This window comes from Myxococcus dinghuensis (assembly GCF_024198235.1).
GTDB classification, from domain to species: domain Bacteria; phylum Myxococcota; class Myxococcia; order Myxococcales; family Myxococcaceae; genus Myxococcus; species Myxococcus dinghuensis.
In genome coordinates, this window is the sequence record NZ_JAKCFB010000016.1 from 1 (window position 1) to 57,671 (window position 57,671).

At 70.3% G+C, this 57,671-nt stretch carries 49 protein-coding genes and 1 rRNA gene (1 of these 50 running past the window's edge); 8 read left to right on the top strand and 42 right to left on the bottom strand.

Annotated features, from left to right (window positions below):
• From LZ198_RS21150 to LZ198_RS21160, 3 genes are all read right to left on the bottom strand, one after another.
• Positions 1–120: ribosomal RNA gene (locus LZ198_RS21150) — 16S ribosomal RNA — on the bottom strand; the annotation flags it as partial.
• Between the two features lie 837 nt (positions 121–957).
• The gene (gene gmk / locus LZ198_RS21155; protein WP_253973834.1) at positions 958–1,587 is read right to left on the bottom strand and encodes a guanylate kinase; all 630 of its coding nucleotides are present in this window, start codon (positions 1,585–1,587) and stop codon (positions 958–960) included.
• Positions 1,584–2,462 (bottom strand): YicC/YloC family endoribonuclease, encoded by an 879-nt coding sequence (locus LZ198_RS21160; protein WP_253973835.1) that lies wholly within the window; start codon positions 2,460–2,462, stop codon positions 1,584–1,586. The genes gmk and LZ198_RS21160 overlap by 4 nt, the downstream gene beginning before the upstream one ends.
• 83 nt (positions 2,463–2,545) lie before the next feature.
• On the opposite strand from LZ198_RS21160, the gene LZ198_RS21165 reads away from it, so the two are divergent.
• Positions 2,546–3,640, top strand: a complete 1,095-nt coding sequence (locus LZ198_RS21165) for a glycosyltransferase family 9 protein (protein WP_253973836.1) — start codon at positions 2,546–2,548, stop codon at positions 3,638–3,640.
• Between the two features lie 33 nt (positions 3,641–3,673).
• Here the strand turns inward: LZ198_RS21165 and LZ198_RS43455 are convergent, their stop codons facing one another.
• The 10 genes from LZ198_RS43455 to LZ198_RS21210 form a co-directional block, all read right to left on the bottom strand.
• Positions 3,674–3,868 carry a Trm112 family protein gene (locus LZ198_RS43455; RefSeq protein WP_323382846.1) on the bottom strand — a complete coding sequence of 65 codons (195 nt, stop codon included), beginning with the start codon at positions 3,866–3,868 and terminating at the stop codon, positions 3,674–3,676.
• 3 nt (positions 3,869–3,871) lie between these two features.
• Positions 3,872–4,360 (bottom strand): adenylyltransferase/cytidyltransferase family protein, encoded by a 489-nt coding sequence (locus LZ198_RS21170; RefSeq protein WP_253973837.1) that lies wholly within the window; start codon positions 4,358–4,360, stop codon positions 3,872–3,874.
• Positions 4,357–5,370: a bifunctional heptose 7-phosphate kinase/heptose 1-phosphate adenyltransferase gene (locus tag LZ198_RS21175; protein ID WP_253973838.1), complete on the bottom strand. Its 1,014-nt coding sequence runs from the start codon at positions 5,368–5,370 to the stop codon at positions 4,357–4,359. Before LZ198_RS21175 ends, LZ198_RS21170 begins: the two co-directional genes overlap by 4 nt.
• 31 nt (positions 5,371–5,401) lie before the next feature.
• Positions 5,402–6,520: a tetraacyldisaccharide 4'-kinase gene (gene lpxK / locus LZ198_RS21180; RefSeq protein ID WP_253973839.1), complete on the bottom strand. Its 1,119-nt coding sequence runs from the start codon at positions 6,518–6,520 to the stop codon at positions 5,402–5,404.
• Positions 6,521–6,605: 85 nt separating this feature from the next.
• Positions 6,606–7,640, bottom strand: coding sequence for a glycosyltransferase (locus tag LZ198_RS21185; RefSeq protein ID WP_253973840.1), 1,035 nt, complete (start codon positions 7,638–7,640; stop codon positions 6,606–6,608).
• A gap of 5 nt (positions 7,641–7,645) precedes the next feature.
• Positions 7,646–8,653 (bottom strand): glycosyltransferase family 4 protein, encoded by a 1,008-nt coding sequence (locus LZ198_RS21190; protein WP_253973841.1) that lies wholly within the window; start codon positions 8,651–8,653, stop codon positions 7,646–7,648.
• Positions 8,650–9,933 (bottom strand): 3-deoxy-D-manno-octulosonic acid transferase, encoded by a 1,284-nt coding sequence (locus LZ198_RS21195; RefSeq protein ID WP_253973842.1) that lies wholly within the window; start codon positions 9,931–9,933, stop codon positions 8,650–8,652. The genes LZ198_RS21190 and LZ198_RS21195 overlap by 4 nt, the downstream gene beginning before the upstream one ends.
• A gap of 22 nt (positions 9,934–9,955) precedes the next feature.
• Positions 9,956–11,128 (bottom strand): PHP domain-containing protein, encoded by a 1,173-nt coding sequence (locus tag LZ198_RS21200; protein WP_253973843.1) that lies wholly within the window; start codon positions 11,126–11,128, stop codon positions 9,956–9,958.
• A gap of 22 nt (positions 11,129–11,150) precedes the next feature.
• A complete protein-coding gene (locus LZ198_RS21205; RefSeq protein ID WP_253973844.1) occupies positions 11,151–12,935 on the bottom strand; it encodes an ABC transporter ATP-binding protein in 1,785 nt (594 codons plus the stop codon).
• 3 nt (positions 12,936–12,938) lie between these two features.
• Positions 12,939–14,822 carry a DUF4388 domain-containing protein gene (locus LZ198_RS21210; RefSeq protein ID WP_253973845.1) on the bottom strand — a complete coding sequence of 628 codons (1,884 nt, stop codon included), beginning with the start codon at positions 14,820–14,822 and terminating at the stop codon, positions 12,939–12,941.
• A gap of 60 nt (positions 14,823–14,882) precedes the next feature.
• On the opposite strand from LZ198_RS21210, the gene lpxB reads away from it, so the two are divergent.
• The 3 genes from lpxB to LZ198_RS21225 are packed head-to-tail and all read left to right on the top strand — an operon-like array spanning position 14,883 to position 17,402.
• Positions 14,883–16,034: a lipid-A-disaccharide synthase gene (gene lpxB / locus LZ198_RS21215; RefSeq protein ID WP_253973846.1), complete on the top strand. Its 1,152-nt coding sequence runs from the start codon at positions 14,883–14,885 to the stop codon at positions 16,032–16,034.
• Positions 16,035–16,051: 17 nt separating this feature from the next.
• Positions 16,052–16,756, top strand: a complete 705-nt coding sequence (locus tag LZ198_RS21220) for a polyprenol monophosphomannose synthase (protein ID WP_253973847.1) — start codon at positions 16,052–16,054, stop codon at positions 16,754–16,756.
• A gap of 19 nt (positions 16,757–16,775) precedes the next feature.
• Positions 16,776–17,402, top strand: a complete 627-nt coding sequence (locus LZ198_RS21225; protein ID WP_253973848.1) for a MarC family protein — start codon at positions 16,776–16,778, stop codon at positions 17,400–17,402.
• Between the two features lie 6 nt (positions 17,403–17,408).
• Here LZ198_RS21225 and LZ198_RS21230 read toward each other — a convergent pair whose 3' ends face one another.
• The 20 genes from LZ198_RS21230 to LZ198_RS21325 all read right to left on the bottom strand — a co-directional run bounded on the left by LZ198_RS21230 (position 17,409) and on the right by LZ198_RS21325 (position 42,039).
• Positions 17,409–17,867, bottom strand: coding sequence for a hypothetical protein (locus LZ198_RS21230; RefSeq protein WP_253973849.1), 459 nt, complete (start codon positions 17,865–17,867; stop codon positions 17,409–17,411).
• Between the two features lie 30 nt (positions 17,868–17,897).
• On the bottom strand, positions 17,898–18,920 hold the full coding sequence (locus LZ198_RS21235) for an OmpA family protein (RefSeq protein ID WP_253973850.1): 1,023 nt from the start codon (positions 18,918–18,920) through the stop codon (positions 17,898–17,900).
• A 220-nt stretch (positions 18,921–19,140) separates the two neighbouring features.
• Complete coding sequence (locus LZ198_RS21240) at positions 19,141–19,944, bottom strand: LpxI family protein (protein ID WP_253973994.1); 804 nt, start codon at positions 19,942–19,944, stop codon at positions 19,141–19,143.
• Between the two features lie 26 nt (positions 19,945–19,970).
• A complete protein-coding gene (gene lpxA, locus LZ198_RS21245) occupies positions 19,971–20,747 on the bottom strand; it encodes an acyl-ACP--UDP-N-acetylglucosamine O-acyltransferase (protein WP_253973851.1) in 777 nt (258 codons plus the stop codon).
• 35 nt (positions 20,748–20,782) lie between these two features.
• Complete coding sequence (gene fabZ / locus LZ198_RS21250) at positions 20,783–21,244, bottom strand: 3-hydroxyacyl-ACP dehydratase FabZ (protein WP_253973852.1); 462 nt, start codon at positions 21,242–21,244, stop codon at positions 20,783–20,785.
• Positions 21,244–22,308, bottom strand: a complete 1,065-nt coding sequence (lpxD, locus tag LZ198_RS21255; RefSeq protein WP_253973853.1) for a UDP-3-O-(3-hydroxymyristoyl)glucosamine N-acyltransferase — start codon at positions 22,306–22,308, stop codon at positions 21,244–21,246. The genes fabZ and lpxD overlap by 1 nt, the downstream gene beginning before the upstream one ends.
• Before the next feature lie 10 nt (positions 22,309–22,318).
• The gene (locus LZ198_RS21260; protein WP_253973854.1) at positions 22,319–22,870 is read right to left on the bottom strand and encodes an OmpH family outer membrane protein; all 552 of its coding nucleotides are present in this window, start codon (positions 22,868–22,870) and stop codon (positions 22,319–22,321) included.
• A gap of 103 nt (positions 22,871–22,973) precedes the next feature.
• Positions 22,974–25,358, bottom strand: a complete 2,385-nt coding sequence (gene bamA, locus LZ198_RS21265) for an outer membrane protein assembly factor BamA (RefSeq protein WP_253973855.1) — start codon at positions 25,356–25,358, stop codon at positions 22,974–22,976.
• Positions 25,359–25,500: 142 nt separating this feature from the next.
• Entirely contained in the window at positions 25,501–26,175 is a 675-nt protein-coding gene (locus LZ198_RS21270; RefSeq protein ID WP_253973856.1) for an ABC transporter ATP-binding protein, read from the bottom strand.
• Positions 26,176–26,177: 2 nt separating this feature from the next.
• The gene (locus LZ198_RS21275) at positions 26,178–28,565 is read right to left on the bottom strand and encodes an FtsX-like permease family protein (protein WP_253973857.1); all 2,388 of its coding nucleotides are present in this window, start codon (positions 28,563–28,565) and stop codon (positions 26,178–26,180) included.
• A 12-nt stretch (positions 28,566–28,577) separates the two neighbouring features.
• Complete coding sequence (gene lysS, locus LZ198_RS21280) at positions 28,578–30,131, bottom strand: lysine--tRNA ligase (protein WP_253973858.1); 1,554 nt, start codon at positions 30,129–30,131, stop codon at positions 28,578–28,580.
• A gap of 72 nt (positions 30,132–30,203) precedes the next feature.
• Positions 30,204–30,545, bottom strand: a complete 342-nt coding sequence (locus LZ198_RS21285; protein WP_253973859.1) for an anti-sigma factor family protein — start codon at positions 30,543–30,545, stop codon at positions 30,204–30,206.
• Between the two features lie 38 nt (positions 30,546–30,583).
• Positions 30,584–31,210 (bottom strand): RNA polymerase sigma factor, encoded by a 627-nt coding sequence (locus LZ198_RS21290; RefSeq protein WP_253973860.1) that lies wholly within the window; start codon positions 31,208–31,210, stop codon positions 30,584–30,586.
• A 204-nt stretch (positions 31,211–31,414) separates the two neighbouring features.
• A protein-coding gene (gene prfB, locus LZ198_RS21295) for a peptide chain release factor 2 (protein WP_253973861.1) occupies positions 31,415–32,537 on the bottom strand; the annotation gives its coding sequence in 2 pieces (ribosomal slippage) (positions 31,415–32,467 and positions 32,469–32,537; 1,122 coding nt in all).
• 72 nt (positions 32,538–32,609) lie between these two features.
• Positions 32,610–33,932, bottom strand: a complete 1,323-nt coding sequence (locus tag LZ198_RS21300) for an Lnb N-terminal periplasmic domain-containing protein (RefSeq protein ID WP_253973862.1) — start codon at positions 33,930–33,932, stop codon at positions 32,610–32,612.
• Positions 33,933–34,030: 98 nt separating this feature from the next.
• Entirely contained in the window at positions 34,031–34,888 is an 858-nt protein-coding gene (gene ybeY, locus LZ198_RS21305; protein WP_253973863.1) for an rRNA maturation RNase YbeY, read from the bottom strand.
• Positions 34,889–34,910: 22 nt separating this feature from the next.
• On the bottom strand, positions 34,911–37,406 hold the full coding sequence (locus tag LZ198_RS21310; RefSeq protein ID WP_253973864.1) for an HD family phosphohydrolase: 2,496 nt from the start codon (positions 37,404–37,406) through the stop codon (positions 34,911–34,913).
• 135 nt (positions 37,407–37,541) lie between these two features.
• Positions 37,542–38,636: a PhoH family protein gene (locus LZ198_RS21315; protein ID WP_253973865.1), complete on the bottom strand. Its 1,095-nt coding sequence runs from the start codon at positions 38,634–38,636 to the stop codon at positions 37,542–37,544.
• 81 nt (positions 38,637–38,717) lie between these two features.
• Entirely contained in the window at positions 38,718–39,839 is a 1,122-nt protein-coding gene (locus tag LZ198_RS21320; protein ID WP_253973866.1) for a DUF4388 domain-containing protein, read from the bottom strand.
• 4 nt (positions 39,840–39,843) lie between these two features.
• Complete coding sequence (locus LZ198_RS21325; protein WP_253973867.1) at positions 39,844–42,039, bottom strand: tetratricopeptide repeat protein; 2,196 nt, start codon at positions 42,037–42,039, stop codon at positions 39,844–39,846.
• Between the two features lie 156 nt (positions 42,040–42,195).
• Here LZ198_RS21325 and mazG point away from each other — a divergent pair, with 156 nt between their 5' ends.
• Positions 42,196–43,374: a nucleoside triphosphate pyrophosphohydrolase gene (mazG, locus tag LZ198_RS21330; protein ID WP_253973868.1), complete on the top strand. Its 1,179-nt coding sequence runs from the start codon at positions 42,196–42,198 to the stop codon at positions 43,372–43,374.
• Positions 43,375–43,513: 139 nt separating this feature from the next.
• Positions 43,514–43,783, top strand: a complete 270-nt coding sequence (gene rpsT / locus LZ198_RS21335) for a 30S ribosomal protein S20 (RefSeq protein ID WP_253973869.1) — start codon at positions 43,514–43,516, stop codon at positions 43,781–43,783.
• Between the two features lie 79 nt (positions 43,784–43,862).
• Here the strand turns inward: rpsT and LZ198_RS21340 are convergent, their stop codons facing one another.
• The 3 genes from LZ198_RS21340 to leuS all read right to left on the bottom strand — a co-directional run bounded on the left by LZ198_RS21340 (position 43,863) and on the right by leuS (position 47,546).
• Entirely contained in the window at positions 43,863–44,390 is a 528-nt protein-coding gene (locus LZ198_RS21340; protein WP_253973870.1) for an LptE family protein, read from the bottom strand.
• A gap of 31 nt (positions 44,391–44,421) precedes the next feature.
• Entirely contained in the window at positions 44,422–44,931 is a 510-nt protein-coding gene (locus LZ198_RS21345) for a hypothetical protein (protein WP_253973871.1), read from the bottom strand.
• Between the two features lie 116 nt (positions 44,932–45,047).
• Entirely contained in the window at positions 45,048–47,546 is a 2,499-nt protein-coding gene (gene leuS, locus LZ198_RS21350; protein WP_253973872.1) for a leucine--tRNA ligase, read from the bottom strand.
• Positions 47,547–48,316: 770 nt separating this feature from the next.
• Between leuS and LZ198_RS21355 the strand changes: the two genes are divergently transcribed.
• Complete coding sequence (locus tag LZ198_RS21355; protein WP_323382847.1) at positions 48,317–51,187, top strand: SusC/RagA family TonB-linked outer membrane protein; 2,871 nt, start codon at positions 48,317–48,319, stop codon at positions 51,185–51,187.
• A 3-nt stretch (positions 51,188–51,190) separates the two neighbouring features.
• On the top strand, positions 51,191–52,567 hold the full coding sequence (locus tag LZ198_RS21360) for a RagB/SusD family nutrient uptake outer membrane protein (protein WP_253973874.1): 1,377 nt from the start codon (positions 51,191–51,193) through the stop codon (positions 52,565–52,567).
• Between the two features lie 97 nt (positions 52,568–52,664).
• Here the strand turns inward: LZ198_RS21360 and LZ198_RS21365 are convergent, their stop codons facing one another.
• The 6 genes from LZ198_RS21365 to LZ198_RS21390 form a co-directional block, all read right to left on the bottom strand.
• Positions 52,665–53,555 (bottom strand): NAD(P)-dependent oxidoreductase, encoded by an 891-nt coding sequence (locus tag LZ198_RS21365; protein ID WP_253973875.1) that lies wholly within the window; start codon positions 53,553–53,555, stop codon positions 52,665–52,667.
• Positions 53,556–53,651: 96 nt separating this feature from the next.
• Positions 53,652–55,379, bottom strand: coding sequence for a putative ABC exporter domain-containing protein (locus LZ198_RS21370; RefSeq protein WP_253973876.1), 1,728 nt, complete (start codon positions 55,377–55,379; stop codon positions 53,652–53,654).
• Positions 55,376–56,134, bottom strand: coding sequence for an ABC transporter ATP-binding protein (locus LZ198_RS21375; RefSeq protein WP_253973877.1), 759 nt, complete (start codon positions 56,132–56,134; stop codon positions 55,376–55,378). The genes LZ198_RS21370 and LZ198_RS21375 overlap by 4 nt, the downstream gene beginning before the upstream one ends.
• Before the next feature lie 13 nt (positions 56,135–56,147).
• Entirely contained in the window at positions 56,148–56,531 is a 384-nt protein-coding gene (locus tag LZ198_RS21380) for a response regulator (RefSeq protein WP_253973878.1), read from the bottom strand.
• 55 nt (positions 56,532–56,586) lie between these two features.
• On the bottom strand, positions 56,587–57,624 hold the full coding sequence (gene cheB / locus LZ198_RS21385) for a chemotaxis-specific protein-glutamate methyltransferase CheB (RefSeq protein ID WP_253973879.1): 1,038 nt from the start codon (positions 57,622–57,624) through the stop codon (positions 56,587–56,589).
• Positions 57,621–57,671 carry the final stretch of a CheR family methyltransferase gene (locus LZ198_RS21390; protein ID WP_253973880.1) on the bottom strand. 831 nt of this gene lie beyond the right edge of the window, so the window shows 51 of its 882 coding nt (coding positions 832–882); its start codon lies off the right edge, out of view; it ends in the stop codon at positions 57,621–57,623. The genes cheB and LZ198_RS21390 overlap by 4 nt, the downstream gene beginning before the upstream one ends.

Here is a 57,671-nt window from a genome sequence, read left to right on the forward strand (position 1 = left end):
ATCCACGTGTTACGCACCCGTGCGCCGCTCTACTAAGGGTTGCCCCTATTCGCGCTCGACTTGCATGTGTTAGGCACGCCGCCAGCGTTCGTTCTGAGCCAGGATCAAACTCTCCAATTGTATTTTTTAGAGATTTGAACCGGCGTCAGTCTCAGGCCCGGCTAAGGAACCTGAAACTCGCTGATTCATACCGGAGCTGCGGTGTGCGCTTCTCAGCGCTCCCTGCTGGCTCCGTTTCAAAGAATTGACTGCGGTTTCCGCAATCCTGCTTCTTCTTGGGCTTGCTATTTGGTTTTCAAAGACCGAGTCGCTTGTTTCAACCGCGACCTTCTGCTACTCTCGCTCCGCTTTCAACTTCCTTCTCGCCGTCAGCGGGGCGCCTCTTCTATTTCATCTTCGCGTCCGCTGTCAACCACCCAGTTTTTCGCTTTCTGCTTTCCAGCTCCCCGTCACTCCAGCGCCGCCCAGTGGCTTCCGCTTTCGTTTCGGGAGGGCGCGGCTTCTATCTCTCCGCCGCCTGCCCTGTCAACTCCGCTGCTTCGTTGACCGCCCCGCCGTCTCCGCCCTTTCCTCCGGGCTTCTTCGTCGGGGGCGCGGCTTCTACCACCACCGCGTCTCCTGTCAACTCGCTTCGTTGACCGCTGTATTCCGTCGTGTTCCTGCGACATCCCACGAAGTGCTCCGGACCGATGTCCGGCTTCCTGGCGAGGGGGCGCGGCTTTTACCACCGCCGCTTCCCAAGTCAACCCCTTTGAGGGGAAATGGTGCGCCCGGGACAACCTGCTCGCCCCGGCGACCTGAACGACCATTTATGGAGCCTCGGGGCAGACGTCAACTTGTTGTCACGAGGTTCTTCGTCGGGCGCCCGTTTCCCTGACCGCCCACGGGCTATCCGGGAGTTGAAGCCCGGAGCGTGGGCAGAGAACCCGAGTTCCCCACCCATTCATTCCAGGAAGCTCAGCTCCCGACGCCGAGCTTCAACCGGGAGAGGTCCACCCTCCCCCGCCGGCACTGCTCCGCGGAGACCACGGAGCGCAGCTCGCCGAAGGCCCGCTCGAAGTCGTCGTTGACGACGATGTAGTCGTACGCGGCGATGCCCCGCTCGATCTCCGACCGGGCGGCCAGCATCCGGCGACGGATGGTCTCGTCCGAGTCCGTCTGCCGGTCGCGCAGGCGCCGCTCCAACTCCTCCATCGAGGGAGGCAGCACGAAGATGAGCACCGCGTCGGGGTGCTTGCGCTTGATGGCCTGGCCCCCCTGGACGTCGATGTCGAAGATGGCGACGCCCCGGCGAGCCCGGGCGACATCCACCGTCGACTGCGGGCTCCCATAGAAGTGGCCATAGACCTCGGCCCACTCGACGAACTCGCCGCGTTCGATCTTCTGCTGGAAGGTGGCCACGTCGACGAACTGGTAGTCCACGCCGTCGCGCTCCTGCCCCCGGGGCCGGCGCGTGGTGACGCTGATGGAGAAGTCCGCCTGGGGCGTCTCCTTGAGGAGGCGCCTCGCGAGAGAGGTCTTTCCCGCGCCCGACGGGGCGGAGAGGACGAGCAACAGGCCGGGCTGAAGGACGGTGGGTTCGCTCATTCGATGTTCTGCACCTGTTCGCGGATGCGCTCGACCTCGGCCTTCATCGAGACCACGCGCGCGGAGATCTCCGCGTGCTGGCTCTTGGAGCCGGTCGTGTTCACCTCGCGGTGCATCTCCTGCACGAGGAAATCCATGCGGCGGCCAGCGGGCTCGCTGCTCGCCATGAGGACGCGGAACTGCTCGAGGTGGCTCGCCAGACGCGTCACCTCCTCGGCGATGTCGGTGCGCTCGGCGAAGAGGGCCACTTCCTGGGCGAGCCGCTGCGGGTCCACCGCGACGCCGCGCGCCAGCTCCGCGACACGGTCGGTGAGGCGCTGCTGGTAGTCCTGCACGGCGCGCGGCGCCAACTGCGCCACCTCCCGGCTCCAGCCCTCGAGGAGCTTCATCCGGGCGTCGAGGTCCGCGTGGATGGCCTCGCCCTCGACGAGCCGCATCTTCTCCAGCGCGGAGAGCGCCTGGTCCAGCGCGGTCATCACCGCCGGCGTCGCGGACTCGAGGTCCACGCCCTTTTCTTCCAGGCGGACGACGCCCTGCTGATTGGCGACCTGGGCCCAGGTGACATCCCCGGAGAGGCCCAGTTCCTGGGCCAGCTCCCGGAAGGTGCGCAGGTACTCTCGCGCCAGGTTCAGGTCGACGGTGGGCACCGTTCCGGAAGCCGTGGCCGCCTGGCGCTTCACCAGCACCTCGACCGAGCCGCGGGCCAGCCGGTCCTTCACCTGCTTCGTCACCGCGGGCTCCAGTGACGCCAGCTCACGGGGCAGGCGCGCCTTCACCTCGCAGAACTTGTGGTTGAGAGAGCGCACCTCGACGGAGACTTCCTCGTCCCCCACGCGTGCGCGGCCCGCGCCAAACCCGGTCATGCTCTTCAACATTGGGCGGTTGCTAGGGGCTTTCCGCTCCCAGGTCAAGCCGCGTGCTTGCACGCCTTCCAGTTCTGTGTAGGGTCCGCGCCGCGATGTCCTGGCTCAAGCGGCTCGAATTGTGGGCGAAGCTTCTGCTGGCGCTCGTGGCGTCCGCCCTGTTCTGGCGCCCGGGTCGCCGGCTTCGTCCTGGTCGTCCCCTCCCCCGTCCCCGGAAGGTGCTGCTCGTGCGGCCCGACAACCGCGTGGGCGAGGCGCTCCTCACCACCCCCTTGCTGCGCACCCTCAAGGCGCACGTCCAGCCCGCGCCCAAGGTCCATGTCCTGGTCCACGCCAAGGTGGCCCGCGTGCTGTCCGGACATCCCGACGCGGACGAAGTCATCGCGTTCGACCGGCGCCGCCTGTGGATGGGCGTGCTCGCCCCTGGGGTCCGAGCACTGCGCAAGGAGGGCTACGACCTGGTGGTGGACTGCGCCAACTGGGAGGTCCCCTCGGTGACGAGCGCCATCATCTCCCGGCTCGTCGGCCCCCGGGCCATCGTCGTCGGCCCTCGGATCTGGCCTGTCGCCTACCTGCACTCCCTCTCGGTTCCCGCCCTCACGGAGACCCGCAGCGAAGCGCTCCAGCGCACCCACCTGCTCTCCCCGGTGACCGGAGGGTCCCTGGCGAAGGGGCTCTCCTTCCGAGAGCCCAACGTGCGCGACACCTTCCGCGCCCTCCTGGAGGATGCGGCCACGAGCCCCCACGCGGTCATCAACCCTGGTGGCCGGCTCGGCCCCAGGCGCATTCCGCCCGAGGCGTTCGCGGCCTCCGCGCGCGCCCTGCTCGAGCAGGGGAGGACTCCCATCGTGACGTGGGGCCCGGGAGAGGAGGAGCTCGCGCGCGCCGTGGTCGCGGGCGCCCCGGGCGCCATGCTCGCCCCACCCACGAACCTCGACGAGCTCGCCGCGCTCATGCGCGCCGCGGGCCTCACCGTGTGCAACAACACGGGGCCCATGCACCTGTCCGTGTCCGTGGGCGCTCCCACCCTCGCGTTCTTCCTGCGCATGGACATGCCCCGATGGGGACATGCCTACGCGCCACACCGGATGGTGGACCTCACGTCCATCGTCGATGGCGCGGCAGGCGTGGGACTGGAAGCCCGCGCCGCCGAGGAAGCCCGCTCCTTCGCCGCCGCACTCGTCCGGTAGCGCTCGGCCCCGAGGACACCTCGGGGCCTTGGCTCACCCGCGAGCGGGCCCTTCCGTCCGGCGCTTCGACTCCGGGAGAAGCTGTGGCACGCCGTCCTCCACCGGCCACGAAGCCTGGCAAGGACCACAGCGAAGCTCCGGACCGCGCGCGGACGCCCACTGCTCGAGGCGCCCCTTGCACTCGGGGCACCCCAAGACCTCCAGCAGCGTCGCGTCCAGCGAGGTCATCGCCTACTTCGTGCCCTCGCGACCGAGCTTGCGCGCCAGGTCCGTGGTGCTGTGGTCCTTCGGGTCGCCGGACACCGCCGTGCGCCCTCCGTAGGCCCGGACTTCATCCGCCTCGGGAATGGTGTCCGGGGTGTAGTCCGTGCCCTTCACGTGCACGTCCGGCTTGAGCGCCCGGATGATGCCCCTCACGTTGGGCTCGTCGAAGACGACGACGCGGTCCGTGCACGCAAGCGCGGCCACGAGCTCGGCACGCTCGACCTCCGGGATGTAGGGGCGCCCGGGCCCCTTGTAGGCCCGCGTCGAGGCATCCGAGTTCACCGCGACCACCAGGACATCCGCCAGGGCCCGCGCGCCCTCCAGGTAACGGACGTGCCCGACGTGCAGCAGGTCGAAGACTCCATTGGCCAGCGCGACGGTGCGGCCCTCCGCCCGCCAGCGCTCGCGCGCCTCGACGATGTTCCCGAGCGACTGAATCTTCTCCAGGGTGCTCATCGCGCGCTCCGCAGCTCCGACATCAGTTCGTCCCGGGACACCGTCGCGGTCCCCGGTTTCTGAACGACGAGGGCGCCCGCGACGTTCGCCAGGCGCGCCGCCTCACCGAATGAAGCCCCCGCGGCCAACGACAGCGCGAAGGTGGCAATCACCGTGTCCCCCGCGCCCGTGACGTCCACCGCCGCCTTGGCCCCGTGAACCGGGATGAGGTCCACGCCCCCCTCCGCGTCGAACAGCGCCATGCCGTGCCGCCCCCGCGTCACCAGCAGCGCGCGGCACCCCAGCCGCCGCACCGCCGCGTGGCCCGCCGAGAACAGGTCCGCCTCGGAGCGCACGGGATGTCCCGCGAGCGCCTCCAGCTCCGGCTCGTTGGGCTTGCATACCGTCAGCCCCGAGAAGGACGACAACGCGTAGCGGCTGTCGACGCAGACAGGCAGCCCGTCCGCGGCCAGCTTGCGCAGGACCTGGCGGACCTCGTCGCCGAGCACGCCCGCGCCGTAGTCGGACACCACCACCGCGTCCGCGTCCCGCGCCGCCTCCTCCACGTGCTTCGCCAGCGCCTTGCGGATGCGCGGCGCGAGGCCCGCTCGTTGTCCGCGGTCCAGACGTAGCATCTGCTGCCGCGTGGTGCTCACGCCGCCCGCGAGGATGCGCGTCTTCGTCTCCGTCTCGATGCCGCGCCCCGACACGCAGTGCAGCCGGACACCGGACTCCTCGAAGAGGTGCCGCAGCTCCCGGCCCATCTCGTCGGCGCCGAGCGCCCCCACCGCCGTCACCTGTCCGGACAAGGCGCGCACGTTCGCCGCCACGTTGGCCCCACCGCCCAGCTTCACCTCCGCGGACTCGTAGCGGACGATGAGCACCGGAGCCTCGCGGCTCACCCGGTCGGTCTGTCCGTAGATGTAGTGGTCGGCGACGAGGTCACCCACCAGGAGCACCCTGCGGCGCGCGAACGCGAGCGGCAGGCGAGAGGGCATCGGCAACGGGCGTACGGGCGAGACTGCGGCCATGGCGGCGGTTTGTCCCACAGCGCCTGCCGCCTCACAAGCCGTCAGGCATGCCCGCCAGCCCGAGCGCCCTGCGCAGGTGGGACTCGCCCTCCAGGACCTCCACCCCCAGCCGGACCACCCAGGCCTCGAACCCCGCCGGAAGACGCACCGCGTCCTTCTCCGTCGTCACGATTCGCAGCCCCCCCTGCCTGGCCCGAGACTCCACGTCCCGCAACTCCCCCGGAGTGAAGCGGTGGTGGTCCGCGAAGAGCGCCGACTCCTCCACTTCCACTCCGAGAGACCGCAGCGTCTTCAGGAAGCCCCCCGGCCTTGCGAGCCCGGCGAGCGCGAGCACCCGCTGCCCCCGCAGCGCCTCGGGTGGCAGCAATCCGCCCGAGGGATCCACCCACGCCGTGGGGCCGTAGCGCGTGAGGACGCGAGGGAGCCCGGCCCCTTCGTCCGGCAACCGGGAGGGCGTCGTCACGAGCGCGGAGGCTCCGCTCCCCACTGCCGCCGACGTCCGCACCCAGAGCAGCGTCGCCCGACGCAGCGACGACGGGGGCTCGCGCAGCGGTCCCCGGGGCAACATGTGGCCGTTGCCCAGCCCCACCGCCTCGTCGAGCACGATGAGGTCCTCGTCCCGAGCCAGGCGCCGGTGCTGGAAGCCATCGTCGAGCAGCACCGTGTCCAGGCCGAACTCGTCCCGCGCCCGATAGGCACTGGTCACCCGGTCCGCGCCGACGAAGAGTCGCACGGAGGGGCAACGTCTCGCGAGCAGCAAAGGCTCGTCACCCGCGTCCTCCACCGAGGGCAGGGGCCCCGCTCCCGTGAAGGTCACCGGCTCCTGCGACCGTCGCCCATAGCCTCGCGTGAGGATGCCCACCTTGCGCCCCTCGCGCACGAGCAGGTCCGCGAGGTGCAGGACCGCGGGCGTCTTGCCCGTCCCCCCCACGTTGAGGTTGCCCACGGAGACGACACGAAGCCCCTCGACGCGCTCCGCGCGAAGCACGCCCCAATCATAGAGCGCGCCGCGCAGCCCCACCGCCGACGCATAGGCCCACGACACCACCGTGAGCGGTGACAACAACGCGCGCAATCCCCAGCGCTGCGCCACGGGCGGATAGAAGACCCGCTCGATGGCGGTCGGTGACTCCGGCGCGGGCGCGGTCATGCGCGCAGCCTCGACCCCACCGCAGGCCATGCGACGTCGCGGGACCGGCTGGCCTCATCCACGCGGCCCCCCTGCTCGTGCAAGGTCATCGGCCGCCGCCCCCCCGCGCCCGCGCGTACAGCGCCAGGATGTCCTCCGCGATGCGCGCGTTCGTGGGATGCGCGATGGGCGACTGCTGTCCGGAGAGCGCCGCGCGAGCCACCGCTTCGGGCGAGGGCTCGGACACCTTCACATCCGCGAGGTCCGGCAGCGCCCCTTCCTCGACCGCCACCACACGGACACCACAGGCACGCGCCTGGGCCGCGGCCCGAGCGCTCCAGTCATTTCCCAAGCCGAGGAGCCAGACCTCGTCCAAGGCGCTCAACCAGCGCACGAACTCGTCGCCCTGGCGATAGCCCGCGAAGATGACCGACTCCGTCAGTCCCCTCGCGGCGACCTGACGCCGCGTCTGTTCCACGAGGCCCCCGTCCCCCACGAGGACGAGTCGAGCCTCCGGACGCCCCTCGCGGTAGAGGGCGAAGGCATCGACCCCCACGGTGTGGCGGCGCGACGGCTGGAACGTGGAGACCATCCCCACCAGCGGGCCCCCCGAGAGGCCCAGTTCGCGACGCAGCGCCGCCTTGTCCTTCGCGGGATGGAAGCGTGGGTCCACCAGTGCCGGAAGCACCTGCGCCAGCGCCCCCTTCTCCAGCAGGCGGGGCAGCAGCGCGTTCGCGGGCACCGTGTACGCGTCGGCCCTGGGCATGGAGGCACGCAACGAGCGCGGCGCATGGAGCGAGCGGACGAGCACCGCGCCAGCGGGCCGCCCCCACCTGGCCAGCAGGTGGTCGTGGCTGAAGTGCGAGTGCACCACGTCGACGCGCCGCCCCTTCAGCCGCCGCCAATCCCGCCACATCCGCCAGGGTGGAGACTTGACCGACAACTCCAGTCCCTCGTCGTCCAACAACCCCAGCTCACGGAAGCGCGGCACCGCGGGCTCCTCCGCGGGGAGGTCCCGACGACGCCGATCCACCGCCACCGTCACGTCATGCCCGGCCTCGCGCTGCGCCAGCGCGAGCAGCGCGATGTTCTCCGCGGGGCCGCTGAAGAACGGGCTCGCCAGCAGGTGCAGGATGCGCATGCCGCTCACCGTCCCGACAACTTGCGGTACAGGTCATCCAGGGCGTGCGCCTCGTGCTCCACACCACAGCGGCGCCGCGCCTCCTCGGCCGCGTTGCGCCCCACCTGCCTGGCGCGCTCCGGCTCCCGCATCAACATGTCCAGCAACTCGCGCAGCGCCTTCACGTCCCCCGGCTCGAAGAAGAACCCCGTGCGCCCATCCTCGATGAGCGTGTCCAGGTACGGCAGCTTCGACGCCACCACGCAACACCCCGAGGCCATCGCCTCCACATGCACCAGCGAATAGCCCTCTGAATACGACGGGTGCACGAGGACGGTGAGCCCCTGATACCAGGGCTCGATGACGGACTGCTCGCCCGCCATCGTCACGCGCTCCTCCAGGCCCGCGCGCAGACCGTTCATCCAGTCCAGGTCCGGCCCCTTCGCCAACCCCACCAGCACCGCCTGCCAGTCCGGATAGGACGACAGCAGGGGGCGCACCGCCTCGACGAAGTCGCCCTGGCCCTTCTCCTTGCGGATCCGGCCGATGACGCCCACCCCCAGGCGCCCGCCCTGCCCCAGTCGCTTCCAGGCCTCGTCCCGATCCGCTGGAGGGTGAAAGCGCGTCAGGTCGACGCCATGCGAGATGATGGTCGACGGCAGCGCGAACGCCTCGGCCACCTGCTTCGTCAACGACACCAGCGCGTCCGCGCTCCGGGCGAGCAGCCGCGTGAAGCCGGTCGGGACCATGGACGTGTGCCGCGTGAACACCAGCCGCACGTCGCGCCCGACCAGCTTCACCAACAACCCCGCGAGCAGTTCGTTGTTCCGATGCGCGTGCCACACCACCGGCTCACTGCGCGCGCGGCGCAACAACTCCGGCCAGGTGATACGCGGGAGGCCGTCGCTGAGCCCAGAGCCGATGACCCGGGTCTCCGAAGCGGAGGCCTTCACGAGCGCGGGCACCACCGACTCCACGTGGCGCGTCACCCCCGTGTATCGCTTGTGGAAATGCGGGTGGACGATGAGCGTCATCGCGGCTCGGCCCTCCCGTGGGGAAAGAGCGTCGTCATCGCGTCCGCGTTCCTCTCGCTCGCGCCGGAGATGCGGCGCACCGTCTCCCTCGCCTGTGCGCCCAGAGACTCGAGCCTCACCGGGTCCGACAGCAGCTCCTCCAGTCGCGTATGCAGCGCGTCCGCGTCCGCGACCTGCCACCCACCCTGCCCCGTCAACAACGCCACGCTGTCCCGGAAGTTGTCCATGTGCGGCCCGTACAGCACCGGCCGACCCTGTCCCGCCGGCTCCAGGATGTTCTGCCCACCGCGCTTCGTGAACGAGCCCCCCACGAACACCACCGTCCCCAGCCGGTATGCGCGAGACAGCTCACCGATGGTGTCCAGCACCACCACCTGCGTCCGCGCGCCGTTCCCCGTCGAGCGCAACCCCACCTCCAGCCCCACCTCCCGCGCCAACGCCGTGATGCGCGGCGCCCGGTCCACGTAGCGAGGCGCCACCACCAGGCGCAGGTCCGGCCAGCGGCTCAGCAGCCGCCGGTAGACGCCGAAGAGCACCTCCTCTTCACCCTCATGCGTGCTGCCGGCGATCCACACCCGCTCGCCCGCCGTCAGCCCGAGCGCTCCGCGCAGCACCTCGTCGTCGCTCGACGCGCCCGAGGCCAGGGCGTCGAACTTCGTGTTCCCCGTCACCTTCACCCAGTCCGCGTGCGCGCCCAGTTGGAGGGCCCGCTCGGCCTCTCCCTCCTCGCGCATCAACAACAGGTCGAAGTCCTTCAACGGGTTGCCGATGAGCCGGAACAGCCAGCGGTACCTGCCGACATTGGCCGGAGAGAAACGGCCATTGGTCATCACCACGCGCGCATGGCCCCGCTTCGCGGCGCGGATGAGGTTGGGCCACACCTCCGTGTACTCCAGCACCAGCAGGTCCGGACGCAGCGCCTTCACCGCCCTGCGCGTCGCGCCCCACAAGTCGTAGGGGACGTACACCACGCCGTCGATGTCCTTCGCCAACCGCCCCTTCGCCATCGCGTGACCGCTGTCCGTCATCGTCGAGACGATGAGCTGGCAGCCCGGGAATCGAGCCCGCAGCGGAGCGAACATGGGCGCCAGCGCGAGCAGATCTCCCGCGCTCGCCCCGTGCAGCCAGAGCACCGGGCCGTCCCCGCGCGGAGGGATGTCTCCCGGCGCGTAGAACCCCAGCCGCTGCTTCAACCCGTGCCGCGTCTTCCGGTGCAGACAGAGCACCGGCAGCAGCAGCGGGAAGAGCAGGTAGGTGGCGAGGATGTACAGGAGGCGCATAGGGGCGGCTCCCGGCCCTCTATCAGATGCCCGGGCCTCGGGGCAGCACACGCACGGGCCCGGGGACGATCCAGGGCCGCCACTCCGAGCCGAGGAAGCGCCCGGGCCCCTTCGCCCACACCTCCACTCGCGCCACGCCCTCCCCCGTCAACTCCACCGACAGCCCGTCCGGACGCAGGCGCCCCGCCCCCCAGACCTCCAGCCGCACCGTCTCCGGCTCCGGGCTGCCGGGCAGGCGCACCGACAGCACGTCCCCCACCCGCGCCTCACGAAGCCCCGGCCGCAATCCCTCGAGCGCGAAGCCCGCGGGTTCCCCCAGCGCCCGGAACCCACACAGCCCGTTGCCTCCGGCGAGCGCCTTCGTCACGAGGGCCGCCGCGGCCTTCGCGTCCTCCGGCAACGGGAAGGGGACCTCGTCCGGTGGGAGGTAGGTGGCCATCGACTGGAAGACGGACTCGTACGAGGGCACGCCATGGGCGTCGTGCGCGCAGAAGGGGACACGGAGGAACTGCTGGGACAGCCCCATGAAGTGGTCGCTCGGTCCGGGCTCGGGCGCGACCAGCAACATCACCCCATGCACCGGCTGGGAGAGGTACGCCCCCACCGCGGGCAGCAGCCGGCTCACCGGGCGACTCATCGCTTGTCGGAAGAAGGTGTCCGCCGAGTACAGCTCGAAGCCCAGCGCCTCCGACGCGCTCTGGGCGTCCGTCCACGGGTTGTGGCGTTGCACGGGATGCGCGAGCACGCTCATCCCTCCCGCGGCCTTCACCGCGCGGACCGCCTCCCCGGGCGGCATCCACTTCGAGACGTCCTGGAGTGGACGCTCCATCCCGAAGGCGACCAGGTGTCCCGCGGACGTCGACATCTCGACACCGGGGACCAGCAGCACCCCCTCGGCCCACGTCGGGGCCGGAGGCGTGAAGTCGTTGTGGTCCGTGAGCAGCACGAAGTCGAGGCCCGCCGCCTTCGCCGCCCGCGCCACCTCCAGTGGCGTCCCCCGCCCGTCCGAGCGCGTGGTGTGGACATGGAAGGCCCCCCGCACCCAACGCGGTGGAGCCCCCTCCGGCGGCGCGACCACGGGGTAGCTCACGAAGGAGGCCGGTAGCGCGAAGAAGCCCGCACACCCGAGCACCAACAGCACCAACCCCACCACGGCCCGCACGAGCTTGCCCGCGAAGACCCCGAGCCGGTTCACGCGACACCTCGCCCACGCGCGCTCACGCCACGCCCCGGTCGACAGTCCCCTCCGTCTGCATCCGCCAGAGCGCGGCGTAGCGCCCCCCGGCCTGGAGCAGCTCGGCGTGCGTGCCGTGCTCCACCGAGCGCCCCGCCTCCATCACGTGCAGCACGTCGGCGTTCGCCACGGTCGACAACCGATGCGCGATGACCAGCGCGGTGCGGCCCGGCAGCACGGCCGCCAGGGCCGCCTGCACCTCGCGCTCGCTCTCCGGGTCCAGGCTGCTCGTCGCCTCGTCCAACACCAGCACCCGCGCCCGCGCGAGCACCGCCCGGGCGATGCACAGGCGCTGACGCTGCCCACCGCTCAACGTCACGCCACGCTCGCCGATGCGCGTGTCGTAGCCCTGCGGCAACGCGCGAATGAAGCCGTCCGCGTTCGCCACCTTCGCCGCCGCCTCGACCTCCTCGCGCGTGGCGTCCGACCGCGCGTAGCGCAAGTTGTCCAGCACCGTGCCCTGGAACAACAGCGGCTCCTGGGTCACCAGCGCGAACTGCTCGCGCACGCTCGCCGCCGTGTACCGGTCCGCGTCCACGCCGTCCAACCGCAGCCGCCCTTGCTGGGGGCGGTCGAAGCGCAGCAGCAACGTCGTCACCGTGCTCTTGCCACCGCCACTGCCTCCCACGAGCGCCGTCACCTGCCCCGCCTTCAGCTCCAGCGACACCCCGTCCAGCGCCTTGCGGTCGCCATACGAGAAGCGCACGTCCTCCAGCAGGATGGACCGTTCGATCGGCGGCGCCACCACCGCGTCCGGCGCGTCCGCCACCGGGTGCGTCAGGTCCAGCAACGCGAAGAGCCGCTCCCCCGCCGCGCCCGCCTGGACCGCGAACTGCGTCACCCGGCCCAGGTCCTTCACCGGCTGGTACACCAGGATGACCGCCGTCAGCAGCGACAGCAGCGCCTCCGGCTCCATCAGCTTCGCGCCCGCCGCATAGGCCAGGGCGCCCGCGAGCGCCGCCGCCGCGAGCACCTCCATCAGCCCCGGCACCGCGCCCCGCGCCCACGCCGCACCCACCACCGCGTCCTCGTGCGCCTTCGCGTGCGACGCGAACCGCGCCAGTTCCGCCTCCTGCCCGTTGAAGGCCTGGATGGTCCGCAGTCCCCCGAGCCCCTCGTGGAGCTGCCCCGCCAACTGGCCCAGTTGCGCCTGCCCCTCGCGCGTGCCCTTCAACACCTTGCGCGTCAGCCGCGACGCCGGCAGCGCCGCCAGCGGAATCACCAGCAGCATCAACCCGCCCAGCAGCGGACTCATCGACAGCGCCACGCCCGCGAGGATGAGCACCTGGAGGCTGTCACGCAGGTAGGAGCCCACGGTGTACATCGCCGCCATCTCCACCGCCGTCACGTCCGCGGAGAAGCGGCTGAGCAGATCGCCCTGCCGCTCGCGCGCGAGCTGCGCGGGCGACAACGACGTGAGCCGCACGAACACGTCCCGACGCAGGTCCTTCACCACCCGCTGCGCGAACAGGCCCATGAAGTAGAACTGGCCCAGGTAGCCCACGCCCTTCACCAGGCCCACGACCACCATCACCAGCGGGAAGCCCCACAGCGCGGCGTCACGCGGCAGGTCCGCCAGCCAGGGGACCCGGTGCGCGCTGGCGAAGCCCTCGCCCCCGCCCGACAGGAGGAAACGCAGCGCGGGCCCCGTGAGGTACGCGTAGGCCCCCGTCGTCAGGCCCACCAGCGCCATGCACACGAAGGCCACGACGAGCACCGGCACATGCGGGCGCGCATAGCGCAACAGTCGCCACAGGATCTCGTGCATCCGCTACCGCCCCACCTTGCGCAGCGCCGCCTTCGCGAGCTGGGAGTACGGGTTGTACTCCAGTACCTTCAGCAGCTTCTTCCGCGCCAGCGGCGCGTCTCCCAGGTCCATGTCGATGATGGCCGCGATGATGTGCAGCCGCTCCACATACGGGCCCAGCGACAGCGCCTTCTTCAAGACCTTTTGCGCCTTCTGCGCTCGCTGCACGAGCGGCCCGGAGGCCGCCTGGTACGTCGCCCAGGCGAGGAACGAGTAGTACTCCGGCTCCCTCGGGTTGAGGTTCACCGCCTCCTCGAACGCCACCTGCGCGGACAGGAAGTCGCGGCGCTTGAGCGCGGCCTCGCCCCGGCGCAAGGCGATCTCCGCGTCCACCACCACCGCCGTGTTGCGCCCCACGTCCAGCTTGCTGAACAGGTACTGGAGATACGCCTTGCGCTTCTCCTCCACGCTCAGCACGCGGTACGAGGCGGACAGCTTCTCCTGCACCGACTCCAGCAGGTCCTTCAGGTCGAGGATGTCGAACTCCGCGTAGGTGTCCGGATGGAAGCGCATCGCCGTCTCGTGGTACGCGCGCTCCACCGCCTCCGCGTCCGCGGTGATGTCCAGCCCCAGGCTGCCGAAGTAGCTGCGGGTGATGATGCGCACCGCCTCCTCGCGCAGCGACGCCGCGGTCTCCACCGGCAGCGACTTGCGCTTGCGCGGGCCGATGCGGTCCGGCACCACCGCCGTGGCCAGCACGTCCGCCCCCGTCGCCACGGGGGTCGGAGAGAACGTCACCCCGCCCGTCAGCTTCAGGAACCACAGCAGCGAGTACGCCGCGCGCAGCTCCCCACGGCCGTGCGCCAGCAGCTCCTTCAGCACGATGCGGCCGTTGACCTGCATGGCGATCTTGATGTCGTCCGTGTCGAGCGCCATCGCCGACAGGTCGCGCCCGAACTCCGGCGAGCGGACCGGGTACTCGCCCAGGTTCGCGCGCAGCGCCGCCGCCATCACCTTCAGCGGGAAGCAGCGCCGCGCGCCCTCCAGCACCTGCGACAGCGGAGGCAGGTCGACGGAGGCGACCTCCTTCGTGAACTCGTCGCCCGAATAGAAGGCATACCGGCCCTCGCGCATGCCCAGCACGCGGCACAGCCGGTCATGCGTGTAGTCGCGCAACAACTGCGACAGCTCCTCGCCCGCGGCCTCCACGCCCGCGTCCGCCAGCGCGGCCCCGATGCGCAGCCCCGACGCCAGCGCCTCCACCACGCGCTCCGACTGCGCCGGCGTCAGCACCCGCCGGTCCACGAGGAAGCGCGTCAGCGAGTCGTCCTTGCTCGACGAGTCGAAGCTCACCGGCCCGCCGCGCAGGAAGTACACGCGCCGGCTCAGGTCGCGGTGCGCCGCCACCAGCACGCCATCGCGACGCAGCCGGTAGATGGAGTGCAGCAGGCCCGGCAGCGGGTAGCCCTTCAGCTCGCCGCTGTTCACCGCCGGACGCGACAGCGTGGCCGCAAGCCCGGTGAGCGGCACGGCCTGCGCCGCGCGCACCAGGGACTCCAGCTTGGGGACCAGCTCGCCCGGCTTGAGCGGGTCCGCCACGTAGGCGTTCACCTTCAGGTCCAGCACGGAGCCCACGCCGCGCGCGCGCCCCAGGTGCCCCTTGTCGATGGCGACGATGGGCACCCGCCCGCCCTGGCTGTGCCCTCGGATGAGGTGCACCACGTGCGCCCCTTCCACGCGCGGCAGGTCCACCGACAGCACCATCACATCCGGGTTGTCCGCCGCGAAGTGCTCGAGCACGGCGATGGGGTCATTCACCGCGCGCACGGAATACCCGGCCTGGGAGAGCAGGCCCGTCAGGTGCTCGAGCGTGGGGGGATGGCTCTCGGCGAGCAGAAGCGTCTTCAAGGGTGCCGCAGTCTACACCTTCATCCGGTCTCGCATCAGGGTACGATGCGCCCCCCTCACATGACGCCCCCACCCCGCATCCTCGTCGTGGCCGGAGAAGCCTCCGGCGACGCCCACGCCTCCGAGCTCGTCGCGGCCCTCCAGGCCCGGCGGCCGGACCTCACCTTCTTCGGCATGGGCGGCTCGCGCCTGGCGGCCCGGGGCGTCGAGCTGCTCTTCGACGCCCGCGAGGTGTCCGTCATGGGCATCACCGAGGTGCTCCCCCGCATTCCCAGGATCCTCCAGATCATGAAGGGCCTGGCCGAAGCCGCCGCCGAGCGCCGGCCGGACGTGGCCATCCTGGTCGACATCCCGGACTTCAACCTGCGGCTGGCCAAGAAGCTCAAGGCCCTGGGCATCCCCGTCGCCTACTACATCTCCCCGATGATCTGGGCGTGGCGCCGGGGACGGGTGCGCACCATCAAGCGGCTGGTGGACCGGATGCTCTGCATCCTCCCGTTCGAGGAGGACTTCTACCGCGAGGCGGGCGTCAGCGCCCGATACGTGGGCAGCCCCGTGGTGGAGCAGGTCCCCACTCCGGACACGACACGGGCCTTCCGCGAGCGGCTGGGGCTGGCCGAGGAGGCCCCCACGCTCGCCCTGCTGCCCGGCAGCCGGATGAGTGAGATCCGCCGCCTGCTGCCGGCGATGGTGGACGCGGCGAAGCAGCTCGCCGCCGAGCGTCCCGGCCTGCAGGTCGTGGTCCCCGTGGCGCCCACCATCCCCCGTCAGGAGGTGGTCTCCCGCTTCGAGGGCAGCGGGTTGACGCCCGTGCTGGTGGACGGGCACGCCCCGGAGGTCGTGGGCGCCAGCGACGCGGCGGTGGTGGCGTCGGGTACAGCCGTGCTGGAAGCCGGGCTGATGCAGCGCCCGCTGGTGGTCATCTACCGCGTGTCGCTCATCTCGTACTGGGTGGGACGGCTGATGCTCAAGGTGGCCTTCGTCTCCCTCATCAACCTCCTGGCGGGCCGGCGCGTGGTGCCGGAGCTGCTCCAGGGGGAGATGACCCCCGAGCGCATCGCCGACGAGGTCCGCCGGGTCTGGGTACCCGGCGCCCCCCGTGAGGAGATGATTCAGGGTCTCATGGAGGTCCGGGGGAGGCTGGGCGAGGCAGGGGCCGCCACCCGGGCCGCCGAGTCCGTCATGGAGCTGCTGCCCCCGCGCCCCGTTTAGGGTATGTCGGCCCCGCCATGAACCGTGCGCTGGTCTGTATCCCCACCTACAACGAGCGGGAAAACATCGAAGCCATCACCCTGGCGGTGCTCCAGGCCGATGCCCGCGTCGACATCCTCGTCGTGGACGACAACTCGCCCGACGGCACCGGGCAGATCGCCGACCAGCTCGCGCAGAAGGACCCGCGCGTGCGCGTGCTCCACCGCGAGAAGAAGGAGGGCCTGGGCCGCGCGTACCTGGCCGCCTTCCGCTGGGCGCTGGCCGAGGGCTACACGTACATCATCGAGATGGACGCGGACTTCAGTCACGATCCGCGCTACCTGCCCGGCCTGCTCGACGCGGCGGAGGCCGGCGCGGACCTGGTGCTCGGCTCGCGCTACGTCACCGGCGGCGGGACGGTGAACTGGGGTGTCGGCCGGCAGTTGATCAGCCGCGGCGGCAGCCTCTACGCGCGCACCATCCTGGGCGTGGGCATCCGGGACCTCACCGGTGGCTTCAAGTGCTTCCACCGCCGGGTGCTGGAGACCATCGACCTGGATTCGGTGCAGAGTTCCGGGTACTCGTTCCAGATCGAGCTCACCTACCGCACGCTCAAGCACGGCTTCACCGTGCGCGAGGTGCCCATCATCTTCGAGGACCGGCGCGTGGGGCACTCCAAGATGAGCAAGAAGATCTTCGCCGAAGCGCTCACCCTGGTGTGGAAGCTGCGGCTCACGGTGTAGTCGACGAAGGCGTGCGGTGATGAAGGCCTACCTGACCCAGTTCCTGGTCGCGCTGCCCGCGGTCTTCTTCGTGGTGGACCCCATTGGCGTGGTCCCCCTGTTCCTGGCGATGACGGCCGGGGACTCGCCGGAGAAGATCCGCCGCACGGCGATGCGCGCGTGCCTGGTCGCCTGCGGGCTGATGACCTTCTTCGCCCTGTTCGGCACCATCATCTTCAAGGTGTTCGGCGTGTCGCTGGGCGCCTTCCGGGTGGCCGGCGGAATCCTGCTGCTCATCACCGCGCTGGACATGCTCCGCGCGCGCCCGTCCGAGACGCGCACCACGCCCAACGAGGAGCAGGAGGGCGTGGTGAAGGAGGACGTGGCCATCGTCCCGCTGGCCATCCCCCTGCTGTCCGGCCCGGGCGCCATCGCCACCGCGATGGTGCTCATGGCCCGGGGCACGACGATGACGGCCACCCTGCCCGTGCTGGCCGCCATCCTGCTCACGTTCCTGTTGAGCTACTTCATCCTGCGCGCCTCCGGCCTCGTGCAGCGCGTGCTGCGCCAGTCCGGGGTGGCCATCGTCGAGCGAGTGATGGGCCTCATCCTCGCCGCCATCGCGGTGCAGTTCATCGCGGATGGCGCGAAGGAGCTCCTGCGGTAGGGCGGGTCAGTTGGTGGCGACCCACGCCGGGCCGGCGCGCTTGAGCCGCCCCTGGGGCTTGCTCTCCAGGGTGAGTTCGTCCGGCCCGGAGCGGTGCGCGTCGTACGCGTACCCCTCCCCCACCTCCTGGAGGTACACCACCACGGCGTCGAGGACGCTCTCCTGCACGACCTTGAACGTCGCGTCACCGCAGTGTGGCTCGTCCCCCTCGAAGAAGCGCTCCAGCATGGACTGCTCGGGCCTGCGCACGTACACGCGCACCGGCGTGGGCTCCTCGCGACCCTGCGCGGCGATCTCCCCCACCACCCTGGCTGGTGTCGGCTCCCGGAGGACCGACTGCACCAGCGCGCATTTCTGCGCCTCCATCTCCCGCCGCACCGCGAGCGGCGCCTTGTGGGCACAGCCCGCCCCGGCCAGGAGCGGCAGACTCAGCACGCCCCAGGCCAGCTGTTGGAATCGCTTCATCCCTTCGCCTCCTCGTGACTCGCTTCTTCGCTACAGCTTCCTCCACCGCGGAGCGAAGGGCGCCTGCTTCAAGACAGGGTCCTCCACCGCGATGATGTACTCGGCCCGGCGGTTGGCCGCTTCCGCCGTCTCGTCCGGCGTCGGCACCGCGGGTGACTCCTCTCCGAACCCCTCGTAGAAGATGGGGACCTTCAGCCCGCGCTGGCGGAACGCCGCGGCGATGCTGCGAGCGCGCTTCAGCGACAGCTCGCGGTTGTCCGCCGAGGCGCCCACCGTGTCCGTGTGTCCCAGCACGTAGAGGCGAACCGCCGCGAAGCGGCCGTATTTCGCCAGGGCCTCCGCGAGCTGCGCGTGGCTGCGGTCCAGCTTGCCGCGCTCGCTCGCGGGAATGTCCGCGCGTCCGGATGCGAACCCCACCTCCTCGTGCGGAATGTCCACGCGCCAGGGAAAGAGGTCCACGCCCGTGTAGAAGTCCGATGTGTCGAAGGCTCGCAGGGTGACTTTCATCACCCGGCCCTCGGCGGCAGGCCAGCTCACGGGGAGGGGCGTCCCCGCGGGCTCGCCCTTGAAGGCCACCTCGCCCTCGAAGGCCTTCTTGCCCGTGTCCATCAGCACCGTGAGCTCCACGCGCCCCGCGGGACGCGAGAGGAGGAAGCGGAGCTGGCGCTTCTCCACGTCCACGTCCTCCGGGCGGACCTCCAGCTTCAGCGGCCCGTTGAGCTCCGTGTCGAAGGACAGGGGCAGAGAGCCGGACTCCGCGTCGGCGAAGCGGACGACGAGCTCGCCTTCGTAGTGGAAGCGCCCCTCTGGCTGCTCCAGCTCGATGCGCCGGGTGATGCCTGGCTTGCCGCCGCCCTTCACGTCGACCACCTTGCCGTCCCCCCGCTTCAGCTTCACCTCGAAGCCGGCGATGGGTTCGTCGATGTGCACGAGCAATGCCGGGAGGTTCTCCCCCAGCGCGGCACGGCCCTCGAGGGAGACGCGGATGGCGTCCGCGAACGCGGGCAGCGGTGAGACGAGGGCGAGACTGAGCAGCAACAGTCGGGGGTCCATGGCGCGGCGTCGACCTCGGGCATCGCGGGCCGCGCGGCGACAGCGGCCCGTGTGGGGGTGGATTCCTCCGCGACAGGGTAGGACGGTGCTCCGGGCGTGGGAAATGGTTCCCCAGCGAGACGTCGCCCCGCCGGGGGCATTCAATCGCGGAGCACGCGCCGGGTCAGGCAGCCGGGGGGACGAGGCGTCCCCGCTCCGGCATCCCCACGCAGGCGCGGCGTCAGCGCACGCCGACGAGGGTGATGCCCGCGGCCTCGGCGCCCCGGAAGAGCGCGGGTGCGTCCAGCAGCACCGTCTTCCCCACTTCCAACGCCAGCACCTTCGCGTGGACCTCCCGCATCACCTCCAGCGTGCGGGGGCCCGCGGCGGGCAGGTCGAAGCGCAGGTCCTGCTGGGGCTTGCAGCGCTTCACCACCACCGCGCCCGCGCCGCCCAGCTTCCCGCCCCGGCGGATGGCCTCGTCGGTGCCCTCCACGGCCTCCAGGGCGAGCACGAGGCCCTTGTGCACCACCACCGTCTGCCCCACGTCCGCCTGGCCCAGGAGGACCGCCACCTCGCGGCCCACCGCGACGTCCTTCTCCTGCTCCGGCGTCAGCCGCGGGCCCGCGAGGTGTCCCTCGGGGCACAGGACCTCGCCCAGGAAGTCCGTGGGGGCGATGATGGTGATGCCCCGCTCCTCGAAGTCCGCGGCCACCGCGCGGAGCAGCGCGTCGTCGCGGAAGCTGCGCAGGCGGGAGATGACGCGCACGGTGCCCAGGTCCGGCCGGGCGTCCTTGATGGCCCGCACCCGGCCGATGCCGCCCGCCATGGCCGCCTGGCGCACGCCCGCGGCGCGGAAGGCCTTCTGGATGCTGTCCACCTGCCCCACGCGCACCCAGGTGAGGGAGGCGACCTCCGAGGCCAGCGCCGGGTCCGTCTCCCCCTTGTGGGCGACGGCCACCACCTCCAGCCCCCGGGCGCGCGCCGCGCGCGCGAAGAGGAAGGGGAGCTGGCCGTTGCCCGCGATGAGGCCGATGCGTTCCACCGCCGACGCGCCTTCCATGCGGGAGGTCACCGCGTCAGGCCGCGCTTGCTCTGCATGACGAAGTCGATGAGGTGGTCGACCTCCGGCTGTCCACCGAGCTCCGTGCGCAGGCGCGCCAGCGCCTCCTGCAGGCCCAGCTTCGAGCGGAACAGGATGCGGTGCGCCTCCTTGATGCGCTCGATCTGCTCCTTGGAGAAGCCGCTGCGCTCCAGGCCCACGGCGTTGAGCCCCACCAGCTCCGCGCGGTCGCCCTGCGCGGTGGCGTACGGCGGGATGTCCATGGTCACCATGGCGCCGCCGGCGATGAAGGCGTGCCGGCCCAGGCGGGTGAACTGGTGCACCGCCGCCAGGCCGCTGATGATGACGTGGTCCTCCAGCGTCACGTGGCCGGCCAGCGCCGAGCCGTTGCCGATGCGGCAGCCGTCCCCGACGACGCAGTCGTGCGCGACGTGGCAGGTGGCCATCAACAGGGTGCCGTTGCCCACGCGCGTGACACCACCACCGCCCGCCGTGCCGATATGCAGCGTCACGAACTCGCGGATCTGGTTGTCGTCGCCGATGACGAGCTGCGTGTCCTCGCCCTTGTACTTGAGGTCCTGCGGGTCGGCGCCCAGCGCGGCGAACTGGAAGATGCGGTTGCGGGCGCCAATCGTCGTGCGCCCCTCGATGACGACGTGCGGGCCCACGCGCGTGCCCTCACCAATCGTCACCTTCGGACCGATGACCGAATAGGGCCCCACTTCGACCGTCTCGTGCAGACGGGCATCGGGGTGGATTACCGCGGTGGGATGAACCTGAGCCATGTCGTCTCGTCTCCTCTTGCCTCGCGAGCCCGGCGTCAGGAGGCCGCGCCCTCTTCCGCGCCGGCGTCCTTGTCGACCACGGTCGCCAGGAACTCGCCCTCGGCGACCTTCGCGCCGTCCACCGTCGCCGTGCCCTTCGTCTTCCACACGGAGCCCTTGTGCCGGAGCACCTCGATGACCAGTTGGAGCCGGTCTCCCGGCACCACCGGCTTGCGGAAGCGCGCGCCGTCCACGCCCATCAGGTAGGTGACCTTCTGGGACGGGTCCATGTTCTCGCTCTTGTACGCGAGGATCGCCGACGCCTGGGCGAGCGCCTCGAGGATGAGCACCCCGGGCATCACCGGATGGCCGGGGAAGTGCCCGTTGAAGAACTCCTCGTTGATGGTGACGTTCTTGTAGGCGATGAGCTTCTGCCCGGGGATGATCTCCACCACCCGATCCACGAGGAGGAACGGATAGCGGTGAGGCAGCAGGTTCTGGATCTCTCCGATGTCCATCACTCCCCCATCTCCTTCTCGAGCGTCTCCACCCTGCGGCGGAGGGCCCGCATTTCCTTGAGCAGGTCGGCCAACTGCCCTTGTGCAGCGCTCGCGCGCAGCCATTCCTTGTGGGGGATGGCCGGCGTGCCGCTGTAGACCTCGCCGTCCGGCACGTCGTGCGCCACGCCGGACTGCGCGCCCACCTTGGCCATGTCACCCACGCGGATGTGGCCCACCACGCCCACCTGTCCGGCCAACACCACGCCGGCACCCACCTCCGACGAGCCGGACACGCCGGCCTGCGCGCAGATGAGCGTCAGCGGGCCCACGCGGACGTTGTGGGCGATCTGCACCAGGTTGTCGAGCTTGGTGCCCCGCCCCACGACCGTCTCGCCGAGCGTCGCCCGGTCGATGCAGGTACACGCGCCCAGTTCGACGTCGTCCTCGATGCGGACGATGCCCACCTGGGGAATCTTGAAGTGCTCCGGCCCATCCGCGCCCTCCGGATCGAAGGCGAAGCCGAAGCCGTCCGCGCCCACCACGCACGAGGCATGGAGGATGACGCGGGAGCCGACGATGCAGCGCTCGCGCACCGTGACGTTGGGGTACAGCACGCAGTCGTCGCCCACCTGGGCCTGCTCGCCCACGTACGCGCCCGGGTACAGCACGCTGCGCGCGCCCACGCGCGCGCCCGCCTCCATGGTGGCGCCGTGCATCACCGTGGCCTCCGGATGGACGGTGGCCTCCGGGTGGACCCAGGCGCCAGGCCTCACCCCCGGGGCGGGACGCGCCGCCGGGTGGAAGGCCTTCAGGAGCTTCGCGTAGGCCAGGTGCGGGTTGGGCACGCGCACCACGGCCAGGCCCTGACGCGCGGGGGCATCCCCGTTCACGAGCACGGCCGAGGCGCGGGTCGCCTCGTACTGACGGCGGTAACGCGTGTTTCCGTAGAAGGACACGTCCCCCGGGCCTGCTTCCTCGAGCCCGTTGAGTCCGTGGATGAGAGTCTCTGGGTCGCCGAGGAGCTCTCCACCCACCAGGGCGGCGAGCTCCCCGAGCCGGCGGGGCGCGGGGGAAGTCGTCACGGGATGCGGGTTACTTCTTCGGGGCGTCCTTCGCCGCCGTCGTCTTCAGGTTGTTGTAGGCGCGGATGACTTCGTTGGAGATGTCGAGCTGGGCCTTCGCGAAGACGATGCCCGAGTCACGCTTCTCCAGGACCAGGGCCAGGTCGTCGCGCTGGGCGATGCCCGCCACCACCTGGTCGATCTTGGAGATGATGGGCTCCATCTCCTGGCGCTCCTTGTTGGCGGCCTCGCCGCGGCTCTTCTCCCACTTCTGGGCGAGCGTCATCACCTTGCGCTGGAGCTCCGCCTCCTTCTGCGCGCGCGTGTCCGGGCTCATGGCGCTGGCCTGCTTGTCCAGCGTCTCCTTCTCCGCGCGCAGGGCGGTCTGCTCCTTGTCGATCTCCTTCTGCTTGTCGTCCAGCCACTTCTGGAGACGGGCCTTGGCGGCCTTGCCGTCATCGACCTCGAGAAGGACGCGCTGGAGGTCCACGTAGGCGACCTTCAGGTCGGCGGCCGAGGCGGCCACCGGCAGGGCAAGCGACAGGACGGCGGCCATGGCCGCGACAGTGGTGCGAAGCGACATGTTCTACAGCTCCTCAGGAAGGGTACAGCGTCCGACGTCAGACGCCCGGGCTTGTTCAACCCTTCCCGCCAGGGCGGGGCCGGGACGACGGGACGACGGCTTATCAGAAGAAGTTGCCGATAGTGAACTCGAACAGGATCCGGTCGTCCTCAGGCCGCCTGGTGAGCGGGATGCCCCACTCGAAGCGCAGGGGCCCGATGGGCGAGAACCAACGGAAACCGAAGCCCGCCGAGTGGAAGAGTCCCAGCGGCAGCTTGTCCTGTTTGTCCTGGAAGAAGTTCTCGTTGGAGGCGAAGGCGTTGCCGGCGTCGTAGAAGAGCACACCCCGGAGGCCGGCCTTCTCGAAGATGGGGAACTCCAGCTCGAAGTTGAAGACGAGCTGCTTGTTGCCGCCCACGAGGAAGTCGGTGACGGTGGCGTCCGGGTTGGACGAGCGGGGCACCTTCACGGACGGGCTGATGCTGCGCAGGTAGTAGCCGCGGACGCTGTTGATGCCACCCACGTAGTAGAGTTCGGAGATGGGCAGCGGCTTGTTGGAGTCGAGCTGCTGGATGTAGCCGATGGTGGCGTTCGTCTTGAAGACGAAGCCCAGGGGCAGCGGGAAGTACAGGCGCGAGTAGGCCGTGTACCGGTTGAAGAGGAACGAGCCGCCCAGGAAGTCCGGGGCGAACTCCACCGCGCCGTAGTGGATGAAGCCGCGCGAGGGGAACAGGCGGTTGTCGCGCCGGTCGAAGGAGAGCGACAGGCGGGCCGCGCTGGTGGTGCCGGACAGGAACTGGTTGGCCAGGAGCACCGCGCCCAGGTTGGAGCCGGCCTCCACGTTCACCCACTCACGCGTGTAGCCGATGGTGCCCAGCAGGTCGTCGATGAACTGGTAGCCGATGGAGACCGTGCCACCCGTGGAGTTGCGGATGAAGCCGTCGTAGTCCGCCTGGACGCGGAAGAACTCCGCGGACAGCAGGTAGTTCGTGTCCAGGAAGTACGGGTCGTAGAACGACAACTGCACCAGGGAGCGCAGGCCGGAGATCTGCGCGGACGCGGAGACGCTCTGGCCCCAGCCCAGGAAGTTGTTCTGGGAGATCTGCGCCGTGAAGATGAAGTTCTCCACGTTGGAGAAGCCGAGGCCGACCTGGAAGGTACCGGTCGCCTTCTCCTTCACCTCCACCTGGAGGACGATGGTGTCGTCCTTGCTGCCCGGGCGCTGGGTGATCTCCACCGTCTCGAAGAAGCCCAGCGCGGTGACGCGCTCCTTGCTGCGGCGCACGCCGGTGCCGTTGTAGAGCTCGCCTTCGTAGACGCGCAGCTCGCGGCGGATGACCTTGTCGCGCGTCTTGCTGTTGCCGGTGACCTCGATGCGCTCGATGGTGACCTGGGGGCCCTTCTGGACGTCGAAGGTCAGGTCGACGGTGCGGTTCTCCGCGTTGACGCTGGTGACCGGGTTGACGTTCGCGTAGGCGTAGCCGCGGTCGTAATAGACGTCCGAGATGCCCAGGATGTCCTGCGAGAGCTGCGAGCGGTTGAAGCGCTGGGTGGAGCGCGACTTCATCAGCGCCAGCATCTGCTCCTTGGACACGTCCGGCAGCAGGTCGCCCGCGAAGTCGATCTTCCCGATGTCGTAGGGCTCACCCTCCTCGATGCGCAGGGTGATGTAGATGTAGCGCTTGTCCGCGGAGAGCTGGACCGTGGGCTTGTCGATCTTGACGTTGATGAAACCGCGGTCGTAGTAGGCGATCTGGATGACGGCCAGGTCGCGCTGGAACGCCTCCTCGCGGTAGGTGCCCTCACCCGTGAAGAAGGAGAGGAAGCCACCCTCGCGGGTGATCATCGTCTCCTTGAGGACGCTGGCGGGGACCTTCTCCGCGCCGATGAGGGTGATCTGCTTCACCATCACCTTGGCGTGCTCGTTGATGACGAGGATGACGTCGACGCCGCCCTCCACCGGGCGGATCTCGTGGGAGACCTCCGCGAGGAAGTAGCCCTTCTCCACGTACTTCGCCTGGATCTTCTTCACGGTGCTGCGCACCGTCTCCAGGTCGAGGATGGTGTTGGGCTTGACGAGGAGCTCCTCCTTCAGGTCGTCCTGGCTCAGCTCCTCGTTGCCCCGGAGCGTCACCTGCCGGATGACGGGGCGCTCCTCGACGCGGACCACGTAGGCGACGCCGCGGGCCAGGTGCTGGACGAGCAGCTCGACGTTCTGGAAGTACCCCAGGGCCCACACCGCCCGCAGGTCCTCCGCCGACTTCGACGGGTCCAGGGGCTGGCCGACCTTGGTGCGCAGGGCGCGGCGGATGGCCTCCGCCTCGACGCGCTTGTTCCCCTCGACGCGGATCTCCGCGACCGTGTCGGACTCGACCTCGGGGACCTCTTCGACCGGGGCGTCCGAGGGCCGCGCGGAACCAGGAGCCGGGGTGGCGGGCGCGGGGGCAGCGGGGACGGGAGCCGGTGCGGGCGCACCCCCATCCACCTGTGCCAGGACGGAGCCAGGCACGAGCGACCACAGGGCGACCGCTAGCAGCGGGAGCAGTGACTTGCGAGACAGAACGAGGTGCCTCAAGGGGAGACCGGCCGGGGAAAGGCGGGGCAATGTACGGGAAGGGGTGCGAGCCCCTCAATCCAAAAACACGGAGCCATCAAGCCTCCGTCACCTGCCCGCCAGCCAGGCGAAGGCGGCGGGGCATGGAGCGGGCGAGCGTCTCGTTGTGGGTGACGACGACGGCGGTGATGCCCAGCTCACGGTTCACATCCCTCAGGAGCTGGTGGATGCCCTCGCCCGTGGCGGGGTCCAGGTTGCCGGTGGGCTCGTCGGCGAGCAGGATGGCGGGCTTGAGCACCAGGGCGCGGGCCAGGGCCACGCGCTGGGCCTCGCCACCGGACAGTTCCCCTGGCCTGTGGTCCACCCGCTGTCCCAGCCCCACCCGCTCCAGCAGCTCCCGGGCATAGGCGTAGGCGCCGGCGCGCTCCCGGCGCTGGATGAGCGCGGGCATGGCCACGTTCTCCAGGGCGGTGAACTCCGGCAGCAGGTAGTGGCTCTGGAACACGAAGCCGATGGTGCGGTTGCGGAACTCGGCGATCTCCGCGTCGTTCATGGAGAAAACCGAGCGGTCCTCGAAGAAGACCTCGCCGGCGGCGGGGGCGTCCAGGGTGCCCAGCACATGCAGGAAGGTGCTCTTGCCCGCGCCGGAGGCGCCCACCAGCGAGACGAGCTCTCCCTTCTCCAGGTCCAGCGACACGGCGCGCAGCACGTCGATGCGCTTCCCGTGGAGGAAGTAGCTCTTGAAGACGTTGCGGATGGACAACAGCGCCATGGCTACTCCGCCTTGAGACCTTCCACCGGCTCCACGCTGCTGGCCTTGAGGGCCGGGTAGATGGAGGCCAGGTAGGTGACGAGCACCGCGATGACGACGGCCAGCACGGTCTGCAACGGTTCGATGCGCACCGGGAGCGCGGGGATGTAATAGACCTCCGGGTCCAGCTTGATGCCGACCTTCTCGATGAAGACGCACCAGGCCAGGCCGGAGAAGAGGCCCAGGAGGCCTCCGGCGACGCCAATCTGGAGCCCTTCGGCGAGGAAGATCTTCACGATGCCCCCGTCGGATACACCCAGCGCCTTGAGTACGGAGATTTCTTTTCGTTTCTCCAGCACCAGCATGATGACGGTGGCGACGATGAGGCCGGCGGCCACGACGATGATGATGGAGAGGATGATGCCCATCACCAGCTTCTCCAGGCGCAGCGCGGAGAAGAGGTTCTTGTTCATCTCTCCCCAGTCGCGGGCCCGGTAGGGATAGCCGCCCAGCGCCTTCACCACCTGCCCGGCGATGCGGCGCGCGTCGTCGATGTCGAAGACCTTGAGCTCGATGCCGGTGGCGCCCTGGATGTTGAAGAAGTCCTGGGCCTCCTTGAGCAGGATGTAGACGAACTTGGAGTCGTACTCGTACATCCCCGAGTAGAAGACGGCCGCCACGCGGAAGGCGCGGCTCTTGGGGATGGGGCCGGTGGGGCCCAGCTCCGTGCCCAGCGGGGACACCACGTTCACCCGGTCCCCCACCACCACGCGCAGCGAGGCGGCCAGCTCCCGCCCGATGACGATGCCGGGCAGCACCGCGGGCTTCGTCGGCTTGCCGGCGCGGCGGATGATGTCGTCGCCCGAGTCCTCGGCCCCTCCCTTGGCGGGCGCGTCGTCCTCCTCCGGCATGGCGCGCGAGAGGATCTTCTCCGGCGTGTAGAGGATGTCGAGCGAGCCGCCGCCGAGGATGTTCTGCGGCAGGTCGGTCACCTCGCCCACCGTGGCCGGGTCGATGCCCTTGATGATGACGCCGTCGACGTTGCCCTCCGAGGCGATCATCACCTGGTTGATGATGAAGGGCGTCTGTCCGGCGATGCCCGGCACCTTCCGGATGGTCTCCATCACCTTGGCGTACTCGGGCAGGTCGCCCGCGTAGCGGGACACGACGGCGTGCGCGTTGGTCCCGAGGATCTTCTTCTGGAGGTCCGCCTCGAAGCCGCTCATCACCGACAGCACGATGATGAGCGCCATGACGCCCACGCCCACGCCGCCCACCGACAGCGCGGTCATCATCATGGTGGGCGACTGCTCGCGCAGCTTGAGCCGGTGCAGCGCCTCCGACGAGGCGAGCGGGTCGGACAGGCCGAGCGAGCGGATGCGGGTGCGCTCCACCGCCGCCTCGGCCGCGCGGATGATGAAGTACACGAGCAGCGGCGGGATGATGCCGAACATCAACACCGCGAGCGTGCCCAGCAGCAGCGAGGGCCGGAACACCGCCACGTGGCGGCGCGCGACGAACAGCTCGAAGCCCAGCTTCAGGTCCACCCGGCCGCTGCCCGCCGCGATGAAGCCCGTGTTGATGCCCAGCACCAGCGCCAGCACCAGGCCGGTGAAGGTCAGCCAGTACGCCAACTCCGGCCGGCCGAGCAGCCCGGCGACGTACGTCACCTCCCGCAGCCGGTAGCCCAGTTGGAGCTGGAGCGAGGGGATGCGCTCCATCAGCGTCAGGAGGATGGGCACCGGCAGGCCCAGGTAGAACACGCCGATGGTGGCCTCCGGCAGCGCCAGCCGCTGGGCGCGCGAGGCCCCGATGAAGCCGGAGACGAAGGCCACCATCGCCGCGGCGACCAGGGAGATGGCGAAGGCCCCGGTGGGCGGAAGCGTCAGCCCGCCCCCCGCGTCACGCGCCGCCCCCAGCTCCGTGGAGGGCACGCCCGACGACAGCACCGTCTGCAGGAGGACGAGGACCAGCTCCGCCAGGAGGATGCCGCCGCCGTAGGCGCCCAGCGTGCTCCAGTAGAAGTCCCGGTAGCGCGCCAGCCGCGGGTACAGCGTGGCCCCGGCCGCCGGGCTCGCCCCGACGGTGGACTCCGGCGCGCGCCGGATGCCGTGGGCGATCAGCGCCCAGCCCCCCAGCCAGACGAGCACGCCGGACAGGAGGAACCCCAGGTGCAGGACAGGGGGGGCCTCGCCGGCGGCGGCCTGCACGGGCAACAGCGTGGCGCCGTCGATGACCTGGAGCAGCCCGCCCCACCCGACCAGCGACAGGCCGAGCGCGGTGCTGACCTCCGCCCACGCGCCCGCCCCGGAGATGGCGACGCCGAGCAGGATGAAGCCCAGGAGCCCCACGAGGGCTCCGGTCCAGATGAAGCCCCAGTGATGGACGGTCTGCCGTTCGGCGGAGTTCACACGGCCTCGTGGCTACTTCGCCAGTGGCTTGAGGAGAGGGAACAGGATGACGTCACGGATGCTCTGTGAGTCCGTGAACAACATGGCGAGCCGATCAATCCCGATGCCTTCGCCAGCCGTCGGCGGCATGCCGTGCTCGAGGGCTCGGATGTAGTCCTCGTCGTAGTCCATCGTCTCCTGCTGGCCGCGCTGCTTCGCGTCGAGCTGGGCGAGGAAGCGACCCTTCTGGTCCAGGGGGTCGTTGAGCTCCGAGAACGCGTTCGCGATCTCCCGCCCCGCCACGTACAGCTCGAACCGGTCCGTGATTTCCGGGTTCTGGTCGTTCCGGCGTGCCAGCGGCGACACCGCGGTGGGGAAATGGGTGATGAAGGTGGGATGAATCAGGGTGTGCTCGACGTGGGCCTCGAAGAGGGCGCCCACCAGCTCACCGTGGTTCATGGTCTCGATGGCGCGGCGCTCGGACTCGGCGCGGGCCGTCTTGAGCAGCTCGTGGCGCAGGCGGTCCGGGTCGACCATGTCCTTGTCGGACAGCGCGCCGCCCACGGCCTCGCGGATGGCCTCCGTCATGGAGATGCGCTTCCAGCCCTTGCCGAAGTCGAGCACGTGCTCGCCGTACTTGACCTTGGAGTCGCCGGTGACGGCCTTGGCCGCCTCGGAGATCATCTCCTCGCTCAGGTCCATCAGGTCCTCGTACGTGGCGTACGCCTGATAGAACTCGAGCATCGTGAACTCGGGGTTGTGCCGGGTGCTGATGCCCTCGTTGCGGAAGTTCCGGTTGACCTCGTAGACGCGCTCCAGGCCACCGACGACCAGGCGCTTGAGGTACAGCTCCGGCGCGATGCGCATGTACAGGTCGATGTCGAGCGCGTTGTGGTGCGTGATGAACGGCCGCGCGGCCGCGCCCGACACGAGCGGGTGCATCATCGGCGTCTCGACCTCGACGAAGTCACGCCCGTCGAGGAAGTCGCGGATGAAGCGGATGAGCTTGTTGCGCCGGAGGAAGGTCTGCTTCACGTCCGGGTTGGACACGAGGTCCAGGTAGCGCTGGCGGTAGCGGAGCTCCACGTCCGTCAGGCCGTGCCACTTCTCCGGCAGGGGGCGCAGGGACTTGGTGAGCGGGGTGAACTTCGTGGCGGCCAGGGTGAGCTCGCCCGTCTTCGAGCGGAACACGGTGCCGGTGACGGCCAGGAAGTCGCCCAGGTCGCACAGCTTGAAGACCTCGTAGGCGTCCGCCAGGGCGTCCTTCTTCATGTGGACCTGGATCTCGCCCGAGCGGTCCCTGAGCTTGATGAAGGCCGCCTTGCCGAACGAGCGCATGGCGACCATGCGACCGGCGACGTCGTACGTGGCGGGGGACTGCTCCAGCTCCTCGGGGGACTGGTTCGCGTGCTTCGCGAGGATGTCCGCCGCCTGGTGCTCGGGCTTGTAGCCGTTGCCGTAGGGATTGAAGCCGGCCTCACGCCATTTCGCGGCCTTCTCCAGCCGCTGGTCGTAGATCTCCTGCTCCTTGGTTCCCAGGTCCGCTTCGCCCGCGGGCTTCTCGCTCTTGTTCTCGGTCTCGGCCATGACGCGCTTTCCCAAAGGCGCGGCACCGTAGCCAAGCCTCCCCCCGGACGCAACGCAACACATCGGGAAGGTTCAGGGAGCGGCCATCACCAGGAAGGCTGCCACGGCGGCGGCCAGGAGCAGCGGGATGAGGATTTCCACCGGGAAGCGCTGGTGCATGTGCGCCAGGTGGAGGCCCTTGAGCCCGAAGCGGCGCTGGCGGCGCACGCGGGTCATCACCAGGGAGGCCAGCGCGGCCGGGGCCTTCTCCCGCTCCACGGACTGCAGCCGCCGCACGGTGCGCGAATAGCCCTCCCACCCGTGGCGGCACTCGTCGCAGCCGTCCAGATGGGTACGGACCGCCTGCGCCTGGGGGGCGGGCAGCGCTTCGTCGGCGAGGGCGAGGAACGAGGCCTTCGCCTCGCGATGACTCATTCGCGGTTCCACGTCCCCCAGTCTGCGATGGATGCCGGTCATGGCTCAAGTCGCCCCAGGAGGTTGGCGAGCTTCTCCCGTGCGCGGTGGAGCCGGCTCTTCACGGTCCCCTCGAGCAGCTCGGTGATGTCGACGATCTCGTCGTAGGACAGGCCCTCGATGTCGCGCAGCGCCACGAGCAGTCGAGCGTCCGGCTCCAACTGGGAGATGGCCCACTGCACCCGCGCCCGCTCGCGCGCGGACTCCAGCGCGGCGTCCGGCGTGGGGGGCGCCCCCGGCCCGTCCACCCAGGCCATGCGGGCCTCGTCGTACTCCTCCGAGCGCCCCCGCCCCCGGCGCTTGAGGTACTTGAGCCGGTTGATGCAGTGGTTCTTCGCGATGCGGAACAGCCAGGTCGACAGCCGCGAGTCCTCGCGGAAGCGTCGCACGTTCTGGTGGACGCTGACGAAGATCTCCTGGACCAGGTCGTGCGCCTCCTCGCGGTCGCCGAGCATGCGCAGGCAGAAGTCGAAGAGGCGGTCCTGGTGCGTGCGCACCAGGAGCTCGAAGGCCTCCGGGTCGCCCTGACGCAGCCGGGCCAGGAGCAGCGCGTCCTGGCGACGCACCCGCGCCGCCTCGTCGGCCGCCCCGTCCTGTCCGATTTCGAGCACCCCGCCCGAAGACACCCGTGTCCTCCCGCGAGAGACTCCCGAACCCGAGAGTCACCATTTCCCAGCCTACCCTCCTCCCCTCCCCTGCGCCGCCCCTGGGACAACGTGGGCGGGAAAAGGTTCCAGGCGGGGCTGCGGGCCGGAGGACACCGGGAGACCCGGCGGGGCGGACGGGCGCGGCGAGCGCCCACCTCCCCTCGGGTCGTGCCGCGGCGCGGCTCAGTCCATCGCCGCGCTGCGGTTGGGGTTCTTGACCCCGAGCAGCTGCGCGGTGACGAACTCCTCGAGGTCGCCGTCCAGCACCGCGTCCACGTTGCCCGTCTCCACGCCGGTGCGCAGGTCCTTCACCATGCGGTAGGGCGCGAGCACGTAGGAGCGGATCTGCGAGCCGAAGGAGATGTCCTTCTTCGCGGCCTCGGCGGCGTCGCGCGCGGCCTCGCGCTTCTTCATCTCCAGTTCGTACAACCGGCCGCGGAGGATCTTGAAGGCCATGTCCTTGTTGGCCGACTGGGAGCGCTCCGTCTGGCAGGTGATGATGATGCCGGTGGGCAGGTGGCGCAGCTGGGCGGTGGACGACGTCTTGTTGACCTTCTGGCCGCCGGCGCCGCCGCCCCGGATGAACTTCAGGTCGATGTCCTTTTCCGGGATGTCGATCTGGATGGTGTCGTCGACTTCCGGATAGACGTCCACGGAGGCGAACGCCGTCTGGCGGCGCGCGTTGGCGTCGAACGGGGAGATGCGCACCAGGCGGTGCACGCCCACCTCCGCCTTGAGGTAGCCGTAGGCGAAGTCGCCCTCGATGCGCAGCGAGACGTTCTTGAAGCCCGCCTCCTCGCCCGGCACCTCGTCGTTGATCTCCACCTTCCAGCCCTTGGCCTCGCAGTAGCGCGAGTACATGCGCAGCAGCATGGCGGCCCAGTCCATGGAGTCGGTGCCGCCGGCGCCGGCGTTGATGTCCATGAAGCAGCTCGAGCGGTCCTGCTCACCGGAGAGCATGCGCGCAAGCTCCAGCTTGGCGACCTCCGCCTCCAGCGGCTCCAGCGAGGCCTCGGCCTCCGCCGTGGTGTCCGCGTCGTTGGCCTCCGCGGCCAGCTCCAGCAGGGTCTGCGCGTCGTCCAGCCCGCGCATCACCTTGTCGTACGCGCCCACGCTGGCCTCGAGCGTGGACTTCTCCTTCAGCATCGCCTGCGCCTTTGTGTTGTCATCCCAGAAGGTGGGCAGGGTGCTCTCACGTTCAATCAGCGCGATGCGGGACCGCTTGCGGTCCAGGTCAAAGATGCCCCCGGAGCGCCAACACGCGCTCCCTGAGGCCGTTGATCTTCTCCATCGAATCGTTCGCCATGGTCTGCTTCCTCGTCTGACGCGAGACGCCATGCAGGCGCCGCGCGCGAAAGGGGTTGAAGGGAGAGAAGGGTCAGGGCGCCTTGAGCGGAGTGACGGTGTCGCCCCGCCCCGCTGACGCCCCCGCCCGGCCGGACAGCCGCGCCAGCACGCGGTCCAGACCGAACGCGCCGGCCATGCCCAGGGAGATGGGCAGGATGAGCGCGATGAGCCGCCAGTTGTCCTGGTCGAAGGGCGGCAGGACCTTGAGCACCACGCCCAGCACGCCGGTGGCGGCGAGCACCGTCCACACCTTGAAGAGCCGCGCGCGCGCCTTCGCGCTGCCCCAGGTGAGCGCCACGCCGAAGGGCAGCGCGAGGAGCGTCAACGGGTTGGCGAGGAAGAGGTTCTCGTTGCGGTACGTCACCGTGTGGTCCGTCACCAGCCACATGATGAGCAGCGCCGTGCCGGGGATGCCCAGCACCAGGCCCACGAGCGCGTTCTCCACGCCGAGCAGCACCCGGGCGAGGCGACTGCCCCGCTTGCGCTCCCAGGTCGCCAGGCCCAGCGCGACGCCGCCCACCGCCACGCCCACCGCGAACACCCAGGGGCCCAGCGGAGGCGGCTCCGCGGGCGGGCGGGCCCGGTCCTGCGACACGTAGTAGTCCCAGCTCCGCGCCACCAGCGGATGCTTCTGGCCGTCCGCGCCCGTCACCTGGAGCGACGCGACCTGCGTCTCCAGTTCGTCGGGGAGGAAGGCCTCCTCCCACTTCGTGACGGGGTGGTCGATCTCGTCGTTCATCATGAAGTCGAGCAACACGCTCATCGGCGCGTTCACCGCCGTGTAGCGCCGCGTGTGCTCGCGCAGCGTCATGCGTCCCGGAGCCCGGTCCGCCTCGCGAAGCTGGCCCTGGGTGGCGACGTCGATCATGTCCCGCAGTCGCGTGACGCAGTTGTCGTTGTAGTGGTGATACAGATAGTCGCGATTCTCCGGCAGGACGTTGTCCGCCAGGGCCTTGGCCACATGGACCCGCTGCTCCGGCGTCAGGTCCAGCTCCAGGACGCGGACGTCGCGGTCCCACGAGCGGTAGGCCCGGTAGGTTCCGCTGACGCTCGCGTCCGCGACGTAGAACTCCAGCCGCCCCATCGCGAAGCGGCTCAACATGCCGATGTCGGAGGCGTTGAACATCCCGTAGTTGTAGAGCCGCGCCTGCTGGAGCCTGCGGTCCTCCACGACGAGCGAGCCGTGGCCCCACCACTCCGGGATGCTGTCACCCGGGCTGAACGTCACCAGCGAGATGACCAGGTCCTCGCCCTGGCTCTCCCCCGTGCCCCAGGGCGCACGCGCCGCGCGCGCGGGGGTCCCGAGGAGCAGCAGTGCGAGCAGGCAGGCGGCGATGAGCGACAAGCGGGGCATGGCTTTGTCCAACACGCGAAAGGCGGCCTACCTATCATGCGCGCCGCCCGACTCAACCAGGAGCATGCCGGATTGTCCGGCTCAGAGACGGGGAAGCGTCACATCAGGCTGCGCGCCCGGCGCGCCTTCGCGTCCACCTGGAGCGAATCCGCCACCATCCCGCGCTCGCCCAGGAGCGACTCTTCCAGGGCGGCCATGCGCTTGGCGTCGCGCGGACGCTCGTGGTCGTGGCCGAGCAGGTGGAGGATGCCGTGCGCCAGGTAGCGGGCCAGCTCCGCCTCCAGCGTGCGCTCGTACTCGCGGGCCTGCCGCTTCGCGGTGTCGAGCGAGATGACCACGTCCCCCAGGGGACGGGGGCCCGGCGTGCCCTTGGGCAGCTCCCCCGCGGGGAAGCTCAGCACGTCCGTCGCCTTGTCCTTGTCCCGCCAGGTCCGGTTGAGGCGGCGGATGGCGCGATCATCCACCAGGGACAGGGACAGCTCGCAGTCCGTGAGCGACAGGCGCTTGAGGTAGTCCTTCGCCCACGCCGTCAGGAGGCGGCCGTACTCCTTGCCCTGTCCGTGGGCCATCTGCAGCGTCACCACGTTCTCCGCCTCACGGCGGGCGGGGGCCTCCATGTGGGCCCGCTCCGGACGGAAGGCCGGCGCGCAGATGGACCAGTAGTCGCACGCGCCCTTGCCGTCGTTGCGGTACACCACGCGCTTGCCGCGCGGCACGAGCCCCACCTCGCCCGGCCCGATGCGCTCGCGCCGTCCCTCCACCACGAGCGTCAGCTCGCCGGTGAGGACGAGGACCATCTCGTCGAACTCCGGGCGCTGGGCCGGCTCCGACCAGCCCGGCGGCGCCAGCATCCGCGCCACGGAGGCGGAGTCCGTCCCCGTGGTGGCCGCGCCCACGAACTCCTCGATGCGCTTGCCGTCATCCCTCGGGATGAGCTTTCCCTTGCGAAGTCTCACGCCGTCGCTCCCCGCGTGGCGCTCAAGACGCCCCCGCCGAACGGGCCTTGTCCTTGGCCTCCACCGCCTTGCCTCCCGCCACCACCAGCGGCGGCATCTTGCCACCGCCCACCGCGCCCGCCGGATAGACGGGACGCGTGTGGTAGATGCCCTCGAGCGTGTGCAGGAACGACTGGGCGATGAGGTTGAGGTCCTTCAGCGTCAGGTCGCACTCGTCCAACTGCCCTTCCGAGAAGATGAGGTTGATGATCTTCTGCACCTGCGCCTGGAGCTTGCTCGTCGTCGGCTCCGACATGGAGCGCGTCGAGGCCTCCACGGCGTCGGCGATCATCACCAGGGCCGCCTCGCGGAACTGCGGCTTGGGGCCCGGGTAGCGGTAGATGCTCTCGTCGATGGGGGGCGCGCCTTCCTTGCCCTCCTGCTCCTTCAGGGCCTTGTGGTAGAAGTAGCCCACCGTGCGCGTGCCGTGGTGCTGCGGAATCGCGTCCGCCACCAGCTTGGGCAACCGGTACTGGCGGGCCATCTCCAGGCCCTCCGTCACGTGGCGCTTGATGATGACCGCGCTCATCGCGGGCGCCAGCGCGTCGTGCCGGTTCTCTCCCTTCTGGTTCTCCCCGAAGTAGAGCGGGTTCCGGCCCTTTCCGATGTCGTGGTAGTACGCGCACGAGCGGGCGAGCAGCGGGTTCGCGCCGATGGTCTCCGCCGCGTTCTCCACCAGCGTCCCGATGATGATGGAGTGGTGGTACGTGCCAGGCGCCTGGACGATGAGTTCCTTGAGCGCCGGGTGGTTGAGGTTGGCCAGCTCCAACAGCTTGATGTCGGACGCGTAGCCGAACGTCGTCTCGATGAGCGGCGTGAGCGCCATCACCATGACCGGCACCGCCAGGGACGAGCCCAGGAACGCGCTCAGCGCGGTGATGAGCGTGTCACCCGACAGGCCCTTGCCCTCGACCAGGAACAGGAAGAGCACCGCCACCGTGTTGGCCGCCCCCGTCACGAGCCCCGCGCGGAAGATGCCCACGCGGTCCTTCGCCTTGACGATGCGGTCGGCCGCCACCAGCGAGCCCACCAGCGTGTAGATGCCGAACGCCAGCGAGTTGCCCAGCATGACGCCCGCCAGCGCCGCGAAGACGACCGCGAAGAAGAGCGCCAGCTCCTGCGTGAGGATGAAGCGGACCAGCATGGCGCCGGCCGCCACCGGGAACACGTAGTACAGCGCCTCGATGGGCAGCGCCGTGTACCGGTCCTGCACCGCGTCCGCGATGGAGACCCACAGTTGCAGCAGCGCCAGCGTCCCCACCAGCAGCACGCCCAGGAGCACCCCGTCCTTGCGGGTGGGGCGGAAGCGCCGGAAGGCCGAGACACAGAAGAAGTACGAGGACACGACCAGCAGGGCCACGAGCCCCGTGCCGCCCACCTGGAGCTGCACCATGTCGAGCTGATCCGTCTCCGCCCGCATGCCACGCAGCACCACCAGGTGCCCCTCGTTGACCAGCTCCCCGTCGCCGATGACGCGCTGGCCCTTCTTGATGGAGATGACCGCGTCCTTCACCGCCTGCGCGGCCTGGTGCCGGCGCGCGTCCGTCTCCGCGATGTTGATGGTGAGGTTGGGCCGCACCAGCCGCTTGGCCAGCCGCAGCACCGCGCGGCGCTGCACGCCCGGCGCGTCCGGCATCACGTTGCCAGGGACGGAGGCGAAGCGGTCCAGCTCCTGGTGCGCCTCGCGGATGTCCACCACCTTGGGCGAGCCGTTGGGGAGCGTCTCCTCCCCCTTGTTCACCACGTCCCGGACGGTGAGCCCCTGGGGCGCCTCGCGCGCCAGCTCCTCCCGCGAGCCCGCCACGTGCACCGGGCCCGTCTCCGAGCGGTAGGCCCGCTCCAGCAACACCAGCGTCGCGGACTCGACCTCCTCCGAGAAGCCCTTGGCGTAGAGCGCCTGGAAATCCTCCGCCTCCAGCCCGGCGTCACGCTGGCCGAACAGCAGCTCCTGCAGCTCCGCCTGCATCGCGTCCCGCGCCCGGCGCTCGCGCTCCAACTGCTCCGCGGTGGGCGCCGGATGGCGGCGGGACTTGCGGGGGGCGTCCTCCGAATCCGGGTCGCCCTGGGATTCCGACAGCTCCTCGAGCCGCTGCCGCATGGCCGCGAACGCCCCGCGCACCACGGTGCGCAGATGTCCCACCACCGCGGGATTGAGGTCATACACCGGGCGGACGGCGGCCCGTGCGTCCTGGCGCCGCTGCGTCGTCATCGCCTGGTGGACGACTTCGTAGTCCCGCGCCGCCTTGAAGCCCGCCGGGGAGCTGGCCCGGAACGGCTTGCCCAGGTTCTCCTCGGTGAGGGCGGGGATCTGCTGACTGTAGAGCCCGGGGGAGATGACGAAGCCCGCCCCGACGGACACCGCCAGCAGCAGGAACACCTGGACCGCGCGCCGGCCCCAGACGCCATCGCCCAACCCGAGGCGTGCCGCGAGCGCGTCCAGGGGGCTCGGCGGGGGGGAATGGGGTTCCGGTTCGGCCATGGAGTTCCTCACCCTAAATAGGGGTCGCGTCTCCATCAAGGCCGCAGCGCCCAGGAATATTCGGGGCGCGGATGTACGAATGCCCGCCCGCAAGGGTACGTGCGGGTGGGCATACGTAGGTCTTGCTTCGTCGACTCAACCGACGGCGGCCTCGGGAGGCACCGGCGTCAGGGGAGACTCCGAGGTGGCTGGCGCCGCCTGGGGGGCCTGGGCGGCCTCGCGCGCGGCCTGCGCCTCGCGCGCGGCCACCTCCGCCCGGTCGTAGGCGCGGATGACCTCCTGGACCAGCGGGTGGCGGACGACGTCCATGTCGGAGAACTCCGCGAAGTGGATGCCGTCGATGTTCTTGAGCACCGCGCGGGCGTGGTTCAGGCCGGACATCTTCCCGGTGGGGAGGTCCACCTGCGTCACGTCGCCGGTGATGACGGCCTTGCTGTTGTAGCCCAGGCGCGTCAGGAACATCTTCATCTGCTCCACGGTGGTGTTCTGCGCCTCGTCGAGGATGACGAAGGCGTCGTTGAGCGTGCGGCCGCGCATGAAGGCCAGCGGGGCCACCTCCACCACGCCCTGCTCCACCAGGTGCGCGGCGCGCTCGGCCGCCATCATGTCGTGGAGGGCGTCATAGAGCGGGCGCAGGTAGGGGTTCACCTTCTCCTGGAGGTCACCCGGCAGGAAGCCGAGCTTCTCCCCCGCCTCCACCGCCGGCCGGGCCAGGATGATGCGCTTCACCTTGCGCTCCTGGAGGAAGGCGACGGCCATGGCCATGGCCAGGTACGTCTTGCCCGTTCCCGCGGGGCCGATGCCGAAGACGATGTCGTGGGCGCGGATGGCGTCCACGTAACGCTTCTGCGCGATGCTCTTGGGGGCGATCTGCCGGTTGCCGGAGCTCTTGAGCACCGGGCCGAGCATGACCTCCTGGAGGGACTCCGCGCCCCGCCCCAGGACCTTGATGCCCTGCTCCACGTCCTCGCGATACACGGGCCGACCCGCGCGGATCATCTGCTCCAGGTTCTCCAGGAGCCGCACGGCGAAGGCCACCGCGTCGGAGGGGCCGGACAGGTGGAACTCCGTGCCTCGCTGTCCCACCCGGACACCGAGCCGTCGCTCCATGAGCTTGAGGTTTTCGTTCTGGTTGCCGCACAGCGCCAGGGCGGTCTCGTTGTCACGGACATCCACCTTGGCGGAGGCGGAAACGACTGCGGGCGCTTCCAACGTGGCGGGATTTCGCAATGCGTGTCGTTCCTCGGTCGGTACCGCTGTCCTCAAAGTAACGCCGCCCCCCGGACTCCGCGAGACGACTTTCCCTCGACGCTAGCGCAAGGGAGGCAGGAGGACGAACTGCCGAGCGGCCACCCGCCGGTAGTAGTACTCCTCCCGCCACGGGTATCTGAGTTCCTCCGGCCCCAACAATCCAGCTTGCACCAGGGCATCCAACCGCTCCGGGAGCTCGCCGCGTTCCAGCCGGAACACTTCCAGCGCCGATTCGATGCGGACGCGTTGGGCATCGGAAACATGACGTTGCACCGCGGCGTCCGCGAAGCCGGTCGACGCCCGGGTGCGCTCCGGGTCTGCGAGCGCCACGTGCGACACCACCACGGCCAGTGCCGCCAGCACGCCCATGGTGGCCACCACGCGGCCCACCGCGCCCAGCACCTTGGAGACGAGCCGCTCCTCTCCGGGTGCAGGCGCGCGGGTCCCCTCCGGATGGACGACGCGGACGAACTCGCCGCGCACCAGGTTGTGCAGGGCCTTGCAGGTCTCGAACTCGCCCAGGCAGCAGACGTCCACGAGCTTGCGCAGATCCCTCCCCTGGGCAATCTCCTCGTAGACGCGCCGCTCGGTCGACGCGATGACGCCCAGCTCGCCTCCCTCCTCGCCCTCGCGGGGAGGTGGCAGCGCCTTGACGCGCTCGAAGGAGAGGTCGTCGCGGTGGATGGATTTGCGGATGACCGGCCACTCGTCGACCATCCGGAAGCCCTCCATGAGCACCGTCTCCGCGCGCAGCGGACGGATGGCCTCCGCGTCCGGCTCCACGGGCTCCTGGATGAATTCGTAGCTGCCGGTCTTCCACGTGAAGAGCCGGTAGAGCGTCTCCGTGGCCTGCAACTGCATCATCGACTGGAAGCGCTCGGCGGTGAGCGCATGGCTGGAGACGAGCACGTCCCCCAGCCGCTTCAACGTGCGCCGCTGCGTCTCCAGCGCGGCGTCGAGCTGCGTCTCGGTGATGAGCTCGGCGCGCACGAGCATGGCGCCGATGAGGTCCTTGCGCTTGCGGGTGATGCTCTCGACCTTGATGATGTGGCCGTCCCGGAAGCCGATGCGGACCTCCTGGTCCTTGTTGTCGAGCTGGAGCGTGCCGGTCTTCTGCTGCTGACCGATGAGCTGCAGGATGTCGCCGATGCCGAAGTCCTTGAGGGTTCCCTTCAGGGCCATGGCGTCACTCCCCCCGCCGCAGCCGACGCAGGCCGCTGATGGACGACAGGTGGATGATCACCAGCAACAGCACCGCTGGCACCAGCTTGAGGTACATGGGCGCTTCACCGTAGGGCACGCGCATCAGGCCGTGATGCAGCAGGGACGCCGCGAGCGCGAAGAAGAAGAAGAACGCGTAGAGCACGCCGCGCACGGTGCCGCCGGCGACCACGTGCCCCGCGCCGGACAGCAGGACCCCCGCGGCATACGTCACCCGCCCCACCCACGCCTGGTGACGCCCGACCTGGTCCGCCTTGCGCTGGCGCAGCTTCTGCGGCACGAGCCCGCGACGCGAGAACACGTTCACGCACTGCCCGCACTGCTTGCTGCCCTCGGCGAGCTCCGGATCACACCGCACGCACACCGGACGGCCGCAGCGCTCGCAGCACTGCGCCGCCTTGAGCCGCTGCGCCAGCGTGCCCCACAGCACCAGCACCACCGCGACGACCGCGGCCAGCCCCCAGGACACCGGTCCGGGCGACACTCCCGGCAGGAGCCACCGGGTCAGCTCGCCCTCCACCCGCGCGCCGTCCTCCGCCCCATCCGCCAGCCCCATCCACTCCGAGGCGGACAAGGGGGGTGAGAGCATCAACTGGTTCAACAGGAGCCGCTCGTCCGGTGGCGGCTCCCGGCGCAACAGCTCGCCATCCAGCGCCTGCGCGGCGGCCGTGGCGGTGGCCGCCCGATCCAACTCCGCGCCCACCTGCGCGTCCGGGAGCGTCTTCGCCCGGCGCCGGTAGATCATCGAGAGGTTGTAGTGCGGCGCCGCCAGGGTCGGCTCCGCGTTCGACGCCTGCACGTACAACTGCGCGGCGCCTTCGTCGTCGCCCAGCCCCACCAGCGCGTTGCCGAAGCGGGTCAACAAGCGCGCGTCCCGGCTGCGCAGCGCGGAGGCCGCCTTGAAGTGCCCCCGGGCCTCCTCCAACAGGCCTCGCCGCGTCTCGTACTGCCCCAGCGCCGTCAGTTCGAAGAAGGTGGCCTTGCCCGCCGACTGGCGCGCCTGCACCCGCGCCGCCGCGGCCTCCGCCGCCAGCCCCCCGCGCTCCAGCAGCGAGACGTCCTCCGCCGGAGTGCCGGCGAACGCGGTCACCCGGGCGAGCTGCCCCGCCGCCAGCGGCGCCAACCCCAGGCCCGCCACCAGGACCGCCGCGACGATGCGCTCCGCGCGCGTCAGGTAGGGCACCACCACGCCCAGGAGCAGGAGCAGCAACGGAAGCAGCCCGACGCCGAGCGTGAGGGGCAGGCCGAGCAGGAGGAGGCCCAGGAGGGCGGACTGCCACCGCGCCACGGAGCGCGGGAGCAGGTGGTGGAAGTCGTGGAGCGCGTAGCGCACCCGCCGCACGAACAAGAGCGCCACCAACACGCCGGTCGTCCCGGCCCAGGCCACCAGCAGCAGCGCGCCCAGGTCCACCAACGCGGGCCCCCGGTAGCGTGGGTCCGTGGCCATGGACACGAGGGCCACGCGCAGCGCGCCCAGGTAGCGACCCACATCCACCGGGTCATCGGCGGCATACGTCTCCGCCATCATGAAGTGCGCCATGGGCAGCCGCGGCGACAGCCGCACCGCCAGTTCGCCCAATCGCAGCGCGCCCGGCATGTCCCCCGCCCTGCGGCGTACGAGCGACTCGCGCAGGAAGCCCACGCTGATGGGCTCCAGGTCGGCCGCCTGCAGCTCCGTCTTGAGGACCCCCAGCGCGTTCTGCGCCTGGTCCGCGGTGGCCTGGTCGTTGGTCGCCCGGGCCTGCCGCCAGCGGTCCCACACCGCGAGGATCTCCGCGTCCGTCACCCGGGGCGCCAGCACCGGGGCCAGCGTGGGGCGCGCGACGGGCGGGGGTACGGGCCCCTCCGGGACCTGCGGGGCGGCGCTCGAGGGCACGCCCGGAGCGCCCTGGACCGGCACGGGCTCCGCGGGGGCCTTCCCGCGAGCCCCCCTGGCCCCCTTCCGGGGCGCCTCGTCCTCGTCGTCCTCGGGCTGGGCCCCCTCCGGCTCCTCCTCCGGAGCCTCGGCGGTGTCCACGGCTTCATCCTGGAGGTCGGGTTCGACGGGGCCAGGATCCACTTCCTGGAGTCGGGTCGGCGCCTCGAGCTGGGCGGAAGCCAACGCGGGGGTCAGGAGCAGCAGGCCCCAGAGGACCAAGGCGGAGAGGGGGGGACGGATCATCCAGGACCCGGATGATAGGCGACCCGGGCCGGAGCACGGAAGCGAACGCCACCACCCCCACCCTCCGGACCGCCTTTCGGGGGATGCGGCGTGCAGGTCACGTGTTAGACGACGCGCGTCGCGGGCCTGGTGGCCCGTGCGGGTGGAGGACATGTCATGGGGAGCCCCGGGGCGGAGCTGGAACGGCTGGTGGAGATCATGCGGAGGCTGCGCGCCGACGGCGGCTGTCCGTGGGATCGGGAGCAGGACCTGCGCTCGCTGCGCCCCTACCTGGTCGAGGAGGCCTTCGAGGTCCTCGACGAGATGGACCGGGTGGGCCAGGGCGGCCCGTGGCAGCCGCTGTGCGAGGAGCTGGGGGACCTGCTGTTCCAGATCGTCTTCCACGCGCAGCTCGCGTCGGAGCTGGGCGAGTTCTCCATGGCCGACGTCAGCAAGGCCATCAGCGACAAGATCGTGAGCCGCCACCCCCACGTCTTCGGCGAGAAGCGGGTGGACGGCGCCGAGCAGGTGCTGGCCAACTGGGCGAAACTCAAGGCCGAGGAGAAGAAGCGCAAGACGGGCAGCGAGGGCTCCGTCCTCGACGGGGTCCCCACCGCCGCCCCCGCCCTGCTGCGCGCCGAGCGACTGACGGAGAAGGCCAGCCGCATCGGCTTCGACTGGCCGGACCTCGCGGGCGTGCGTGGCAAGCTGGACGAGGAGCTGCGGGAGCTGGACGAGGCCATCGCCTCCGGGGAGCGGGACGCCATCGAACACGAGCTGGGTGACGTCCTGTTCTCGCTCGCCAACCTCGCGCGCTTCATCAAGGCCCCGGCCGAGGACGCCCTGCGCATGGCCATCCGCCGCTTCACCACCCGCTTCCAGCACATCGAGGGCGCCCTGCGCGCCGAGGGTGTCCCCTTCGGAGAGGCCACCTTGGAGCACATGGAGCGACACTGGCAGGCCGCCAAGGCGCAGGAGAAGGCGCTCCCCCCGCCCGTCGCCCTGCCCCGGGCCCCCGTGTCCACGCTGCGCCTGCGGGTGCCGGACCTGGCCGCCCAGCGCGCCTTCTGGGACGCCCTGGCGCCCGTCCTCGGGTGGACCCGCCCCCGGGAGGCTCCGGAGCGAGCCACCTACGAGAGCGGCTCCCTGCGCCTCGTCTTCGAGCAGGGGGCGGCGACGCCGGGCTCCGGCGCCACGACGCTGATCCTGGAAGCCCCCTCGACCCGGGCCGTGGAGAAGCTCGCGGCGTGGCTGGAGACCCACCAACCGGGGGCGCTCGGCGAGCACCGGCCCGGAGCGCTGAACTTCCGGGACCCCGCCGGCCTGGGGTGGGAATACGCCACCCCGACCGGGTGATTTTCCCCGGGTTCGTCGGCTGATCCGCGTCTGGACCCCGGAAAACCCGGGCAGATACACACGCCCGCCTTGACGCCTGCGAGGCGTCGCAGTAAGGACGGCCCCCTCTTTTTAGCCTGCCTTTCGCTGGAGATTTCTCTTGGCCAACACCAAGTCCGCAGAGAAGCGTCACCGTCAGTCCCAGAAGCGCCGCGCCCGCAACGTCACCGTCCGTGGCGAGGTGAAGGATGCGGTCAAGTCCGCGCGCGAGGCCATTGCCTCCAAGGACGCCACCAAGAAGACGGACGCCCTCAAGTCGGCCTCCAAGGCGCTGAGCAAGGCCGCCTCCAAGGGCGTGCTGCACAAGCGCACCGCTTCCCGCCGCATCTCCCGTCTGGCCAAGGCCGCCGCCAAGAGCGCGCAGGCCTAGTCCCGCTGGGGGCCCTCCGGGTCCCCATTCCCACGATTCTTCGGAAGCAGGCTCCCCGGGAGGAGGCCCCACGGCCTCCTCACCAGGTGCTGGCAAGCCTGTCGAAGCCGTCGCGCATGAGCACCTCCGCGAGGCGGTCCAGCGCGGCCTGGCGGTTGGACTCCGACTCCAGGATGTCACCGCTCCCGGGCAGATAGTCCTCCGTCCCGGAGACGACCGTCTCCTGGGGCTGCTGGCCTTCCCGGACCAGCCGCAACCTCACCGTGGCGTAGACGCGGAAGAAGCGCCCGACGATGGTCGGCGAGCTCCACACGGCCACCACCGTCCCCTCCACGCGCGCTTCACACGGGACGTCCCCGCCCCCCAGGCGGCCGACGCGAGTCAGCTCCTGGCGCAGGTAGCGCGTGAAGAGCGTCTCCAGCGCGGGCTCCGCCGTGTCGTTGGCGAAGATGGGCGCGCAGACGGCGTTCACGCCTTCCGGGAGCCCCGTCCCGCGCGGCGCCAGCTTGTATCCGCACCCCGAGGCCACGAGCGCGCAGCCTCCCCACCCCGCGAGCAGCACGGCCGAACGGAGACGCCGTGACACGGGCCCGAAGCGAAGCGACATGGCCGGCACCCTACCCGGCCGGGTCGCTCCGTCAAGCGCGAGGGCCGTCGTTCGCGTCGGGCCGCGGAGGCTCGGGCTCGGCGGACGTCAGCACCGCGCCGGCCGCGTCGCGCACCACCACGCCCCGCGCACGCACCGCCGCCACCAGCGTGCGCCAGACCGTCAGCAGCGCCTCGTCGCGCTCCGAGCCACGCCGCGCCAGCCCGAGCGACCAGCGCAGGAGCGACCCCGCGGACAGCTCCAGCATCAGGGTGTGCACCCGACACGTCGCCGCGAGCAGCACGCCCAGCACCGCCATTCCGAACGAGAGGAACCGGAGCGCCGGCGCCTGGGCCAGGACCCCCAGCGGGACGAAGGCCAGGAGCAGCAGCGCCTCGCGGAAGGCCCGCGACTCCAGTGAGAGCTCGCGCAGCCGCCCCAACTCGACCACCTGTGGGGGCGCCGAGGGAGAGAGCCGGTAGGAGAGCCGACCGCCCTCACCCACCAGGGAGCGCCCTCCCCCCAGCTCCGCGGAGAGGAAGGGCCCTTCCGCCGGAGGCACGGGCGCGTCCGGCAGGGGCGCCCCACATGCGATGCACCGCGCGCCGCCAGCCGGCTGGGGCCGACCGCACGCGGGACACATGACGAGGACCTCTGCCGGCACGCGGGCGCCTCCGCTCAGCCGACGACGAAGTTCACCAGCCGCTTCGGCACGAAGACGAACTTGCGCACCGTCTTGCCGGTGATGGCCGACTTCACGCGTTCGTCCGCCTCCGCCGCGGCCCGGACATCCGCCTCGGCCGCGTCCGCCGCCACCTGGATCTCCGCGCGCAGCTTGCCGTTCACCTGCACCGCGTAGGGGATGACGTCGTCCACCACCAGCGCCGGGTCGAACGCCGGCCACGACTGCGCCGCGACGGGCTCCCTGGCGCCGTAGGCCTCCGCGATCTCATCCGCGACGTGCGGCGCGAACGGCGTCAGCACCACCGAGAGCACGCGCACGGCCTCGGCCATGGCGGCCTTCTCCGCCGCCGTCTCCGGCGTGCCCACCGCGTACAGGGCGTTGACGAACTCCATGATGCCCGCGATGGCGGTGTTGAAGGACAGCCGCTCGATGGCCTCCGTCACGCGCTTGAGCGCCTTGTGCGCCGCGCGGCGCGTCTCCAGCGCCTTGCCCTCGTAGCTCCCGTCGTGCGTCGCGCCCGCCACCGCCTGGTGCGTGACGGCCAGCGTCCAGACCCGCTTGAGGAAGCGGAACACGCCCTCCACCTGGTCCTTGGACCAGTCGAAGTCACGCTCCGGAGGCCCAGCGAACATCACGTAGGTCCGCGCCGTATCCGCGCCGTAGGTCTCCGTGATGGAGGCCGGCGCCACCACGTTGCCCCAGCGCTTGGACATCTTCCGGCCATCGGGACCGTTGACGATGCCCTGGGTGATGAGGCGGGTGACGGGCTCGTCCACCGGGCTCAACCCCAACAGCTTCATCACCCGCGTCCAGAACCGGAAGTAGAGCAGGTGCATCACCGCGTGCTCCGGCCCGCCCACGTAGACGTCCACGGGGAGGAAGCGCTGGGCCTCCTTCGGGTCGAACGGCGCGGCGTCGTAGTGCGGCGACAGGTAGCGCGCGAAGTACCAGCAGGAGTCGACGAAGGTGTCCATCGTCTCCGCCTCGCGGCGCGCGGGCCCGCCGCACTTGGGGCAGGTCGTGTTCACCCACGAGGGCACCTTGGCCAACGGCGGCTCGCCCTTGCCCGTGAGCACCTCCTGCACGTCGATCTCCGGCAGCTTCACCGGCAACTGCTCCACCGGCACGGGGATGCCGTGGCGCTCCGGGTCGCACTTCTCGCAGTAGACGATGGGGATGGGCGTGCCCCAGTAGCGCTGGCGGCTGAAGCCCCAGTCCTTCTGGCGATACGTCACCGTCGCGCGGCCCCGGCCGTCCTGCTCCAGCTTCGCGGCCATCGCCTTGCGGGCGGACTCGGACGATTGTCCCGTGTACTCACCGGAGTCCACCAGCACGCCGTACTCCGTGAAGGCCGCCTCCAACGCGTCACCCGCGGGGAGCGTGTCCCCGGAGGCCGGCTGGATGACCACCTTCACCGGCAAGGCATACTTGCGGGCGAAGGCGAAGTCGCGCTCGTCGTGCGCCGGGACGCTCATCACCGCGCCCGTGCCGTAGTCGCTCACGACGAAGTTGGCGATCCAGATGGGCACCGGCTGGCCGGTGAACGGGTTGATGGCGTGGGCGCCCGTGAAGACACCCTCCTTCTCCGCCTCCTCGCCCAGGCGATCCGTCTTGGACTGCGCCGCCATCTTCTTCGCGAACGCGTCCACGTCCGCGCGACGCTCGGGCGTCGTGACCTGGTTGACGAGCTTGTGGTCCGGGGCCAGCACCACGTAGGTGCAGCCGTAGATGGTGTCGATGCGCGTGGTGAAGACGCGGAGGGAGGCGTCGTGGCCCTGGACGCGGAACTCCGCCTCCGCGCCGTCCGAGCGGCCAATCCAGTTGCGCTGGGCCGCGGTGATGCGGTCCGGCCACTCCTTCAACGTGTCGAGCGCGTCCAACAGGTCCTGCGAGTACTTCGTGATGCGGAACGCCCACTCGGGCATCTCCTTGTCCACCACGGGCGAGTCACAGCGCTCGCACTTGCCGTCCTTCACCTGCTCGTTGGCGATGACGGTGTGGCAGCCGGTACACCAGTTCACCTTGCTGAAGCGGCGATAGACGAGCCCGCGCTCCAACATCTTGATGAAGAACCACTGGTTCCAGCGGTAGTACTCCGGCTGGCTGGTGTTGACCTCGCGCTCCCAGTCGTAGCTGTAGCCGAGACTCTTCATCTCCTTCTTGAAGGAGGCGATGTTCTCCGCGGTGCGCACCGCCGGGTGAACGCCGTCCTTGATGGCCGCGTTCTCCGCCGGCAGACCGAAGGCGTCCCAGCCCATGGGGTGCAGCACGTCGAAGCCGCGCATCAGGAAGTAGCGCGCGTACACATCCCCGATGAGGTAGTTGCGCACGTGCCCCATGTGCATCTTCCCGCTGGGGTACGGCAGCATCTCCAGGATGTACTTCTTCGGTGCGCCCGGGCGCTTGCCTGCCCGGAAGATGCCGGCCTCGTCCCAACGGGCCTGCCACTTACCTTCGATCGACTGCGGCTCGTAACGCTCGTTCATCGCCATATCCGCTGCGTCTCTTATGGGAGGGCCGGCCCCGGGGGCAACAAGTCTCGCCCGGGGCCCGGACCCGCCATCCATTGGCGGCGTCCCTCGGCCCTTCTCCCAGGCGGACGGGGCCGGAAATCTCCGGCTGACCCAGGAGAACCCGCGTCGGGCACGCGCCCATCCCCGCCCCCGGAACCTGAACGAGGGCCCGGGGGCTCCCACCGGGGGAGGACCTCGGGACAGGCCAGCTCTCGCCATCCCCCGCGCACGGCGTCACGCCATGTCGCGCGACGTCGATGCGACGTGAAGCGCCGCGTCCACGGAGCCGACCTACGGGCTCCCTCTTACGAGGAAGGCACGCGCGACACCCCAGACGTCGCGACCTGTCGCGGGCTCCCTCCCGAGGAGATGGGGGCTCACCCGCCATTCGGGGAAAAGCTCACTCGATACGGTTTCGGAATATTGCCGCTCGGATGGATTTCGCCAAGTTTCTCGAAAATCAAGCAATCCCATTGACTTGGTTGAGTTCACCCAGTGACGATTCGCGGCCACGGCACCTGCAGGGGGGGCCGTTCCCACCGTTGCGAGGAAAGATCCGAATGACGCTTAGACGAGCGTTGATTCCGGGGTGCGTGATCGCACTCTTCTCGTTGGAAACCATGGCCCAGGAAGCGACCCCGCCAGCTCCCGAGCCACAGGCTCCGGCTGCGCAGGCGCCCGCGACTCCGGCCCCCGCCGCCGACGCTCCCGCCGCGCAGACTCCCGCGGCGACGCCTGCTCCGGTCAACGTGATCACGCGAACGGTGAAGGGCCGTGTCGCGGACCGGCTGACGAACGAGGGCCTGCCCCTGGTACGCGTCATCATCAAGGGCACCACCCAGGGCGTGGAGACGGAGCTGGACGGTACGTTCACGCTCACCAACGTCCCCCCCGGTTCGGTGACGCTGCTGTTCTCCTCGCAGGACTACGGTGAGCGCGAGGTGCGCGTCGGCCCCGCCCAGCGCGATGTGAACGTCGCGCTCGACAACGTCTTCTCGGAGGAGATGGTCGTCGTGGGTCGCGCCTCGGAGCTCGCCCGCAAGCACCTGACCAACTCGGTGGCCTCGGTGAACGCCGAGGAGATGAACCGCGCCCCGTCCCAGACGGTGGACCAGGCCCTCCAGGGCAAGGTGGCCGGCGCCAACATCCAGTCCAACTCCGGCGCCCCGGGCGGCGGCATCCAGATGCGCCTGCGCGGCGTGTCCACCATCAACGGCTCCTCCCAGCCGCTCTACGTCATCGACGGCGTGCTCGTCAGCGACGTGGCCATCGCCTCCGGCGTGTGGGCGGTGACGGAGTCCGTGCGCGGCTCCAACCCGAGCCCCACCCAGGACAACCAGGTCAACCGCATCGCGGACATCAACCCCAACGACATCGAGAGCATCGAGGTCCTCAAGGGCGCGTCCGCCGCCGCCATCTACGGCTCCAAGGCCTCCAACGGCGTCGTCATCATCAACACCAAGCGCGGCCGCGCGGGCGAGCCCAAGGTCGACATCACCCAGCGGCTCGGCATGTACACGCTGGCCAACAAGCTGGGCACGCGCAAGTTCAACTCCGAGCAGGAGGTCATCGACACCTTCGGCGAGGACGCGCTGGCGTACTACACGCCCGGCCGCAGCTACGACCACGAGGCGGAGCTGTCCGGACGGCGCGACCTGTCCTCGGAGACGATCGCCAGCGTGAGCGGCGCGAGCGGCAACACGAAGTACTTCGCGTCCGCGCTGCTGCGCAACGACGAAGGCATCATCGCCAACACCGGCTACGAGAAGCAGTCGTTCCGCCTCAACCTGGGGCAGACGATCGGCGACGCGGTGGAGGTCAACGTCTCCACCAACCTCATCCACTCGCTGGGTCAGCGCGGCCTGACCAACAACGACAACGCGAGCGTCTCCTACTACATGGTGATGCCGACCGCGCCCAGCTTCGTGGACCTCCGGCCGGACGCGAACGGCGTCTATCCGCGCAACCCGTTCGTCGCCAACGGCTCCAACCCGCTCCAGACGGCGGCGCTGACGAAGAACGACGAGGACGTGTGGCGCTTGATCGGCGCCGGTGATGCGACCGTCCACCTGTGGAAGACGGACGAGCACCACCTGCGGCTGCTCGCCAACGCCGGCGTGGATCGCTTCCAGCAGGAGAACCGCCTGGTGTTCCCGCCCGAGCTCAACTTCGAGCCGGTCGACACCTTCCCGGGCACGTCGCTGTACGGCACCAGCCAGGTGCGCAACCTGAACGGGGGCATCAACCTCGTCCACACGTACCGGCCGGCCTCGCGCGTGCTGAGCGCCACCACCTCCGGCGGCGTCCAGTTCGAGGAGCGCCGCATCGACACCACGTACATCGTCAGCCGGAACCTCAACGCCGGCCAGCCGGGCGTGGACTCCGGCACGGTGATTGGCGTGCGCGACAACGCGCAGCACGTGCGTGACCGTGGCTACTACCTGCAGGAGGAAGTGATCACGCTCGACGAGCGGCTGACCCTGGTCGGCGCCATCCGCGCCGAGCAGAGCAGCGCCAACGGCAACACCAACAAGCTCTTCCTCTACCCGAAGCTGGCCTCCGCGTACCGCATCCCCTCGTTCCACCCGCTGGTGAACGAGCTCAAGGTCCGCCTGGCCTACGGTGAGACGGGCAACCAGCCGACCTACGGCATGAAGTTCAGCGGCATGAGCGCGCTGGGCAACGTGCAGGGCACCCCGGGCCTCGTCGGCACGGGCGTGGCGGGCGACCCCAACATCCGTCCGGAGCGCCAGCGCGAGATCGAGGCCGGTGTCGACGCGATGTTCTTCGGCGGCGACCTGGTGGCCGAGCTGACCGTCTACCAGCGCGCCATCAGCGACCTGCTCCTGCAGCGCGTGCTGCCGGGCTCCACGGGCTTCACCACCCAGTTCACCAACGGCGGCTCGCTGCGCAACCGCGGCATCGAGGCCATGCTGCAGGTGACGCCGGTGCGCGGCAACCTCGAGTGGACCTCGTCCGCGACGTTCGCCCTCAACCGCAGCAAGGTGACCAACCTGCCGGTCGCGCCCTTCGCCGCGGGCGGCTTCGGCAACTCGCTCGGTTCGTTCTACATCCAGGAAGGTGCCTCGGCGACGCAGATCGTCGGCAACATGGGCGTGGACGAGAACGGCCGTCCCATCGTGAAGAAGATCGGCGACACCGAGCCCACCTTCACCCTGGGCTTCGCCAACACCCTCAAGTACGGCGACCTGAGCCTGTCCTTCCTCTGGCACTGGCAGCAGGGCAGCGACATCATCAACCTGACCCGCTTCCTGTACGACGACGCGGGCACGTCCGAGGACTACGTGAGCCGCGGTCGCCAGCGTTCGACGGACTGGGCCAACAACAACGCGAGCATCTACGTGGAGGACGCCACGTTCCTGAAGCTGCGTGAGGTGACGATCGCCTACAACCTGCCCAAGTCCTGGGTGTCCGCGATTCCGAAGCTCCAGACGGCCCGCCTGAGCGTCAGCGGTCGCAACCTGCTGACCTTCACCAGCTACTCCGGCCTCGACCCCGAGGTGAGCAACTTCGGCAACCAGGCCATCGCACGCAACATCGACGTCGCTCCCTTCCCCCCCAGCCGCAGCTTCTGGACGTCCCTCGACGTCGGGTTCTGAGCCATGAACATGCATCTGACGAAGAAGACACTGGCGGCACTGGGCGCGGCGCTGAGCCTCGTGGGTTGCGGCCTCGACATCGGGGACCTCAACAACCCGAGCCTGGACGAGTTCCGCGACAACCCCACCCCGTCGAGCATCAACAGCGCCTCCACGGGGCTGACCATCGGGCACCGCGTCATCATCGCGGCGCAGAACGGCTACGTGGCGGAGCTGGGCGTCATCGGGCGCGAGGCCTACGTCTTCGACGCCTCCGACCCGCGCACCGTGAACGAGCTGCTCGGCCCCACGCTCGACCCGGGTGGTCCGGCCTTCGGCGGCAACTTCTGGACGCAGCCCTACGCCAACATCCGCAACGCCAACACGCTCCTGACGGCGCTCAGCAAGGTGTCCGGCCTGTCGGACGCCGAGAAGGAAGGCGTGCGTGGCTTCGCGAAGACGTTCCAGGCGCTCGACTTCCTGATGGTCGTCAACACCCGTGACACGAACGGCGCGCCCATCGACGTGGACCTGCCGCTCGGCCAGCTCGCGCCGCTCGCGACGAAGGCGGAGGTGTTCGCGCACATCGCCACGCTGCTCGACGAGGCGGCCACGCACCTGGGCGCCGCGGGGGACAAGTTCTCCTTCAAGCTGAGCACGGGCTTCACGGGCTTCAACACGCCGGCGACGTTCCTGAAGTTCAACCGCGCCATCCGCGCCCGCGTGGCCGTCTACATGGGCCAGCACCAGGTGGCGCTGGACACCCTCAGCCAGTCGTTCCTGGACGCCACCGCGTCCGCGGACGAGGGCGCCAAGACCGCGGCGCTCGCCTCGCTGAACGTGGGCGTCTACCACGCCTTCCGCGCCGCCTCCGGCGACCTGGACAACGGCCTGCTGACCGAGAAGATCTTCGCCCACCCGGGCATCGAGACGGACGCGGAGAAGCAGGCCGATGGCGTCACGCTGGACGACCGCTTCACGCGCAAGACGCGGAAGATCCCCGAGGTCAAGGGTGCCGGCGGCAAGCTGGTGACGACGCTGCGCTTCACCCTCTACCCCAGCAGCGACTCGCCGGTGCCCATCATCCGCAACGAGGAGCTCATCCTCCTGCGTGCCGAGGCCAACATCGGCCTGGAGCAGATCGGCGTGGCGATGGACGACATCAACTACATCCGCACCCGCTCCGGTCGCCTGGCGCCCCGCCTGGACGTCACCACCAAGGAGGCCGCGCTGGACGAGCTGCTGAAGCAGAAGCGCTACTCGCTGATGTTCGAGGGCGGCCACCGGTGGCTGGACCTGCGCCGCTACGGCAAGCTGGACTCGCTCCCGCGAGAGATCGACCCCGACTACGCCCCGCACGAGCGCTTCCCCATCCCCGTCACGGAGACGGACGCCCGCTAGTGGCCTCGTGACACCGGGGCTCACGTCCCCGGGTGTCACACCGCCCGAAGTCCCCGCCGCCCCGGGCACCTCCTCGGTGTCCGGGGCGGTTCGCGTTTCAACGAGGCCCCGGCAGGCCCGCGCGCCCAGCGATGAGCGCGCCCAGCGCGGACCAGTCCAGGTCCCCATGCCCCTGCGCCACGCCGCCCAGGTACTGGTCCCGCAACAGGCTCGCCAGCGGCATGGGCACCTCCGCCGCCCGCGCCGCCTCCAGCACGAGCCCGACATCCTTGAGCCCCAGGCGCATGGCGAAGCCCGCGGGTGCGTAACGCTCCTCGGCGATGGCGCGCGCGTAGTTCTCGAAGATGGGCGAGCGCGCGAAGACGGACTGGAACACCTCCAGGAACTGCCTGGGTTCGAGGCCCGCCTTGCGCGTGAGCGCGAACGCCTCACCGAGCGCCTCCATCATCGACGCGATGAGGAAGTTGCCGGACAGCTTCACCACGTTGGCGGCGGTCGCCTCCTCGCCGAGCACCGTGAGGCCCCGTCCCAGCGCCTCCAGCACCGGCTTGCAGCGCGCGACGTCGCCTGCGGGCCCGGCGGCCAGCACCCAGAGCTGCTTCGCCTCCGCCGCCTCCGGACGGCCGAACACCGGCGCCGACACATAGCCCTGCCCCACGCGCGCATGCGCCTCCGCCAGCCGGCGAGACAACGCCACGGAGATGGTGCTCGACGAGACATGCACCGCGCCCTTCGCGAGCCCCGCCCCCACGCCGTCCTGGCCCAGCGCCACCGCCTCCGCGGCCCGGTCGTCGGCCAGCATGCTCACGACGACATCCGCTCCCCGCGCGGCGTCCGCGGGAGAGGCCACCACCCGCGCGCCCTGCTTCACGAGGGGGTCGGCGCGGGACGCGGTGCGGTTCCACACCGTCAGGGAGTGCCCCGCAGACAACACCTGCTTCGCCATGGGCAGACCCATGTTGCCCAGTCCCACGAATCCCACGTTCATGCGGCGCTCCCGTGCCTCGAGTCGACGCACCCTGCGCCCCGAGCCCGGCGCGCCGCAAGCACGAGGAGACCGCCCGTCCAGGAGCCGACGCCCCGACTACTCCGGGCGGTCCTCGGCCACGTCCAGGTGTTCGAAAGCACGGCCCAAGAGCGCGATGCCCACGCCCACCTCCGCCACCAACACCAGCGCCGCCGCGGCGCCCGCCAGCGGCAGCGCCCAGACGTCCAGCGAGGGCCACAGCGGGAAGCCCACCACCAGCCCCACGAGCGACGCGGGCGCCAGCCCCACCAGCGTCACCACCAGCGAGCCCACCAGCGTCAACAAGCGCTGCCCCAGGGCCTCGATGCCTCGCGCGCGCTCACCGCGATCCGCCGGAACCCAGGCGGGGAACAGCACCACCGCCGCGTTCTGCACGAAGAGCCCCGCGAGCGACACCGCCGGGAGCACGCAGGCCAGCGACAGGAGCCCCGGCGCCCAGACCTCGAGGAGCCAGGCCTCGTCCATCCCCGGGCCCACGCCCAGGGCCACGAGCAGGAGGCCCAGTTGGAAGCCGCCCACCGCGAGCGCCGACGCCGCCAGCTCCGCGCCGACGACCTGCCAGCCCGCCAGCGGCAGCGCGCGCAACAGGTCCAGCTTGGCCATGTCCATCCGCAGGTCCATGCGGAAGGCGCTCGGCCCCATCACCGTCAGGAACACCGCCGCGGTCAACGCCAGGGGCCCCACCACCCGCCGCGTGTCGGTGAACAGCCGCGCATCCCCCATGGCCGCGGCGACCGCACCACCCGCCAACAGGAACGCGACGAGGGCCAGCACGCCGCCCCCCATCCGCTTGCGCGCGATGAGGTTCTTCCACACGAGCGCCACCTCGGGGCGTCCGCGCGCCATCAGCCGGAAGGGCGCCTTGCGCAGGGTGATGGCCCCCGCGCGCCCTCGCCCTCCTCCACGCAGGGCCCGCTCCCGCGTGCGCGACTCCGCCCGGAGCACCGCGGCTTCCTCGAAGGGCACCTCCGCCACGCGGAGCCACAGGTAGTGTGCCCCCAGCATCGCGAGCAGCGGCGGCAGCGCCTGGACGAACGAGCCGACATCCCGCGCGAGGGCCGGCGCCACGAGCAGCCGCGCCGGCCACAGCACCGCGGCCGGCCCCGGCGCCGCCATGAAGTCCTCCAGCCAGCGCCACAGGTCCTTGGGTGCACCCACCTGCTCCGGGAACGGGTGCGTGCCCAGCGTCCGGAAGGCGACCAGGCCCACGGCCATCAACGCCAGCCCCACCCCGCCCCAACGGACCAGCCCCCCCAGCCAGCCCCGCGCCGCCAGTCGCGTGCGCGTGAAGGACGCCGCCGTCGTGTGCAGGTAGAGCGTGCCCAGCCCCAACCACGAGCCCGCGAAGAACAGCGCGGGCACGGGGTTCGCCAGCCGGCCGATGAACAGCGTGGCCATGAGCGCGCCCAGCGCCGCGCCCATCCACCCCTTCACCAGCTTGTAGTGCAGGAGCGACGTCCGCGCGACGGGCGCGGGGAACAACTGCACCACCTCCGACTCCGTGAAGGTCAGCGCGGGCCGGTCCGGACCGAGCGCCCAGGCGCTGAACACCGTCGCCAGCGAGGAGAGCATGAGCGACAGCTCCGCGAACAGCGTCACCCCGGGCGGCACGTGCCCCATCGGACCGGAGAAGTCGAGCCGCCGCAGGAAGATGGAGTAGACGTAGCCCAGCCCCACCAGGGCGCCGAGGAGGTAGCGCGGACGGCGCAGCCGCTGGAGCTGGAGACGCAGGCGGTTGCGCCACGACGCGAGCCACAGGAACACCACCGCGCCCGGGAAGCTCACGGCGAGGACTTCTCCCCTCCCGCCGCGCTGGTGATGCGGACGAAGAGGTCCTCCAGCGACGCCTGCTCCGCCCCCGGTCCGCTCAGCCGCGCGCGAATCTCGTCGAGGCTGCCCAGCGCCATCGCGCGCCCGCCGGCAATCACCAGCAGCCGGTGACACAGCTCCTCCACCAACGGCAGCAGGTGCGAGGACAGCACCAGCGCGGCGCCCTCCTCCGCGCGCCGCCGCAGAGACGCCTTCATGCGCCGGATGCCGATGGGGTCCAGTCCCGTGAGCGGCTCGTCCAGGAGGATGAGCCTGGGCGAGTGCAGGAAGCCGCAGGCGATGGAGAGCTTCTGCTTCATGCCCCGCGACAGCTCACCGGGCAGCGACTTCTCCTTGCCGGACAGCTCCATCTCCTCCAGCAACGCCCGGCCCCGCTCCTCCCAGTCCTCCACGCCATAGAGCCGCGCCGTGAAGTTCAGGTGCTCCCATACGGTGAGGTACTCGAAGAAGCGGGGCTCGTCCGGGAGGAAGGCCAACTGGCGCTTGGCCTCCACCGCGTCCGTCGCCAGGTCGTACCCCGCCACCACCACCCGCCCCGCCGAGGGCGGGAGGATTCCCGCCAGGCAGCGCAGCGTCGACGTCTTCCCCGCGCCGTTGGGCCCCACCAGGCCCAGCACCTCGCCCGGAGCCACCGAGAAGCTCACGCCCTGCACGGCCTTGACGTCGCCGTAGCGCTTCTCCAGCCCGGCCACCCGCAACAGGAAGTCCATGGCGCGAGGCCCCTCAGTCCAGCTTCAGCAGGTCGCGCACGGTGTCCATGACCACCTTCGCCTGGACGGGCTTCACCAGGTACGCGCTCGCCCCCAGCGCCAACGCCCGCTCCCGGTCCGCCGCCGCGCCCTCCGTGGTGATGACGATGATGGGCACGTGGCGATGGTCCGTGGCCTGCCGGATGTGACGGATGAGCTTCAGCCCGTCCATCAGCGGCATGTTGATGTCCGTCAGCACCAGGTCGAACCGCCCCTGGGTCAGCAGCTTCAGCCCCTCCGCGCCGTCCTGCGCCTCCGTGCAGACCACGCCGCTGATGCGCTGCAGCGCATACATGATGCTGCGGCGCATGGCCTGCGAGTCGTCCACCACCAGGGCTCGAATCTGCTGCTGCGTCATGTCCCGCCCAGCCTAGCACCCACACGGCACCCGCAGCCGGTGAACGTCCACGCGCTCACCGCCACCGCCGCGCCACCGTCGCCAGCGCGGGTCCGATTTCCCCCAGGCGCAGCACCCGCTTCACGGCCCCCGTGGCGATGGCCTCCCCGGGCATGCCGAACACGACGGCCGTCTCCTCCGACTCCGCCCACACCTCGCCGCCGACGCGCTGTACCTCGCGCGCCCCCATGGCGCCGTCCGCACCCATGCCGGTCAACACCACCGCCAGCGCGTCCGCGCCCAGCACCTGCGCCACGCTCGTGAAGAGCCGGTCCACGCTGGGCGCGTACTTGTCGAGCGGCGTGGGAGGGGGCGTGTGCAGCTCCAGCCGCGTGCCACGCTCCACCACCACCAGGTGCCGACCTCCAGGCGCGATGTACACGTGCCCCGGCTGCACCGTGTCGCCCTCGACCGCCTCCGTCACCGTGAAGGGGCCGATGCGATCCAACCGCTCCGCGAAGGCCCGGGTGAACTGCGCTGGCATGTGCTGGCTCACCAGCACGCACGGCGTCGGCTCCGAGGCCAACCCCTCCAACACGCGCTGCACCGCCGGAGGTCCTCCCGTGGAGGCCCCCACCGCGACGACCAGCGGCAGCTCGCCCGCCACGGCCAGCGCGCGCGCGCCGGGCGCCGCGTGACGCTGCCCCGGCCGGACGTGGAGCGCGGCGTGGACCTTCTCCAGGAGCTCCCGGCGCAGCGCCTCCAGCTCCTCGGTCGTCCCCCGCTGGGGCTTGGCGATGAAGTCGAACGCGCCCAGCTCCAGCGCCTTGAAGACGTCCGACTTGTGCGCGTAGCTGGAGATGACGATGACGGGCGTGGGCGCCGTGCGCATCAAGAGGCGCAGGAAGGTGAAGCCCCCCAGCCGGGGCATCTCCAGGTCCAGCGTCACCACGTCCGGCCGCAGCTCGAGGACCTTCTTCAGCCCCTCCTCGCCGTCCGCGGCCCGGTCCAGCACGCGGACGTTTTCAGAGGACTCCAGCAGCGTGGTGAGCGTGCGCCGGTTCTGCGCCGAGTCGTCGATGACGAGCACCGACACCACCTCGCGAGCGCTCATCGGTCCTCGCTCCGCGCCAGGCCCGGCAGCTCCGGGCGGCGGTACAC

Bases quoted from the DNA above. Each gene is read 5' to 3' on its own strand.
- leuS (WP_253973872.1), bottom strand. From the start codon at position 47,546: ATGGCGATGAACGAGCGTTACGAGCCGCAGTCGATCGAAGGTAAGTGG.
- mazG (WP_253973868.1), top strand. From the start codon at position 42,196: ATGGGGAGCCCCGGGGCGGAGCTGGAACGGCTGGTGGAGATCATGCGG.
- LZ198_RS21285 (WP_253973859.1), bottom strand. From the start codon at position 30,545: ATGAGTCATCGCGAGGCGAAGGCCTCGTTCCTCGCCCTCGCCGACGAA.
- lpxB (WP_253973846.1), top strand. From the start codon at position 14,883: ATGACGCCCCCACCCCGCATCCTCGTCGTGGCCGGAGAAGCCTCCGGC.
- LZ198_RS21310 (WP_253973864.1), bottom strand. From the start codon at position 37,406: ATGGCCGAACCGGAACCCCATTCCCCCCCGCCGAGCCCCCTGGACGCG.
- LZ198_RS21360 (WP_253973874.1), top strand. From the start codon at position 51,191: ATGAACATGCATCTGACGAAGAAGACACTGGCGGCACTGGGCGCGGCG.
- LZ198_RS21260 (WP_253973854.1), bottom strand. From the start codon at position 22,870: ATGTCGCTTCGCACCACTGTCGCGGCCATGGCCGCCGTCCTGTCGCTT.
- LZ198_RS21235 (WP_253973850.1), bottom strand. From the start codon at position 18,920: ATGGACCCCCGACTGTTGCTGCTCAGTCTCGCCCTCGTCTCACCGCTG.
- LZ198_RS21320 (WP_253973866.1), bottom strand. From the start codon at position 39,839: ATGGCCCTGAAGGGAACCCTCAAGGACTTCGGCATCGGCGACATCCTG.
- cheB (WP_253973879.1), bottom strand. From the start codon at position 57,624: ATGAGCGCTCGCGAGGTGGTGTCGGTGCTCGTCATCGACGACTCGGCG.
- LZ198_RS21185 (WP_253973840.1), bottom strand. From the start codon at position 7,640: ATGCGCATCCTGCACCTGCTGGCGAGCCCGTTCTTCAGCGGCCCCGCG.
- LZ198_RS21375 (WP_253973877.1), bottom strand. From the start codon at position 56,134: ATGGACTTCCTGTTGCGGGTGGCCGGGCTGGAGAAGCGCTACGGCGAC.
- LZ198_RS21205 (WP_253973844.1), bottom strand. From the start codon at position 12,935: ATGCACGAGATCCTGTGGCGACTGTTGCGCTATGCGCGCCCGCATGTG.
- LZ198_RS21380 (WP_253973878.1), bottom strand. From the start codon at position 56,531: ATGACGCAGCAGCAGATTCGAGCCCTGGTGGTGGACGACTCGCAGGCC.
- fabZ (WP_253973852.1), bottom strand. From the start codon at position 21,244: ATGGACATCGGAGAGATCCAGAACCTGCTGCCTCACCGCTATCCGTTC.
- lpxK (WP_253973839.1), bottom strand. From the start codon at position 6,520: ATGACCGCGCCCGCGCCGGAGTCACCGACCGCCATCGAGCGGGTCTTC.
- lysS (WP_253973858.1), bottom strand. From the start codon at position 30,131: ATGGCCGAGACCGAGAACAAGAGCGAGAAGCCCGCGGGCGAAGCGGAC.
- LZ198_RS21160 (WP_253973835.1), bottom strand. From the start codon at position 2,462: ATGTTGAAGAGCATGACCGGGTTTGGCGCGGGCCGCGCACGCGTGGGG.
- LZ198_RS21270 (WP_253973856.1), bottom strand. From the start codon at position 26,175: ATGGCGCTGTTGTCCATCCGCAACGTCTTCAAGAGCTACTTCCTCCAC.
- LZ198_RS21230 (WP_253973849.1), bottom strand. From the start codon at position 17,867: ATGAAGCGATTCCAACAGCTGGCCTGGGGCGTGCTGAGTCTGCCGCTC.
- gmk (WP_253973834.1), bottom strand. From the start codon at position 1,587: ATGAGCGAACCCACCGTCCTTCAGCCCGGCCTGTTGCTCGTCCTCTCC.
- LZ198_RS21190 (WP_253973841.1), bottom strand. From the start codon at position 8,653: ATGACGCTCATCGTCCACCCGCATTTCCACAAGCGATACACGGGGGTG.
- LZ198_RS21220 (WP_253973847.1), top strand. From the start codon at position 16,052: ATGAACCGTGCGCTGGTCTGTATCCCCACCTACAACGAGCGGGAAAAC.
- LZ198_RS21170 (WP_253973837.1), bottom strand. From the start codon at position 4,360: ATGAGCACCCTGGAGAAGATTCAGTCGCTCGGGAACATCGTCGAGGCG.
- LZ198_RS21175 (WP_253973838.1), bottom strand. From the start codon at position 5,370: ATGGCCGCAGTCTCGCCCGTACGCCCGTTGCCGATGCCCTCTCGCCTG.
- LZ198_RS21340 (WP_253973870.1), bottom strand. From the start codon at position 44,390: ATGTCGCTTCGCTTCGGGCCCGTGTCACGGCGTCTCCGTTCGGCCGTG.
- lpxA (WP_253973851.1), bottom strand. From the start codon at position 20,747: ATGGCTCAGGTTCATCCCACCGCGGTAATCCACCCCGATGCCCGTCTG.
- LZ198_RS43455 (WP_323382846.1), bottom strand. From the start codon at position 3,868: ATGACCTCGCTGGACGCGACGCTGCTGGAGGTCTTGGGGTGCCCCGAG.
- LZ198_RS21225 (WP_253973848.1), top strand. From the start codon at position 16,776: ATGAAGGCCTACCTGACCCAGTTCCTGGTCGCGCTGCCCGCGGTCTTC.
- LZ198_RS21325 (WP_253973867.1), bottom strand. From the start codon at position 42,039: ATGATCCGTCCCCCCCTCTCCGCCTTGGTCCTCTGGGGCCTGCTGCTC.
- LZ198_RS21195 (WP_253973842.1), bottom strand. From the start codon at position 9,933: ATGCGCCTCCTGTACATCCTCGCCACCTACCTGCTCTTCCCGCTGCTG.
- LZ198_RS21365 (WP_253973875.1), bottom strand. From the start codon at position 53,555: ATGAACGTGGGATTCGTGGGACTGGGCAACATGGGTCTGCCCATGGCG.
- LZ198_RS21300 (WP_253973862.1), bottom strand. From the start codon at position 33,932: ATGCCCCGCTTGTCGCTCATCGCCGCCTGCCTGCTCGCACTGCTGCTC.
- LZ198_RS21165 (WP_253973836.1), top strand. From the start codon at position 2,546: ATGTCCTGGCTCAAGCGGCTCGAATTGTGGGCGAAGCTTCTGCTGGCG.